Origin of the sequence: Pseudomonas spelaei (assembly GCF_009724245.1) — a bacterium.
Taxonomy (GTDB): Bacteria; Pseudomonadota; Gammaproteobacteria; order Pseudomonadales; family Pseudomonadaceae; genus Aquipseudomonas; species Aquipseudomonas spelaei.
Map to the genome: position 1 here is coordinate 1 of NZ_WNNK01000036.1, position 43,194 is coordinate 43,194.

Annotated in this window: 47 protein-coding genes and 1 pseudogene; 35 read left to right on the top strand and 13 right to left on the bottom strand. The window is 60.6% G+C overall.

What is annotated here, in order from left to right; genetic code table 11:
* Positions 1 to 155 precede the first annotated feature (155 nt).
* Both rhtA and GNF76_RS26870 read left to right on the top strand, forming a co-directional pair.
* Positions 156 to 1,043 carry a threonine/homoserine exporter RhtA gene (gene rhtA, locus GNF76_RS26865; RefSeq protein WP_155586090.1) on the top strand — a complete coding sequence of 296 codons (888 nt, stop codon included), beginning with the start codon at positions 156 to 158 and terminating at the stop codon, positions 1,041 to 1,043.
* 167 nt (positions 1,044 to 1,210) lie between these two features.
* Positions 1,211 to 1,492 carry a hypothetical protein gene (locus GNF76_RS26870; RefSeq protein WP_155586091.1) on the top strand — a complete coding sequence of 94 codons (282 nt, stop codon included), beginning with the start codon at positions 1,211 to 1,213 and terminating at the stop codon, positions 1,490 to 1,492.
* Here GNF76_RS26870 and GNF76_RS26875 read toward each other — a convergent pair whose 3' ends face one another.
* On the bottom strand, positions 1,493 to 2,053 hold the full coding sequence (locus GNF76_RS26875; protein WP_155586092.1) for a TetR/AcrR family transcriptional regulator: 561 nt from the start codon (positions 2,051 to 2,053) through the stop codon (positions 1,493 to 1,495).
* Between the two features lie 91 nt (positions 2,054 to 2,144).
* Here GNF76_RS26875 and GNF76_RS26880 point away from each other — a divergent pair, with 91 nt between their 5' ends.
* A complete protein-coding gene (locus GNF76_RS26880; RefSeq protein WP_155586093.1) occupies positions 2,145 to 2,876 on the top strand; it encodes an SDR family oxidoreductase in 732 nt (243 codons plus the stop codon).
* A 36-nt stretch (positions 2,877 to 2,912) separates the two neighbouring features.
* A complete protein-coding gene (locus GNF76_RS26885; protein ID WP_155586094.1) occupies positions 2,913 to 3,503 on the top strand; it encodes a 2-hydroxychromene-2-carboxylate isomerase in 591 nt (196 codons plus the stop codon).
* Between the two features lie 43 nt (positions 3,504 to 3,546).
* Here GNF76_RS26885 and GNF76_RS26890 read toward each other — a convergent pair whose 3' ends face one another.
* The 3 genes from GNF76_RS26890 to GNF76_RS26900 all read right to left on the bottom strand — a co-directional run bounded on the left by GNF76_RS26890 (position 3,547) and on the right by GNF76_RS26900 (position 7,066).
* Positions 3,547 to 5,355, bottom strand: coding sequence for an aminopeptidase P family protein (locus tag GNF76_RS26890; RefSeq protein ID WP_155586095.1), 1,809 nt, complete (start codon positions 5,353 to 5,355; stop codon positions 3,547 to 3,549).
* 48 nt (positions 5,356 to 5,403) lie between these two features.
* Positions 5,404 to 6,564 (bottom strand): cysteine desulfurase family protein, encoded by a 1,161-nt coding sequence (locus tag GNF76_RS26895; RefSeq protein ID WP_155586096.1) that lies wholly within the window; start codon positions 6,562 to 6,564, stop codon positions 5,404 to 5,406.
* Positions 6,565 to 6,796: 232 nt separating this feature from the next.
* Positions 6,797 to 7,066, bottom strand: a complete 270-nt coding sequence (locus GNF76_RS26900) for a hypothetical protein (RefSeq protein WP_155586097.1) — start codon at positions 7,064 to 7,066, stop codon at positions 6,797 to 6,799.
* 397 nt (positions 7,067 to 7,463) lie between these two features.
* On the opposite strand from GNF76_RS26900, the gene msuE reads away from it, so the two are divergent.
* The 4 genes from msuE (at position 7,464) to GNF76_RS26920 (ending at position 11,653) form a co-directional block, all read left to right on the top strand.
* Positions 7,464 to 8,027, top strand: coding sequence for an FMN reductase (gene msuE / locus GNF76_RS26905; protein ID WP_155586098.1), 564 nt, complete (start codon positions 7,464 to 7,466; stop codon positions 8,025 to 8,027).
* 9 nt (positions 8,028 to 8,036) lie between these two features.
* On the top strand, positions 8,037 to 9,182 hold the full coding sequence (gene ssuD, locus GNF76_RS26910) for an FMNH2-dependent alkanesulfonate monooxygenase (RefSeq protein WP_155586099.1): 1,146 nt from the start codon (positions 8,037 to 8,039) through the stop codon (positions 9,180 to 9,182).
* A 155-nt stretch (positions 9,183 to 9,337) separates the two neighbouring features.
* The gene (locus tag GNF76_RS26915) at positions 9,338 to 10,525 is read left to right on the top strand and encodes an acyl-CoA dehydrogenase family protein (protein ID WP_178123614.1); all 1,188 of its coding nucleotides are present in this window, start codon (positions 9,338 to 9,340) and stop codon (positions 10,523 to 10,525) included.
* Between the two features lie 24 nt (positions 10,526 to 10,549).
* Positions 10,550 to 11,653 (top strand): sigma-54 interaction domain-containing protein, encoded by a 1,104-nt coding sequence (locus GNF76_RS26920; RefSeq protein ID WP_155586100.1) that lies wholly within the window; start codon positions 10,550 to 10,552, stop codon positions 11,651 to 11,653.
* On the opposite strand, the gene GNF76_RS26925 is transcribed toward GNF76_RS26920, so the two are convergent.
* Entirely contained in the window at positions 11,642 to 12,007 is a 366-nt protein-coding gene (locus tag GNF76_RS26925) for an antibiotic biosynthesis monooxygenase (RefSeq protein ID WP_155586101.1), read from the bottom strand. The two genes, GNF76_RS26920 and GNF76_RS26925, sit on opposite strands and share 12 nt — an antisense overlap.
* Positions 12,008 to 12,110: 103 nt before the next feature.
* Here GNF76_RS26925 and soxR point away from each other — a divergent pair, with 103 nt between their 5' ends.
* Entirely contained in the window at positions 12,111 to 12,560 is a 450-nt protein-coding gene (gene soxR, locus GNF76_RS26930) for a redox-sensitive transcriptional activator SoxR (RefSeq protein WP_155586102.1), read from the top strand.
* Between the two features lie 123 nt (positions 12,561 to 12,683).
* On the opposite strand, the gene GNF76_RS26935 is transcribed toward soxR, so the two are convergent.
* The 3 genes from GNF76_RS26935 to GNF76_RS26945 are packed head-to-tail and all read right to left on the bottom strand — an operon-like array spanning position 12,684 to position 15,372.
* On the bottom strand, positions 12,684 to 13,454 hold the full coding sequence (locus tag GNF76_RS26935; RefSeq protein WP_155586103.1) for a MetQ/NlpA family ABC transporter substrate-binding protein: 771 nt from the start codon (positions 13,452 to 13,454) through the stop codon (positions 12,684 to 12,686).
* A gap of 25 nt (positions 13,455 to 13,479) precedes the next feature.
* Complete coding sequence (locus GNF76_RS26940) at positions 13,480 to 14,145, bottom strand: methionine ABC transporter permease (RefSeq protein WP_155586104.1); 666 nt, start codon at positions 14,143 to 14,145, stop codon at positions 13,480 to 13,482.
* A gap of 3 nt (positions 14,146 to 14,148) precedes the next feature.
* Positions 14,149 to 15,372 (bottom strand): SfnB family sulfur acquisition oxidoreductase, encoded by a 1,224-nt coding sequence (locus GNF76_RS26945; RefSeq protein WP_155586105.1) that lies wholly within the window; start codon positions 15,370 to 15,372, stop codon positions 14,149 to 14,151.
* Positions 15,373 to 15,621: 249 nt separating this feature from the next.
* On the opposite strand from GNF76_RS26945, the gene GNF76_RS26950 reads away from it, so the two are divergent.
* The 4 genes from GNF76_RS26950 to GNF76_RS26965 all read left to right on the top strand — a co-directional run bounded on the left by GNF76_RS26950 (position 15,622) and on the right by GNF76_RS26965 (position 18,837).
* Positions 15,622 to 16,077 carry a VOC family protein gene (locus GNF76_RS26950; RefSeq protein WP_155586106.1) on the top strand — a complete coding sequence of 152 codons (456 nt, stop codon included), beginning with the start codon at positions 15,622 to 15,624 and terminating at the stop codon, positions 16,075 to 16,077.
* A gap of 130 nt (positions 16,078 to 16,207) precedes the next feature.
* Positions 16,208 to 17,083, top strand: coding sequence for an alpha/beta fold hydrolase (locus GNF76_RS26955; RefSeq protein WP_155586107.1), 876 nt, complete (start codon positions 16,208 to 16,210; stop codon positions 17,081 to 17,083).
* A gap of 182 nt (positions 17,084 to 17,265) precedes the next feature.
* The gene (locus tag GNF76_RS26960; protein ID WP_155586108.1) at positions 17,266 to 17,868 is read left to right on the top strand and encodes an ATP-dependent Clp protease proteolytic subunit; all 603 of its coding nucleotides are present in this window, start codon (positions 17,266 to 17,268) and stop codon (positions 17,866 to 17,868) included.
* Positions 17,869 to 17,922: 54 nt separating this feature from the next.
* Positions 17,923 to 18,837 (top strand): LysR substrate-binding domain-containing protein, encoded by a 915-nt coding sequence (locus tag GNF76_RS26965; protein WP_218585313.1) that lies wholly within the window; start codon positions 17,923 to 17,925, stop codon positions 18,835 to 18,837.
* Between the two features lie 32 nt (positions 18,838 to 18,869).
* Here GNF76_RS26965 and GNF76_RS26970 read toward each other — a convergent pair whose 3' ends face one another.
* From GNF76_RS26970 to leuC, 3 genes are all read right to left on the bottom strand, one after another.
* Entirely contained in the window at positions 18,870 to 20,093 is a 1,224-nt protein-coding gene (locus GNF76_RS26970; protein ID WP_218585314.1) for an MFS transporter, read from the bottom strand.
* A gap of 129 nt (positions 20,094 to 20,222) precedes the next feature.
* Positions 20,223 to 20,837, bottom strand: a complete 615-nt coding sequence (leuD, locus tag GNF76_RS26975) for a 3-isopropylmalate dehydratase small subunit (RefSeq protein ID WP_155586110.1) — start codon at positions 20,835 to 20,837, stop codon at positions 20,223 to 20,225.
* Entirely contained in the window at positions 20,834 to 22,255 is a 1,422-nt protein-coding gene (gene leuC / locus GNF76_RS26980) for a 3-isopropylmalate dehydratase large subunit (protein WP_155586111.1), read from the bottom strand. Before leuC ends, leuD begins: the two co-directional genes overlap by 4 nt.
* A 249-nt stretch (positions 22,256 to 22,504) precedes the next feature.
* Between leuC and GNF76_RS26985 the strand changes: the two genes are divergently transcribed.
* The 8 genes from GNF76_RS26985 to GNF76_RS27020 are packed head-to-tail and all read left to right on the top strand — an operon-like array spanning position 22,505 to position 28,632.
* Positions 22,505 to 23,701: a PepSY-associated TM helix domain-containing protein gene (locus GNF76_RS26985; RefSeq protein WP_155586112.1), complete on the top strand. Its 1,197-nt coding sequence runs from the start codon at positions 22,505 to 22,507 to the stop codon at positions 23,699 to 23,701.
* Complete coding sequence (locus GNF76_RS26990; protein ID WP_155586113.1) at positions 23,698 to 24,237, top strand: thiamine pyrophosphate-binding protein; 540 nt, start codon at positions 23,698 to 23,700, stop codon at positions 24,235 to 24,237. Before GNF76_RS26985 ends, GNF76_RS26990 begins: the two co-directional genes overlap by 4 nt.
* Positions 24,234 to 24,563, top strand: a complete 330-nt coding sequence (locus tag GNF76_RS26995; RefSeq protein ID WP_155586114.1) for a hypothetical protein — start codon at positions 24,234 to 24,236, stop codon at positions 24,561 to 24,563. Before GNF76_RS26990 ends, GNF76_RS26995 begins: the two co-directional genes overlap by 4 nt.
* Positions 24,560 to 25,123 (top strand): DUF6162 family protein, encoded by a 564-nt coding sequence (locus GNF76_RS27000; RefSeq protein ID WP_155586115.1) that lies wholly within the window; start codon positions 24,560 to 24,562, stop codon positions 25,121 to 25,123. The genes GNF76_RS26995 and GNF76_RS27000 overlap by 4 nt, the downstream gene beginning before the upstream one ends.
* 26 nt (positions 25,124 to 25,149) lie before the next feature.
* Positions 25,150 to 26,070 (top strand): metal ABC transporter substrate-binding protein, encoded by a 921-nt coding sequence (locus tag GNF76_RS27005; protein WP_155586116.1) that lies wholly within the window; start codon positions 25,150 to 25,152, stop codon positions 26,068 to 26,070.
* On the top strand, positions 26,067 to 26,813 hold the full coding sequence (locus GNF76_RS27010; RefSeq protein WP_155586117.1) for a metal ABC transporter ATP-binding protein: 747 nt from the start codon (positions 26,067 to 26,069) through the stop codon (positions 26,811 to 26,813). Before GNF76_RS27005 ends, GNF76_RS27010 begins: the two co-directional genes overlap by 4 nt.
* The gene (locus GNF76_RS27015) at positions 26,810 to 27,709 is read left to right on the top strand and encodes a metal ABC transporter permease (RefSeq protein WP_154745824.1); all 900 of its coding nucleotides are present in this window, start codon (positions 26,810 to 26,812) and stop codon (positions 27,707 to 27,709) included. The genes GNF76_RS27010 and GNF76_RS27015 overlap by 4 nt, the downstream gene beginning before the upstream one ends.
* Entirely contained in the window at positions 27,709 to 28,632 is a 924-nt protein-coding gene (locus GNF76_RS27020; protein WP_155586118.1) for a metal ABC transporter solute-binding protein, Zn/Mn family, read from the top strand. Before GNF76_RS27015 ends, GNF76_RS27020 begins: the two co-directional genes overlap by 1 nt.
* 21 nt (positions 28,633 to 28,653) lie before the next feature.
* On the opposite strand, the gene hpaA is transcribed toward GNF76_RS27020, so the two are convergent.
* Positions 28,654 to 29,538 (bottom strand): 4-hydroxyphenylacetate catabolism regulatory protein HpaA, encoded by an 885-nt coding sequence (gene hpaA / locus GNF76_RS27025; RefSeq protein ID WP_178123615.1) that lies wholly within the window; start codon positions 29,536 to 29,538, stop codon positions 28,654 to 28,656.
* A 127-nt stretch (positions 29,539 to 29,665) separates the two neighbouring features.
* Here hpaA and GNF76_RS27030 point away from each other — a divergent pair, with 127 nt between their 5' ends.
* From GNF76_RS27030 to hpaI, 8 genes are all read left to right on the top strand, one after another.
* Complete coding sequence (locus tag GNF76_RS27030) at positions 29,666 to 30,331, top strand: fumarylacetoacetate hydrolase family protein (protein ID WP_155586119.1); 666 nt, start codon at positions 29,666 to 29,668, stop codon at positions 30,329 to 30,331.
* Complete coding sequence (locus GNF76_RS27035) at positions 30,328 to 31,098, top strand: fumarylacetoacetate hydrolase family protein (RefSeq protein WP_155586120.1); 771 nt, start codon at positions 30,328 to 30,330, stop codon at positions 31,096 to 31,098. The genes GNF76_RS27030 and GNF76_RS27035 overlap by 4 nt, the downstream gene beginning before the upstream one ends.
* A gap of 5 nt (positions 31,099 to 31,103) precedes the next feature.
* Positions 31,104 to 32,564, top strand: a complete 1,461-nt coding sequence (gene hpaE, locus GNF76_RS27040) for a 5-carboxymethyl-2-hydroxymuconate semialdehyde dehydrogenase (RefSeq protein ID WP_155586121.1) — start codon at positions 31,104 to 31,106, stop codon at positions 32,562 to 32,564.
* 48 nt (positions 32,565 to 32,612) lie between these two features.
* Positions 32,613 to 33,470 (top strand): 3,4-dihydroxyphenylacetate 2,3-dioxygenase, encoded by an 858-nt coding sequence (gene hpaD, locus GNF76_RS27045; protein ID WP_155586122.1) that lies wholly within the window; start codon positions 32,613 to 32,615, stop codon positions 33,468 to 33,470.
* Positions 33,471 to 33,645: 175 nt separating this feature from the next.
* Positions 33,646 to 34,038: a tautomerase family protein gene (locus GNF76_RS27050; RefSeq protein WP_155586123.1), complete on the top strand. Its 393-nt coding sequence runs from the start codon at positions 33,646 to 33,648 to the stop codon at positions 34,036 to 34,038.
* Between the two features lie 47 nt (positions 34,039 to 34,085).
* On the top strand, positions 34,086 to 35,390 hold the full coding sequence (locus tag GNF76_RS27055; RefSeq protein WP_155586124.1) for an MFS transporter: 1,305 nt from the start codon (positions 34,086 to 34,088) through the stop codon (positions 35,388 to 35,390).
* Between the two features lie 11 nt (positions 35,391 to 35,401).
* Positions 35,402 to 36,205: a 2-oxo-hept-4-ene-1,7-dioate hydratase gene (gene hpaH, locus GNF76_RS27060; RefSeq protein ID WP_155586125.1), complete on the top strand. Its 804-nt coding sequence runs from the start codon at positions 35,402 to 35,404 to the stop codon at positions 36,203 to 36,205.
* Positions 36,206 to 36,223: 18 nt separating this feature from the next.
* Complete coding sequence (hpaI, locus tag GNF76_RS27065) at positions 36,224 to 37,024, top strand: 4-hydroxy-2-oxoheptanedioate aldolase (RefSeq protein ID WP_155586126.1); 801 nt, start codon at positions 36,224 to 36,226, stop codon at positions 37,022 to 37,024.
* 141 nt (positions 37,025 to 37,165) lie between these two features.
* Here the strand turns inward: hpaI and hpaR are convergent, their stop codons facing one another.
* Positions 37,166 to 37,588: a homoprotocatechuate degradation operon regulator HpaR gene (gene hpaR / locus GNF76_RS27070; protein ID WP_155586134.1), complete on the bottom strand. Its 423-nt coding sequence runs from the start codon at positions 37,586 to 37,588 to the stop codon at positions 37,166 to 37,168.
* Between the two features lie 210 nt (positions 37,589 to 37,798).
* Here hpaR and GNF76_RS27075 point away from each other — a divergent pair, with 210 nt between their 5' ends.
* From GNF76_RS27075 to GNF76_RS27100, 6 genes and pseudogenes are all read left to right on the top strand, one after another.
* Positions 37,799 to 39,097: an NAD(P)/FAD-dependent oxidoreductase gene (locus tag GNF76_RS27075; RefSeq protein WP_155586127.1), complete on the top strand. Its 1,299-nt coding sequence runs from the start codon at positions 37,799 to 37,801 to the stop codon at positions 39,095 to 39,097.
* Between the two features lie 25 nt (positions 39,098 to 39,122).
* Entirely contained in the window at positions 39,123 to 39,488 is a 366-nt protein-coding gene (locus GNF76_RS27080) for a cupin domain-containing protein (RefSeq protein WP_155586128.1), read from the top strand.
* Positions 39,489 to 39,501: 13 nt separating this feature from the next.
* The gene (locus GNF76_RS27085) at positions 39,502 to 40,323 is read left to right on the top strand and encodes a molybdenum cofactor biosynthesis F family protein (RefSeq protein ID WP_155586129.1); all 822 of its coding nucleotides are present in this window, start codon (positions 39,502 to 39,504) and stop codon (positions 40,321 to 40,323) included.
* Positions 40,316 to 41,119 carry an SDR family NAD(P)-dependent oxidoreductase gene (locus tag GNF76_RS27090; RefSeq protein WP_155586130.1) on the top strand — a complete coding sequence of 268 codons (804 nt, stop codon included), beginning with the start codon at positions 40,316 to 40,318 and terminating at the stop codon, positions 41,117 to 41,119. Before GNF76_RS27085 ends, GNF76_RS27090 begins: the two co-directional genes overlap by 8 nt.
* Positions 41,109 to 41,876, top strand: a complete 768-nt coding sequence (locus GNF76_RS27095) for an SDR family oxidoreductase (protein ID WP_155586131.1) — start codon at positions 41,109 to 41,111, stop codon at positions 41,874 to 41,876. The genes GNF76_RS27090 and GNF76_RS27095 overlap by 11 nt, the downstream gene beginning before the upstream one ends.
* A 166-nt stretch (positions 41,877 to 42,042) precedes the next feature.
* Positions 42,043 to 43,194, top strand: a pseudogene (locus GNF76_RS27100) (type IV secretion protein Rhs); the annotation flags it as partial.

Here is a 43,194-nt window from a genome sequence, read left to right on the forward strand (position 1 = left end):
ATTTAGCTTTTCTATCGATATGCAGGAATAACAACAAATCCCTTCTATATAGAGAGCAAGAAGAGAGCCGACTGAGCAATATATTGCTCAACTCTCAACACTTAAGCATCATAGGCGCCTCTGCTTCTTTATATGACTTCGGACGAACACCCTCGATGACCACCTCGCCTCGTAGCCTAGCCTCGGCATTATTCCCTGTCGGCCTGCTGCTGATTGCCATGGCCTCCATACAGTCCGGCGCCTCGCTGGCAAAAAGCATGTTTCCTATCGTCGGCGCACAAGGCACCACCACCCTGCGTCTTGTGTTCGCCAGTATCATCATGCTGCTTCTATTACGCCCGTGGCGGGCCAGGCTCACCGCCAAATCCCTACGCACCGTAATCGTGTACGGAATGGCGCTGGGCGGGATGAACTTCCTCTTCTATATGTCCCTGCAGACCGTTCCCCTGGGAATAGCTGTAGCGCTCGAGTTCACTGGACCATTGGCCGTCGCTATTTACGCCTCGCGTCGTGCCGTCGACTTCCTCTGGATCGGCCTGGCGATCATCGGTCTCCTGCTACTGATTCCCATCGGAGAAACCAGCAGCGGGATCGATTTGACGGGCGCGGCCTATGCATTAGGCGCCGGCATCTGCTGGGCGCTTTATATCCTGTTTGGCCAGAAGGCGGGAGCAGACAACGGCGTTCAAACAGCGGCTTTGGGCGTTATGATTGCCGCACTGTTTGTCGCACCGATCGGGATAGTCCATGCAGGTACAACTTTACTGACTCCCTCACTGATCCCAATCGCCATTGGCGTCGCGATTTTGTCCACTGCCCTGCCCTACACCTTGGAGATGGTTGCCCTGACTCGTCTCCCCGCCCGTACATTCGGCACCTTAATGAGTATCGAGCCCGCTTTCGGTGCGCTCTCCGGGCTATTTTTCCTTCAGGAACACTTGTCCTTAGCACAATGGATGGCCATCACCTGCATCATCCTGGCTTCTGTTGGTGCAACCCTGACCATGCGTAATGAATCCAAACCACTAGTCCCGTCAGATTGATTCAGGATTTAACGTAGCTCTGGTATTTGCCGCTCAATTAGGCCATGTTTAGACTGTAACCCAATGTCAGTCATGGAGAATTTCGATAGGGACATCAAGAACGCTACAATCGAGAGCGAGCAAAGCCTGCTTCGGGCATCTCTGCGAAGCGGCTATTAAGGATGGGAATGAAGCGAATTTTGATACTGTTAGTCGTCATGGCCATCGCCGGTTGTGCCGCGACCACCAAGACAGAAGTAAAACGGGGGAAAAAAGGGCTGCACATCAACTGTTCCGGCCTGTCCTCCTCCTGGGACCAGTGCTATAGCAGTGCAGCTAACTCGTGCGGCGCCAAAGGCTATAGAGTCATTGCCAAGTCAGGCGATAACGCCGAAGATCCAGGCGACTATCCGTTTGGCATCAACCCAGCTGGCTATACCAGTCGCAGCATGATCGTCATCTGCAAATAACTACAGGCCTGCCATTTGTTGGCTGAGCACTTCATGGTTCGATGACAGCACCTGCGCTTGAACCAGCGGATCGACCATCATCCGCGCCACCACCAGCGCACCGACGCACTGCGACAGAACGGCCCAAGCCAGGCTGTCGCTGCCCAGCGTCGCAGCCCAACCCACTTGCAACCTGCAAATCCAGTCCTGCGCCTGCTGGCGCACTGCAACATCGGAACGTGCGATCTCAGCCCCAAGGCTCGGCAGAGCACAGCCCGCGTCCATCTGCTCCACGTGAGCCATGCTCAAATAGAACTTGAGACAGCGATCCAGCCTCTCACGGCTCTGAATGCCATTGCCGTTCAAGCGTTCAAGGCTGTGACTCAGCTCCCGTTCGACAATCGAACTGAACAACTCGTCCTTCGAAGAGAAGTGACTATAGAAAGCACCGCCGCTCAAGCCGATAGCTTTCATCAAACCATCCACACCGACACTGGCAAACCCTTCTTTCTTGGCCATGGCCGCACTGCTGTGCAACAGCTTCTCTCTGGTTTCCTGCTTGTGACTGGCTGAATACCGCATTTCATACTCCACTGGATTTGTCACCTTGACGCTCAGCAGATCGTAGCATAACGTTCGTTTAGTTAACGATCGTTTACCAAAGGATCTTCCCATGACTGACAAGAAAAAAATCGTACTGGTCGTCGGCGCTGGCGATGCCACCGGAGGAGCAATTGCCAGGCGTTTTGCCCGTGAAGGTTATGTCGCGTGCGTCACTCGGCGCAGCACCGACAAACTTCAACCGCTGGTGGACAGTATTCTGTCAGCCGGAGGTGAGGCCCATGGTTTTGCCTGCGACGCGCGCAAGGAAGATGAGGTCATTGCGCTGATAGAACAGATCGAAACCCAGTTAGGCCCCATCGAAGCCTTTGTCTTCAACATTGGCGCCAACGTGCCTTGCAGCATCCTGGAAGAAACCGCCCGCAAGTATTTCAAGATCTGGGAAATGGCCTGCTTTTCCGGCTTCCTGAATGCCCGGGAAGTGGCCAAGCGAATGGTTACCCGCCAACGGGGCACCATTCTGTTCACCGGCGCCACCGCCGGCTTACGTGGCGCTGCCGGTTTTGCGGCGTTCGCAGGCGCCAAGCACGGAATTCGCGCCTTGGCACAAAGCATGGCGAGAGAACTGGGCCCGCGTAATATCCACGTTGCCCACGTAGTAATCGACGGTGCAATCGACACCGCCTTCATTCGTGACAACTTCCCGCAAAAATACGCGCTCAAGGACCAGGACGGTATTCTTAACCCCGAGCACATTGCCGATAACTATTGGTACCTGCACAGTCAGCCACGGGATGCCTGGACCTTCGAACTGGACTTGCGCCCCTGGAATGAGCCCTGGTAAGCACGCCCCCATAACAATAAGCAGCGAGCACAAACCATGAGTAAAACCCTGGAGTTTTTCTTCGACCTCGGTAGCCCTGCCACCTATCTGGCCTACACGCAGTTACCTGGCCTGTGTGCTGAAACCGGCACCCAACTGATCTATCAGCCGATGCTGCTGGGTGGTGTCTTCAAGGCCACCGGCAATGCCTCTCCCGCTACCATCGCGGCCAAAGGTCGCTACATGTTCCTGGACCTGGCACGCTATGCCAAACGCTACAACGTCCCGCTCACATTCAACCCGAACTTCCCCATTAACACGCTGACGCTAATGCGCGCTGTGACCGGTATTCAGATGCACCAGCCAGAACGTTTTATCGATTTCATCGATTGCCTGTTCCGCGCACTATGGGTAGAAGGACATCATCTCGGGGATCCGGCAATCGTTGCGCAAGTCCTGACTGAACATGGCTTTGATCCCGCTGAAGTATTGGCGCTGACCCAGGACGAGGCAGTGAAAGCCGCCCTCAAGGACAAGACCGAAGACGCTATCCAGCGCGGCGTCTTCGGTGCCCCGAGCATGTTTGTCGGCAACCAGCTGTTCTTCGGCCAGGATCGCCTGGATTTTGTGCGAGAAGCCCTGAGCTAAAGCGCCTGCCGCTTGCGCAGAACATGCAAGCGGCCCTCGGGCCTTATATAGCCGCCGTACGCACCTGCAACCACTCCAACGCAGCACCACTGAGCAGCGGACTCAAGCGCTCACGCACCTGTGCGTGATAGTCGTTGAACCACTGGCGCTCATCCAGCGTCAGCAACGATGGCTCCAGACAACGGGTATCGATCGGGCACAAGGTCAGCGTCTCGAACTTGAGGAACTCGCCAAACTCGGTCTTGCCCGCTTCGCGGTTCAATACCAGGTTCTCGATACGCACCCCCCAACGGCCCGGGCGGTAGGTGCCCGGCTCGATAGAGGTGATCATTCCCGGCTGCATAGCGGTTTGTGGCGCCGCGACGGCCTGATAGGCAATCACCTGCGGACCTTCATGAACATTGAGGAAATACCCGACACCATGACCGGTGCCGTGGCCGTAATCCACACCTTCGGCCCAGATCGGCGCACGAGCAATGGCATCCAGCAACGGCGACAGAATACCCTTGGGGAAATGTGCACGGGACAAGGCGATCACACCTTTGAGCACCCGCGTACAGTCGCGCTTCTGCTCTTCGCTCGGCGTACCGATGGGCACCATCCGCGTGATGTCGGTAGTACCCCCCAGGTACTGGCCGCCTGAATCGATCAACAGCAAACCATCGCCTTCGATCAACGCATGCTCTTCTTCTGTGGCGTGGTAATGAGGCATCGCGCCATTGGCATTGAACGCAGCAATGGTGTTGAAACTCAGCGACACATAACCCGGACGGCGAGTCCGGGCAGCCGTCAGGTGTTCATCAATAGTCAGCTCGGTAATGCGCTCACGGCCCAGGGCACTGTCCAGCCAAGCGAAGAACTCGCACAAGGCGGCGCCATCCTGCTCCATGGCTTGGCGGATGTGCTCGGCATCGGCCAGGCTCTTGCGGGACTTGGCCAAGGTAGTCGGGTTGAGACCTTCGACCAGCTTGACGCCATCACCCAGGTTTTCCAGCAACCCCGCAGTCACTCGCGCCGGATCAACCTGCACGCTCGCACCCGCAGGCACTGCCCCCAAGGCACTCGCCACTTCGCTGTAATCGCGCAGCGTCACACCGTCCTGTTCCAGTACGGCTCGCAGCGCCCCGTCGACTTTGCTCAGGGCAACAAATAACGTGGCCTGCTTTTGGCTGATCAACGCAAAAGACACGAACACCGGGTTGAACGAAACATCACCACCACGCAGGTTGAACAGCCAGGCGATGTCATCCAGGGTGGCGATGAAATGCCAGTCGGCGCCCTTCTCCTTCAAGCTCTCGCGCAAGGCGGCAAGTTTCTCGCCACGGCTGACGGTAGCCTGGGGTGGCAAGTGCTGATAGATCGGCTGATCAGGCAACGCCGGACGGTCTTGCCAGACTTGGTTCAACAGGTCGATATCAGTACGCAGGCGTGCGCCACGCTCCGCCAACTTGCTGCCCAGGGTACGCGCCGACGCCACGGCCATGACCGCACCATCCACCGCCACAACACCGCCTTCCGGGGTTTGCTCGGCCAGCCATTCCAGCGGCCCAGGCTGGCCCGGCTGCAGCTTCACCAACTCAATGCCGCTGCCCTTGAGTTCCTTGGTCGCCTGTTCCCAATAACGGCTATCCGCCCAGACTCCGGCAAAATCGGCAGTGACAATCAGCGTCCCCACCGAACCGTGAAAACCCGACAACCACTGGCGCCCCTGCCAGTATCCCGGCAGGTATTCGGACAAGTGCGGGTCGGCCGACGGCACCAACAGGGCATGAATGCCCTCTCGGCTCATCAGTTCACGGGTGTGCGCCAGGCGCTGGGGAACCGTTCCATGGGTCAAAGGCTGCGTGCTCATCGTTTCTCCTGCTAACCACTGATAATTGTTATGTGTTGCGGATGTGGATCAAACCGCCCAGAAGGCCGGCGCGCTGGCCAGCGAGTCCTTGATCAGCTGTACCGCCTGATCAATGTCCTGCTCGGTAGTAAAACGGCCCAGGCTCAAGCGAATGGTACGACTTGCGCTGCGCGCATCATGCCCCAACGCCAGGAGCACGTGGGACGGTGCATTGCTCGCCGAGTTGCATGCCGACGTGGCTGAAAAGGCGATGCCCGCACTCAACGCAGCAGAATTGAACTCGCCCTCACTGAACGTCAGGCTCAGGGTATGGGGAATGCGTTGAGTGGCGCTACCGTTCAAGCGCACGCCGGCAATCGTATTCAACTGCTCAAGCAGACGCTGGCGTAATGCAGCAATCACCGCCTTCTCTTGCGTAAATGAAGCGGCCGCCAAGGCGAACGCCGTGCCCATTCCAGCAATCTGGTGGGTCGCCAGCGTGCCAGAGCGTAGCCCGCCTTCATGACCTCCGCCATGAATCTGCGCCAACACTTTTTGCTGAGCACGCGGGCCGACATACAGGGCACCGATCCCTTTGGGGCCATACAGCTTGTGAGCTGAAAACGACATCAGATCCACCGGCCACAAGGCCAGATCAATGGCGACCTTGCCCGCGCCTTGCGCCGCGTCCACATGGAACAGCGCACCGTGCTCACGAACCCGCGCACCAATGGCCGGAATATCGTTGAGGGTGCCCAGTTCATTGTTGACCAGCATCAGCGACACCAGAAAAGTGTCTTCGCGCAGTGCTTCGCTCACAGCCTCGAGCGTGATCAGCCCTTCGGCATTCGGCACCAGGTACGTCACCGCAACCCCGGCTTCCTGTAACTGGCGGGCCGTGTCCAGCGTCGCCTTGTGCTCAATCTGGCTGGTAATGATATGCCCACCCGATACGCCCCGGGCTTGCGTCACGCCCTTGAGCGCAAGGTTGTTGGACTCGGTGGCACCGGAGGTCCAGACGATTTGTTCAGCCTGTGCACCTACCAATTCGGCTACCTGCCGCCGTGCCTGCTCAACCGTTTGCCGGGCCTGCTGGCCGAACACATGGGAACTGGAGGCTGGGTTACCGAAATTGGCGTTGAACCCCAGGCACTCGACCATGACCTGAATGACCCGCTCATCCACCGGCGTGGTGGCGGCGTAGTCGAAATACAGAGGACGTTTATTCATGACGTTAAAGACTCGCAGAGCTTGTTCCCGAGAGCGGTGTCCCAGGGGCAGCGACCAGAAGAGAGATCGTCTGATTTACCTGATCGGGTGCCGTTAAAGAAAGACCACTTTATTTAAAAGTGCGTAGGAACGCTCCTGAAATCCAGCTTAACAGGCTCGGGGAAAGGGATGGAAAACAAAAAGCCCAAGGTTCCTGTGGGAAACCCTGGGCTTTTCAAAACAATTCCTTGGTTCAACTGGGACGACCATGCAGCGTCACACTGCGCTCTGCGTTCATCTCACCCTGATGGTCAAATCCAAACGCCTTCTGTGGCTGAGCGGTCAGCTCAGCTTTCTTCTGTTGATATTCATCAAAGGACAAACCGCGGCGACTCAACGCCTCCAGCGCCAGTTCCTTGCTCTCTTCGGCCGAAAAAGGTCGCAACTCGGGTGCCGGATGAGTCGCACAACCGGCGAGGACAGAGGCGACAAGCAACAAGGAAATAGCGAGGAAATGGTTCATGGCGAAGGACCTGCGAACTGGGCTGTAGTCAATGAACACAGGCTACTCCCGGTCCCCCTCAGAGAAAAATCACCGCCCGTGATAGTCGCTATCAACCTAGACACTCCCTTCGATAGCCATCCTTCATATTCCATAACGACCTATAAATATGGAAATACGTTCGTTTACGGAATAAATGCAACCCTCTATAAATGGCCACAACGCCTCAGCCACTGTTGGCCACGCAACTGTTGCCCAGGCAACAGCCATTCAACAAAACACCAGGTAGACAACACCAGCACTTTCCAGCAGCCGGTCCGGAGCCCATGTAAATCAAGGCTTGTGCCGTTTGGTACAGCTCTTGCTCAAGCCCCGTTACTGCTCTCGCTCTGAGCCACTGTTGAAAAAGGAACTGTTCATGACCCGTCCCCTGAATGTCGTTGCCCTCTCCGGCGGAACCTGGCGCCCGTCCCGCACCCTGGTGCTGACCCAAGCGGTGCTGGCCGAACTGGCCACCCAATTGCCGATCCAGACCACCCTGATAGAGCTGGGCGACATTGCCCGCCCGCTCGGCGCAGCGCTCTCGCGTACGGAATTGCCGGCGGAGGTCGAAGCCCAACTGCACGCCATCGAACAGGCTGACCTGCTGATCGTGGCCGCGCCGGTCTATCGCGGCTCCTACCCTGGCCTGCTCAAGCACTTGTTCGACCTGGTAGACCTCAACGCACTGATCAACACCCCGGTGCTGCTGGCCGCAACCGGCGGCAGCGAACGCCATGCCTTGATGCTCGATCACCAGTTACGGCCGCTGTTCAGTTTCTTCCAGGCCCTGACCTTGCCCATCGGCGTCTATGCCACCGAAGCCGACTTCACCGACTACCAAATCACCAGTGAGCCCTTGAAAGCCCGCATTCGCCTCGCAGCGGAACGCGCTGCGCCATTGTTTGCCGCGCATCCCACCTCCCTGCTGAAAATCGCTTAAGGATTTGTCATGGATGTTTTCTGGTTTCTGCCCACCCACGGCGACGGTCATTACCTGGGCACCACTCAAGGCGCCCGCCCGGTCACCCTCAACTATTTGAAACAAGTGGCCCAGGCCGCCGACAACCTCGGCTACCACGGCGTACTGATTCCCACCGGCCGCTCCTGCGAAGACTCCTGGGTGATCGCTTCGGCCCTGGTGCCATTGACCGAACGCCTGCGCTATCTGGTGGCGATCCGCCCAGGAATCATCTCGCCGACCGTCTCGGCACGCATGGCCGCGACCCTCGACCGGCTGTCCAATGGCCGCTTGCTGATCAACGTAGTCACCGGCGGTGATCCCGACGAGAACCGTGGTGACGGCAGCTTCCTCGACCACAGCGAACGGTATGAAGTGACCGATGAGTTCCTCAAGATCTGGCGCCGCGTACTGCAAGGTGAATCGGTAGACTTCGAAGGCAAACACCTGCGCGTACAAAACGCCAAGGCGCTCTACCCTCCGGTGCAGAAGCCCTATCCGCCGCTGTACTTCGGCGGTTCCTCCGACGCGGCCCACGACCTTGCCGCCGAACAGGTGGACGTGTACCTGACCTGGGGCGAACCGCCCGCCGCCGTCGCCGAAAAGCTCGCCGATGTGCGTGAGCGTGCAGCCCGCCACGGGCGTACCGTCAAGTTCGGCATTCGCCTGCACGTGATCGTGCGCGAGACCGAAGAAGACGCCTGGAAAGCCGCCGCCAAATTGATCGAGCACATCAGCGACGAGACCATTGCTGCCGCGCAAAAATCCTTCTCGCGCTTCGACTCCGAAGGCCAAAGGCGCATGGCTGCGTTACATGATGGGCGCCGCGACAACCTGGAAATCGCCCCCAACCTGTGGGCGGGCGTCGGCCTGGTGCGCGGTGGTGCGGGGACCGCATTGGTGGGCAACCCGCAGCAAGTTACCGAGCGGATCAAGGAATACGCGGACCTGGGAATCGAGAGCTTCATTTTCTCCGGCTACCCGCACCTGGAAGAGGCATACCGCTTTGCCGAGCTGGTGTTCCCGCTGTTGCCGGAGCCCTATGCCAGCCTGGCCGGACGCGGTATCACCAATTTAACCGGGCCGTTTGGCGAAATGATTGCCAACGATGTGCTGCCGGCCAACGCCAAAGCCTGAAGCCCCTGAGATCTGCTTCATGTGGGAGCTGGCTTGCCTGCGATGCGGCGGGCCAGGCGTGTGCCGACGCTATCGCAGGCAAGCCAGCTCCCACATTCGATCTTCGTTGCTTCATACGTAGCGCACGGCATTTGACCTAATCGAGGAACACCCGCGTGACAGCCAAACCCCACAGCGTCCTGCCCTCACCTTTGCAGACCGCCAAACTGCTGGCCACCGAATTCGCCCTCACCGCCGTCGAACGCGACGAGCGCGGTGGCACACCCAAGGCCGAACGTGACGCCTTGCGCCAAAGTGGCCTGCTGGCCCTGAGCATTCCCACGCAATACGGTGGCCTCGGCGCTCGCTGGAGCGAGACCTTGGAGATCGTTCGCGAATTCGCCAAGGTCGACAGCTCCATCGCCCACGTCTTTGGCTTTCATCACCTGATGCTCGCCACCGTGCGACTCTTTGCCCGCCCGGAACAATGGCAGCCCTGGTTCGAACAGACCGCCCGCAAAAACTGGTTCTGGGGTAACGCGCTCAACCCACTGGACACCCGAACGGTGGTCAAGGACTTCGGCGGCTGGCGTGAGTTTTCCGGCAAGAAGAGCTTCTGCTCCGGCGCCAGCGATTCAGAAATGCTGATCGCCTCGGCGGTGGATGAAAGCGCCGGCGGCAAATTGCTGATCGCTGCCATCCCCAGCGGTCGCAGTGGTATCACCCTGCACAACGACTGGAACAACATCGGCCAACGCCAGACCGACAGCGGCAGCGCCAGCTTCGAGCGCGTACGTGTCGAAGAGTCGGAGTTGCTGCTGGATCCCGGCCCGCTGAGCACGCCCTTCGCTTGCCTGCGGCCACTGATCGCCCAGTTGACCTTCACCCATATGTTCCTCGGCATTGCCGAAGGGGCCTTTGAAGAAGCGCGTAATTACACCCTGACCGAAACCCGGCCCTGGTACAAATCCACAGTCCAGGACGTGCGCCAGGACCCTTATGTGCTCAACCATTACGGTGAATTCTGGGTCGCACTGGAAGGCGTGCGCTTGCTGGTGGAACGCGCCGCCGAACTACTGGACCAGGCCTGGGCCAAGGGCCCGAGCCTCAGCGAAAGCGAGCGAGGCCAACTGGCTATCGCCATCGCTACCGCCAAAGTCGCCGCCACTCGCAATGGCCTGGAGCTGTGCAGCCGCCTGTTCGAAGTCACCGGCGCGCGGTCCACTCACGCGTCCCTGCGTCTGGATCGGCATTGGCGCAACCTGCGCACACAAACCTTGCACGATCCAGTGGACTACAAACTCCACGAACTGGGTGACTGGGCCTTGAACCAGTCCCTGCCGATTCCGACCTTCTATTCCTGAATGCTTTGTAAAGAAGAGGTGCCCATGCAGCTTTTAACCTTACCGCCCTCGCCCGCCCTCGCGACCTCGATCCGCGCCACGGCCCAAGTCTTCGAGGACCCGAAATCCCAGGCGCTGCTGGCGCACATCCAGCAGGTGGCGCCCAGTGAAGCCAGTGTGCTGATCATCGGCGAAACCGGTACCGGTAAAGAGCTGGTGGCCCGGCATATCCACAACCTCAGTGCCCGGCGCAACCGGCCGTTCGTGGCGGTAAATTGCGGGGCGTTTTCCGAATCCCTGGTGGAAGCGGAATTGTTCGGTCATGAAAAAGGTGCCTTCACCGGTGCCCTCAGCGCCAAGGCCGGCTGGTTCGAAGAAGCCGACGGCGGCACCTTGTTCCTCGATGAGATCGGCGACTTGCCGATGGCCATCCAGGTCAAGCTGTTGCGCGTCCTGCAGGAGCGGGAAGTGGTGCGCCTGGGCTCACGCAAAAGCATTCCCATTGATGTGCGGGTGCTCGCCGCCACCAACGTGCAACTGGAAAAAGCCATCAACGCCGGGCATTTCCGCGAAGACCTGTACTACCGCCTCGACGTGGTCAGCCTGGAACTGAGCCCGCTACGCGAACGCCCCGGTGACATCCTGCCGCTGACCCGGCACTTTATCGAGGCCTACAGCCAACGCCTGGGCTACGGCCCGATCACCATCAGCCGCGAAGCCGAGCAGAAACTCAAAAGCTACAGTTGGCCGGGCAACATCCGCGAGCTGGAAAACGTTATCCACCACACACTGTTAATCTGCCGCAACGGCCTGATCGAGCGCGATGACCTGCGTCTGTCGAACATGCGCATCGAGCGTCAGGACGACAGCCAGTACGGCGCCGATAACAGCGCCGAAGCCTTTCTGGAGCGGGCCTTTCAGAAGCTGTTCGAAGAACAGGCCGGCGCCCTGCATGAGAAGGTCGAAGACGCGCTGTTGCGCGCCGCCTACCGTTTCAGCCATTACAACCAGGTGCACACCGCCAACCTGCTGGGCCTGAGCCGCAACGTCACCCGCACCCGCCTGATCAAGATCGGCGAGTTGGCGGTGAACAAGCGGCGACCCGGAGAGAACGTACAAGGAGAACGCATGTTGCACCTATCCATTTAGGCGGCACTGTAACGCGTCGTCGTGGCTGCGCTCGATGCTGCGCAGCACCTGGAACGAACCGAAGGTTACGGCCGTGGCCTGATGGGCGCGGATCAGCGTCCAGAAATCCTCTCCCTGCTGCTCAAAACGCTTGAACGCGGCCTCTCCGTCCTCCCGGGACAGCCATTGCAAGTAGTTGAGCACCCGGCGCCCGTCATCACTGACCTGCACACTGGCACTGAGAAACCCGCCACCCCCTTGGGCCAGGCGCTCCGTCTGCTCGGACAGCGCCAAGACCAGTGCGGATTGCTGGCGGGGCTCGATCTGAAACTCGATGAGTTGGGTAAAGCCACGACTTTTCGCTGATGACTGCATGAATATTCCCCTCTAGCTGTAGGCGCGATCTTGCGATCCAACGTCACGCAGGGTAAAACCTCTAGTTAACTCGAGGTCAAGAGTCTTTTTTGGAGTTTTTTTCATGATCAGCAAAGAACTCACCGTCGGCCAACTGGCAGCCCGCAGCGGCGTGGCCGTCACCGCCCTGCACTTCTACGAAACCAAGGGTTTGATCAAGAGCAACCGCAATGCCGGCAACCAGCGGCGCTACCCCCGGGACGTGCTGCGGCGGGTAGTAGTGATCAAGATTGCCCAGCGCCTGGGTATTCCGTTGGCAACGATTCATGAGGCGCTGAAAACCTTGCCTGATAGCCGCACACCAACGGCCGCCGACTGGAATCGGTTATCCGCACTGTGGCGTGAAGACCTGGATGAGCGCATCAATAAACTGGTGATGCTGCGGGACAAGCTCAATGGCTGCATCGGCTGTGGCTGCCTGTCGATGGAAGCATGCCCGTTACGTAATCAGGACGATGTGCTCGGTGAACGCGGGCCCGGAGCACAATTACTGGAACCCACAACCAAGCCCTGATGTGGAAACCCGATCAATGTGGGAGCTGGCTTGCCTGCGATGCTTCACACCTCGGTTTGACTGATGCACCGAGGCGATTGCATCGCAGGCAAGCCAGCTCCCACATTTGCTCGGCGCTCGCCTTCAAAACCCCGGCGCAATCTGCCCCTTGTAGCGGGTGAGGATGAATTGGCGTACTTCATCGGAGTTCAGCGCCTTGGCCAGTTTCTGGATGCGCGGATCGTTGATGTTATCCGGGCGCGCCACCAGGTACTCGACGTACAAGTCCTTGCCCTTCTCGACGATCAACGCACTGTTGGTGTCGATCCCCGCTTCCAGCGCATAGTTGGCAAACACAAACGCCAGGTCCACCTGACTTACCGAACGCGCCAGTAAAGCGCCTTCCAGCTCACGGATTTTCAGGTGTTTGGGGTTGTCGACGATGTCCCGTGGCGTGCTCAAGGTATTGCTCGGGTCCTTGAGTTTGATCAGCCCGGCCTCATCCAGCAGCACCAACGCACGTCCCGTGTTGACCGGGTCGTTGGGAATCGATACCGAGGCACCGTCTTTCAATTCCGAGATAGCGTTGATCCGTGTCGAATAGGCGCCAAATGGCTCGATATGCACCCCCACCACCGGCACCAGGTCGGTGTGCCGGGTCTTGTTGAAGTCATCAAGAAACGGCCGGTACTGGTAGTAATTGGCGTCGATATTCTTCAGCGCCAATTGCTGATTGGGCTGGATGAAATCGGTGAAGACCTTGATCTGCAAATCCACGCCTTCCTTGGCCAGCACCGGTTTGACGAACTCGAGGATTTCCGCGTGGGGCACAGGGGTTGCGCCCACCACCAGCTTCTCGTTGGCGAAGGCATTGAGGGACAGCACAGCGGCCAGAATGGCCAGGGTCTTTTTCATGAAGGCTCCAAAGCAGTTAGAAAAATTAACGGCGGCTGTAGCGCGCCACCAGACGGTCACCGGTCATTTGCAGGGCCTGCACCAGCACCAGCAACAGCACCACGGTGACCACCATCACGTCGGTCTGGAAACGTTGATAGCCGTAGCGGATGGCCAGGTCGCCAAGGCCTCCGCCACCGATCACGCCGGCCATGGCCGTGTAGTCCACCAACACGATGGCGGTGACGGTGACCGCTGCGAGCAAGCCGCCCCGCGCCTCCGGCAACAGGGTGTGGCGGATCACTTGCCAGGTGCTGGCTCCCATGGATTGGGTGGCCTCCACCACGCCTCGGTCGACTTCGCGCAATGCGGTTTCCACCAGTCGCGCGAAGAACGGCGTACAGCCCACCACCAGCGGTGGAATGGTGCCCGGCACCCCGAGGGAGGTGCCCACCAACAAGGTGGTCAGTGGGATCAGCACAATCAGCAAGATGATGAAAGGCAGTGACCGCAACACGTTGACCACCACCGACAACAACCGATAAACCACCAGTGCTTCGTGCAACTGGCGCTTGCCGGTGAGGAACAGCAACACCCCCAGCGGCAGGCCCAGCAACACGGTAAACCCCAGGGCGGCCGCCAGCATGCTCAAGGTTTCCAGGCAGGCCTGGCCGATGTCGGCCCAATAGATATTTTTCAGCCACTCGCCCATGGCTCACGACCAATCGTGGCGCGGTGGCTTGGTGCCGTTGAGCAGCCAGTTGCCGACCACGTGATATTTCCAGCGCACCGGGTCGTGCAAGGTGTGGACCCGGGCGTTACGCCAGTGGCGATCAAAGTTGTGCTTCTTCAGGGTCGAGCGGGTGCCGCCCAGTTCGAAGAGTTTATTGCTGGCCTCGATGGCAATTTCAGTGGTTAGCACTTTGGCTCGGGCCACGGCCAGGGAGGCGTGAGCGACATTGTCCTCATCCGGTGCCGGGCGCGCGGCGTCCAGCGCTTTACCGGCCCGTTCCAGCAAGGCTTCGGCGGCTTCCAGGCGAATGTCCAACGCGCCGATTTGAATGATGGTCAGCGGATCTTCACTGGCTTTTTCCACACCGGCATCAATCCATGGGCGGGCGAATTGCTGGACGAACTGCACCGTATCGCGCAACGCGGCCCGGGCGATCCCGGCGTCGATGGCGGCTGTGGTCAATTGCGCGAAAGGACCGGCCAAGGTCGGCGAATCGTAGGAGCGATGGGTAGGAAACAGGTTGAACGCCGGCACCCGCAGCGCTTCAGCCAACACCGTCCCGCTGGAGGTGGTGCGCTGGCCCATGCTGTCCCAGTCGTCGATCACCACCAGACCCTCAGTGCCTCTCTGGACAAACGCCAACTGCGCATTTTGCGCCTCATCCAACGCCAGCACTGCCAGCCAGTGAGCGTACAGCGAACCGGTGCAATAACCTTTGCGACCGTTGATCACATAACCATCGCCTTGCCGACGAATAGTCGCCTGAATGTCCTGGACATTCTTGCCGCCGGTTTCCGACAGCGCATTGGCAAAGCGATGCCCTTGCAGCGCCAGGCCGAAGAAGTACGCCTGCTGCTCAGGTGTGCCCTGCAAACGGATGTCTTCCAGCAGGCAGTAATGGTTCTGCGGAATTTGCCCCAGCGAGGGGTCGGCCGCCGAGATGATCGCAATCACTTGGGCCAGCACCGCATAGGACACCTGCGCCCCACCGAACTCGCGAGGCACACTGATACCCCACAAGCCGCTGTTGGAATACAGATCGACGATATCCGCCGGTACCTGGCGCGTACGGTCGCGTTCGGCATCCTGCTCCAGCAACACGGCCGCGACGCGATGGGCGACCGCCAGGGCCTGGGCTTCGTCGTGAATCAACTCGGCATGGGGGGGATGAATCGGATAATCGGCAGACACAGGCAGAACAGGCATACAACGCTCTCGGGCGGAGGGAATGCCTTGGGTATTGCAGCTTCTGTGCCTGAGGGCCCGAGCCCGTGGATTCAGGGGGTTGAGCCTGTATTGCAGGCACGTAGCCGCCCAAGGCGCAGCAAACTGCCGGTTTACTGTTGCCTGGCGAACACCTCGTCGGCTGCCCGCAAGCGACGGTGCACGTGGCCTATAGTGAAAAGACCGGAAAAACCCGGGTTCTTTTCCACAACAACAATCAAGGAGAACAAAATGAGCGTTAAACCCATCCCCGAGGGCTACCACAGCATCACGCCCTATCTGGGAATCGACAAAGCCGTCGAAGCCATCGCGTTCTACAAGAAGGCCTTCGACGCCATTGAAGTGATGCGCCTGGACATGCCCGACGGCAAGATCGGCCATGCCGAGCTGCGTATTGGTGATTCGGCGATCATGATGGCTTCGCCTTGCGCTGAAATGTCCTTCGGCAGTCCGGGCAAAGAGCATCCCAGCGTGTGCCTGCATCTGTATGTACAGGATGTCGACAAGCAGTTCGCCCAAGCCATCCAGGCCGGCGGTATCGCCGTGTCAGAACCGAAGGATCAGTTTTACGGCGACCGCTCCGGGACGTTGAAAGATCCGTTCGGGCACGTGTGGTTTCTGGCAACGCGCAAGGAGGAACTGACAGAAGCACAAATTCGGCAGCGGGCCGCAGACCTGTTCAAATAAGGCTGAAACTCCGAGTTGAAGGGGCTTGGCCCCTTCAACACACTTCATGAACACCCCCTCCACGCTTTCCCCCTTGCCCTCCGCGCCAGGTGATTTCAGGATGCCGGCACTCATCACAAGGAGTCATTCCATGTTTGCCGGATTCCAAAAAGACCAGCGCCACGTCAACGGTGTGGACATCAGCTACTGCAAGGGCGGCACAGGCCCCGGCCTGCTCCTGTTGCACGGGCATCCACAGACCCATGTCATCTGGCACAAGGTCGCTGAACAGTTGGCCGAACACTTCACGGTGGTCGCCGCCGACCTGCGCGGCTACGGTGACAGCAGCAAACCACCGGCCAGCGACCACCATACGAACTACTCGAAACGGGAGATGGCCCGTGACAGTGTTGCGTTGATGCAAGCCCTGGGCTTCGACGAGTTCTCGATCCTGGCCCACGACCGTGGCGCCCGGGTCGCCCATCGCCTGGCCCTGGACCACCCCAAGGCCGTGCAACGCATGGTGCTGCTGGACATCGCGCCGACACTGGCGATGTACGCCCAGACCGACGAAGCCTTCGCCCGCGCCTACTGGCACTGGTTTTTCCTGATTCGCCCGGCGCCGTTGCCGGAAAGCCTGATCGAGGCCAACCCCGAGCTCTACCTGCGCAGTGTCATGGGTAGCCGTAGCGCCGGCCTCAAGCCCTTTACCGACGAAGCCTTCGCCGAGTACCTGCGCTGCCTGAAGCTGCCGGGGGCTGCCCAAGGTGTGTGTGAAGACTACCGCGCCTCGGCCGGCATCGACCTTGAACACGATCGCGCCGACATTGTTGCCGGCAATCACCTGAACCTGCCGCTCCTGGTGCTGTGGGGCGCCGAAGGCACCGTTGGTCGCTGTTTTGATCCGCTCAAGGAATGGCAGCAGGTGGCAACCGACGTACGTGGCAAGGCCCTGCCGTCCGGCCATTACCTTGCTGAAGAGGCCCCCGAGTTGTTACTGGACGAAGCCTTGAAATTCCTGTGCTGAACGGGCATCGATGCCGCAGTGGTTGACCAAAGCGACTCGCCCAAAGGCCTTTGACTTCTACACGACTACGCCTACAGTCCCAGAGGCGAATGCTCAGGAGTCGGCCGCGTGCCGTGGGCGAAAAGGCAGGTGTATGAAGTGATACGCCAAACATGGATTTTTTGACCACTCCCGGAGACGTTATGAACAACGACGAAAAAGAACAGGAAGACAAGGCACCACAAGACGCCGTCAGCGCCAAGTTGATGGAATATGCGATCAAGGCCCGCAAGGTCTTCATCACCGGTGTGGTCGATGAGCGCATGGCCAAGGATGTCGTGCAACAGCTGCATATCCTCTCATCCATCAATGAAGACCCGATCTACGTCTTCATCAACTCACCGGGCGGCCACGTTGAATCAGGCGACATGATCTTCGACGCCATTCGCTTCATTTCAGCCCCTGTCGTCATGATCGGCTCGGGCAGTGTCGCCAGCGCCGGTGCACTGATCTACGCCGCGGCGAAAAAAGAAAATCGCTACTCGTTGCCCAACACCCGGTTCCTGCTTCACCAACCGTCAGGCGGCATCCAGGGGCCGGCGAGCAACATCGAGATCTACATGCATGAAATCGTCAAAATGAAGAAGCGCCTGGACAATATCTTCGCTCAAGCCACCGGCCAAACGGCAGAGAAAATCAGCGCCGACACCGAGCGCGACTTTTGGCTCAGTGCAGAGGAAGCGCGGGACTATGGCCTGGTCAACAAGATCATCGTGTCGGAAAAAGAGATCACGCGACCGGCCTGATCGCCCGCCGATCCGGTGTTATTCTGGCGGCTCATGCCGCCATGCGTGCTTCTCATGACCCACAACAGAAATACCGCCCCTTTGCCTGAAGACCTGCGGGTATTCCTGACGGTGATTCGCAAGGCCGGCTTCGCGGCGGCCGCCGATGAACTGGGGTTGTCCCCGGCGTACGTCAGCAAGCGCATCCAGATCCTCGAAAGCACCCTCGCCACTCGCCTGCTGCACCGCACCAGCCGGCGTGTCGCCCTGACCGAAGACGGTGAGCGAGTGCAACGCTGGGCCTTGCGCATCCTCGAAGATTTCCAGCAACTGTCCGATGAACTCGGCGACGCCCACGACAGCCCACGTGGGCGCCTGCATGTATGCAGCAGCTTCGGCTTCGGCCGCAATCACGTAGCTCCGGCGCTGTCGTTGCTCGCCGAACAGTACCCGGACCTGGAGATTCGCCTGGACCTGTTCGACCGGGTGGTGGACATCGTCAGCGAAGGTTTTGACCTGGAGATTCGCGTAGGCGATGACCTTCCCGGCCAGCACATCGGCCGCCAACTGGTAAGCAATCGCCGGGTGCTGTGCGCGGCACCTGCCTACCTGGAGCGTCGTGGCACGCCACTGCAACTGAGCGACCTGGAGCAACACGACTGTCTGGTGATCAAGGAGCGGGATAACGCCTTTGGTATCTGGAACCTGGAACGCGATGGCGTGCAAGACAATGTCCGCGTGCGCGGGCCGCTATCGTCCAACAACGGCGAAATTGTCTTGCAATGGGCATTGGACGGACGCGGCGTGTTGCTGCGTTCGATGTGGGATGTGAAGCCACTGCTGGAGCAGGGCAAGCTGGTACAGGTGCTGCATGACTACAGCCAGAGCGCCAACGTATGGGCGGTGTACCCGACACGGCTGGCACACTCTGGGAAATTGCGGGCGTGTGTGGAGTTTTTGCAGGCGCATTTCAAGGGGTTGTCGATCTGACACCCCAACCGTGAGCTGCAAGCGGTGGGTTTTCACTCCTCCACCAGGGTCTTCGAAGGAACCCGCCGACGCATGCAATACATCCATCCTCCCATGACCACCAATGCGGTTAACGGCAATCCATGGAACAAAACAATCACCTGTGCCGGCGTCCACGCCAAATAAAATGGCCCCACCAGAAGCATCCCCACACCAAAGCCCGTCATCTGAATAAGCGTCAACAGACTGAACAGCGGAAGACGCAGGGTATCCGGCTCACTTTGAGCACGGGATACCAATGCCACCTCAGCCACCCCATCCCCCAGGCCCGCCCATACGATCAGCACCAGTGCCGGCCACAGTTCGGTTTGCTGAAAGGTCAGGATAAAACCCGTCGACATCAGTGCAACCCCCGCCAGGAACAGGCGTTCCATACGTTGAATGCCACGACCTTTTAAAACGGTGCTGGCCAAGCGTGCTCCCGCAAACTTACCCAGTGCCCAGACCGCCAACAGATACCCCATGACGGTTTTCGCCGTATCAGGGTCAATGTACTGGGACAGGACGGGGAAGCCGACATTATGTGCCGCACTGCCAAGGGTATCGAGCAGGCTGATGACCAACATGGCCGCCAGCACCGGCGCCCCACGCAGTCCTCGGGTCAACTCGTGCCACTCACCGGAGAACCCCTTGCGCGCGGGCGTTGATACGGCAGAGTACAACGCTCGCAACGGGAGGATCAGGCTGGCGGCCAGCAAATACGTCACGATGTTGGCAGCAAAGACCGCTTCAAATCCCCACGTTGCGATCAGCAACCCTGACAGCAAGCTACCGAAGACTGCCCCTGTGGCAGCAGCAGAGGTGATCCAGGCATTGGTTGCCACACGCTGGTCAGGTGCTACCCACGTGGGCAGCTGGCTATTCAGCCCAATGGCAAAAAGGGAATTGCACAATCCGATGCCAAACGCGATGAAGGGCAGCACATTAAGCTGATGCTCAGGCAACAGAAACAACAGCGGCGACAGTAACAGTGCTCTGGACAGGTCCAACCCGGCCAACGCCCCACGACCGGCAAAGCGCCTGAAAAACGGGATCCCGAACACACTGGCAACGATGCCACCCACCACTCGACACGCCAGAAAAATACTGACGAACACCACGCTATGGCTGAGCCAATAAACGTAGGTGGACAGCGCAACCATGTTGAGGAACGCACCAAAATCCGAAACGCCTCTGGCAAAGATAATCAGGCGCGCGTTTCGGGTCGATAAAGCCATCATGAGCCGGTAAAGAGCATAAACACCCCATCCATTTGGTGAGTCCCCGACGGAGTCGGGCTGCTGAGTTGAGCACACACCTTGACACGAAACGGATGAATATCAATCCCTGCCGTGATGGGCAGCGTGTCAGTTAAGCCAGGGGTTGGCCGCCAGGTGTTCACGCTCGAACGCCTTAATCTGCTCACGGCGCTGCAACGTCGTGCCAATCGCATCCAGCCCCAGCAGCAATGCGGTCTTGCGCAGGGCATCAATCTGGAACGGGATCGCCTGGCCACCCTCCAACCGAATCATCTGCCCTTCCAGATCCACACTGATCTGCGCCTGGTCCGGCTGGCTGACAGTCCGCCCGAGGTGCTGCAACACCGCCTCTTCCAATGTAATCAACAACACCCCGTTACGCTGGCAGTTGTCATAGAAAATCCCGGCAAAACTGCTGCCGATCAGCGCCCGGATGCCCATCTGCTTCAGCCCCCAGACTGCATGCTCACGGCTGGAGCCACAGCCGAAGTTCGGCCCCACCACCATAAAGCTCGCGCCTTGCCAGCCGGGCTGGTTCAAGACGAAAGCGGGGTTAAGTTCGCCCGAGGGCAGGAAGCGCAAATCAAAGAACAACCCACGGTCCAGGCCATTGCGGTCGATCCCCTTGAGGAACTGCTTGGGCATGATCACATCGGTGTCGATATTGGCTGCCAACATCGGCGCAGCCTTGCCGGTGACTATGGTGAAGGGTTGCAGGCTCATATGCGGTCTCCAAAGTGGCGAATATCCGTCAGGCGCCCGGTAATGGCCGCCGCCGCGACCATCGCCGGGCTCATCAGGTGGGTGCGGGCGCCCGCCCCTTGGCGGCCTTCAAAGTTGCGGTTGGTGCTGGAGGCGCAACGGTCGCCCGGTTCCAGCACGTCGTCGTTCATGGCCAGGCACATCGAGCAACCCGACTGGCGCCATTCAAAACCGGCGTCGATAAAGATCGCCGCCAGGCCTTCGGCTTCGGCCTGGTCGCGTACTTGCGTGGAGCCGGGGACGATCATGGCCCGTACGTGTTCGGCCACGTGCTTGCCACGTACTACGCTCGCGGCATCGCGCAGGTCTTCGATCCGTGCGTTGGTGCAGGAGCCGATAAAGGCGTGGCTGATGATGATTTCATTCAGCGGCATGCCGGGTTCCAGGCCCATGTAGTTCAGGGCGCGGCGCATGTCCTGGCGCTGGATCAGGTCGCTGACGTCTTGCGGGTCGGGTACTCGGGCGCCAATCGGCGCAGTCTGGTCGGGGCTGGTCCCCCAGGTGACCATGGGCTCCAGGGCGCTGGCGTCCAGTTCGACTTCACGGTCGAACACCGCGTCATCGTCACTGTGCAGCTTGCGCCACTCCAGCAGCGCCCGCTCCCACAACGCGCCCTTCGGAGCCCGTGGTTTGCCCTTGAGGTAGGCGAAGACTTTCTCGTCCGGTGCCATGAATGCACCCCGCGCCCCGGCTTCCACCGCCATGTTGCAGATGGTCATGCGCGCTTCGACGCTCAAGGCATCGATGGTCGAGCCGCGAAACTCGATGGCATAACCCGTGGCGCCGGAGGCGCCGATCTTGCCGATCAGCGCCATGATCACATCCTTGGACGTCAGGCCCGCAGCCAGTTTGCCGTCCACTGTCACCCGCAGACTTTTCAGGCGTTTGTAGACCAGCGTTTGCGAGGCCAGCAAATGCTCGATTTCCGAAGTGCCGATACCAAAACCGAACGCTCCAAGCGCACCGTAAGTAGTGGTGTGACTGTCGCCGGCGGCGATCACCATGCCCGGCAGGATAAAGCCCTGCTCCGGAGCGATCACGTGCTCGATGCCCTGGCGCTTGTCGAGGATATCCAGCAGCTCTATGCCGAAGTCCCGGCAGTTTTCCGCCAGGTAGGACACTTGTCGCGCACCGCCCGGGTCGGGCATCGCGGCAATACGCTTGGGCGCGGTAGGGTTCACATGGTCGACCACCGCCAGCGCCGTACCCGGGCGCCACACGTCCCGGCCCGCTTCACGCAAACCACTGAAGGCCTGGGGGCTGGTGTATTCGTTGATCACCTGGCGGTCGATATACAGCAGCACATGGCCCTGGTCATCGAGGCGGCACACCGTATGGGAATCGATGTGTTTGTCATACAGGGTTCGGGCAGAAGTCATCAGGGCGCTCGCTTAACGGTATGACTCCATCATAGGCAGCACCCGAGCCCCATCAATCCCGACACGGTGATGGCTCAGAACATGTTTCGTGTTCGATGAAGGCCAATTTGAAACATTTGCTTTCATATGCAGCTTAGGGTTTTGCAAGGCTCATCCGTCTTAACTTGAATACAGCCGATCGCGTCAGCAAAAGCTACGACCGGCCTTTTCCGGGCCTGCACTGCCCCTCCGATCAAGACCCTCACTCACATGTCGAAGAAGTCACGCTCGAAAATCTGGTTTCTCGTCCACAGTTGGCTGGCATTGCCCATCTGGTTCTTTGTACTGATCGTCTGCGTCACCGGGACCCTGGCGGTGGTCAGCCAGGAAATCGTCTGGCTGGCCAACCCCGACGTGCGCGCCAGCAAACCCTCGGACGACGCCGAACTGCTCAGCTATGACCAGGTGATCGCCGCCATCAAGCGCGCCGAACCCCGGGTGATCGTCGAATCCCTCAGCCGCCCGGACGAATCGCACTTCGCCCTGAGTGTCGACCTCAGTTATCCCGACGGGCGTTCCCTGGAGGTCTACGTCAACCCGTACACCGGGGTGATTCAGGGCATCAGCCCCTCCTTCAACTTCAAGGCGTTCACCCGGGCCTTGCACGGCTGGTGGCTGGTGCCCTTCACCAATGGCTATAGCTGGGGCTGGTACCTGGTCTCGTTGCTGGGCTTGCCGCTCCTGGTTTCGCTGATCACCGGGCTTGTGGTCTACAAGCGTTTCTGGAAAGGCTTTTTCAAACCGACCCTGCGCATCAAACATGGGGCGCGGATCTTCTGGGGCGACTTCCACCGCTTGAGCGGCATCTGGTCGATCTGGTTTATCGCGGTGATTTCCATCACCGGCACCTGGTTCCTGATCCAGGCAATCCTGTTCGACAACCAGATCACCATTTCCAGCGAACCCATCGTGCCGGTGATCACCCGTGACAAAGTGCCAATGTCCAGCCCTGGCGTGCCCTCGCCGATGATCCCCCTGGACGACGCCATCAGCATCGCCACCCAGCGTATTCCCGGGCTGGAAGCCAGTTTCATCAGCCTGCCAAGCACCGCCTACAGCCACCTGCGCATTGGCGGACGTGGCTGGTACCCATTGATGTTCCAGACCGCCGAAATCAACCCCTACAACGGCGAAATCGCGGCCTCGCACCTGCTCTCGGACCGCTCGGGCCTGGAGTTCGTCACCGAATCCATGCGACCGCTGCACACCGGTGATTTTGGCGGGATCTGGATCAAGCTGATCTGGTTCTTCTTCGGCCTGGTGCTGAGCATGATGGTCTTGAGCGGGCTGTTGATCTGGAGCAAGCGCACGGCGTTGGCCACCCTGCATGCGCTCAAACGCAACGCCAAGGCTGCACCGCAATCGATTCCGGCCCTGCAGACCGACACCCTGGAGGGCAACCGATGAGCAAGGCGACTGCCGCTGCGCCACCCTCGCCGCTACGGGCCCTTTGGCTCAAATGGCGTTTCCACATCAATATCCTGCTGTTGCTGGTGCCCCTGGGATTCATGCCCAAGTACTTTGCCGACGCGGCCCTGTTTCGTGGCGACAGCGGCCTGGGCGAGCGGGAAGTCGGCGAGGTGCAGGTCGGCCCCTGGAGCCTGAAACTGGCCGAGCTGCGCAACGAAGCCCCACGACCCGACCCCGCGGGCTATATGAAAGCCTTCAACGCCGCCCTGTGCGCCAACTGTGGTGATCAGGTCAAGGCCACCTACCTGCGCATCGGCAAACCCCGCAGCTTGCGCGCCGCCGGGGTGATTTTCTTCGGCACGCCGTACCGCATGGGTGCCGTGCTGCCGATTCCGGAACGTACACCGGCCGACGCCGAACTGTGGATCACCATGGAAGGCTGGGACGGTGCCATGCACCAGGCCGCCATTCCCTTGAGCCAGGCCTCCCCCGCCACCATCGTCTGGCTGAACAAACGAGGAATCAAACCATGACTTTTTTGCGCCTGACCCGCGCCTGTGGCGCGCTGCTGCTCTGCGCCGGTTTCAGTAGTGTTGCGCTGGCCCATAACCCGATGTGCGAATGCAAGGAGATCGCCGGCGAGCAAATCAAGTGCACCGGCGGCTTTTCCGATGGCAGCGGCGCGCCCGGCGTGACCCTCGACGTGATTGGCTACGACGAAACCATCCTGGTGCCTGGCAAACTGGGAGAGGACTCCACCTTGACCTTCAAGAAACCGGCCGCCGAGTTCTACGTGCTGTTTGATGCCGGCCCCGGCCACGTTGTCGAGATCGACCAAGCGGATATCCAGGCGCCATGAGTCGCACGACCCAAGTAGTCCGCCCGGCCGGTGCCGGGCACGAAACCCTCTACGTGTTGCTGTTGTGCCTGATCATCCTCGCGGTGGCCGCAACGGTGGTGGCGCTACGCGGCGAAAGCCAGGAAGTGGCCGCTGTGCCCAGCCACCAACTGGACGCCCGCCGCGACCTGAGCGCCGCCGAACAAGGCATCTATGCCGACCTGCGAGTGACCCTGGATGAAATCCACCTGCTGCAGCAGGAACACAGCACCCTGCCCACCCCGGCACACCTGGCCGAGGAAGGCTTTGCGCCCTTCGCCCAGGACGCCAGTTCGGTGAGCCGTGGCAACCATCGCTGGCAGTTGCTGGCGCCGTCGGCCTACCTGGGCCTGAGCGAAACGCCGCAGGCCAGTGGATCATTCCTGATGCGTATCAGCGGTACCGAGCCGGATATCTGGCTCAACCGTCGCGCCACTCTTGCAGCCCCCTCCGACTTCACTGACCAGGCCCTGATCGACGCCGGCTGGCAGCAGGTGGTCGCACAATTCGATGCCGGCGTCACGCGCCAACATCGTCACTGAATTCACGCGGTATCCGAGAGCTGACCATGTCTATTTCATCGCCATTACTGCGCCTGCTGCTGGTGGGCTTGTTCACCGTACTGCTGGCCCCGCTTGCCAGTGCAGAACAAGGCAAACGCCTGCGCATCGGCATCACCCTGCATCCCTATTACAGCTACGTGAGCAATATCGTCGGCGACAAGGCCGAGGTGGTGCCGCTGATTCCGGCCGGTTTCAACCCCCATGCCTATGAGCCACGGGCCGAAGACATCAAGCGCATCGGCAGCCTGGATGTGATCGTGCTCAATGGCGTCGGCCATGATGATTTCGCCGACCGCATGATCGCCACCAGTGAGCGTCCGGACATCCCGGTGATCGAAGCCAACGCCAACGTACCGTTGCTGGCCGCCACCGGCAACGCCGCGCGCGGGGCCGGCAAGGTGGTCAACCCTCACACGTTCCTGTCCATCAGCGCCTCGATTGCCCAGGTCAACAACATCGCCCGGGAGCTGGGCAAACTCGACCCGGACAACGCCAAGACCTACACCCAGAACGCCCGCGCCTATGGCAAGCGCCTGCGCCAGATGCGCGCCGACGCCCTGGCCAAGCTGACCCGCGCACCGAATGCCGACCTGAGGGTCGCGACGGTACACGCCGCTTATGACTACCTGCTGCGCGAATTTGGCCTGGAAGTCACCGCCGTGGTCGAACCCGCCCACGGCATCGAACCGAGCCCCAGCCAGTTGAAAAAAACCATCGACCAACTGCGGGAGCTGGACGTGAAGGTGATCTTCTCCGAGATGGACTTCCCGTCCAGCTACGTCGACACCATCCAGCGCGAATCCGGGGTCAAGCTGTACCCGCTGTCGCATATTTCCTATGGCGACTACAGCGCTGAAAAGTACGAAGTGGAAATGACCGGCAACCTCAACACCGTGGTCCGGGCGATTCAGGAGTCAGGCGCATGACGGCAGCGGAACATCTGCACGTGGCCAGCGTTGGCCCGACCCTGGAATTCAACACCGTCTCGCTGACCCTCGGTCGTACCACGATCCTCGATGCCGTGAGTTTTCAGGTAGCGCCGGGCAGCATCCACGCGCTGGTCGGCCCCAACGGCGGTGGCAAAAGCTCGCTGATCAAGACCCTGTTGGGGCAAACGCCACACCAGGGGCAACTGAGCCTGCACTGGCCGAGCACACCCGGCACCATCGGTTATGTGCCCCAGGCCCTGGAATTTGACCGGGGCCTGCCAATGACCGTCGACGACTTCATGGCCGCCATGTGTCAGCGCCGCCCGGCCTTCCTCGGCCTGTCCCGGCATTACGCCGAGGCCATCGGCGCAGCACTGGAACGAGTCGGCATGCAGGACAAACGCAAACGGCGCATGGGCGCACTGTCCGGCGGTGAACGCCAGCGAGTGCTACTGGCTCAAGGGCTGATTCCAGCACCGCAGTTGCTGGTGCTGGATGAGCCGATGTCGGCCCTCGACGAGGCCGGCATTCAGGTGTTCGAACGACTGTTGAGCGACTGGCGCCAGGCCGGAATCACCGTGCTGTGGATCGAGCATGACCTGGAAGCCGTCGGTCGCCTGGCCGACCGCGTCACCGGCCTGAACCGCCGCGTGCTGTTCGACGCCACGCCGAAAGAAGCGCTGACGCCGGATCGCCTGCTGACCTTATTCTCCACCCACCCACGGAGCCCGGCCTTATGAGCTACGAAGCCTTTCGCCTGATGGTCCAGGGTTGGGCGTCTTCCGGGTATCTGCCGGAAGCCCTGGCCTATGGGTTTGTGGTCAACGCGTTGCTGGCCGGGCTGTTGATCGGCCCGGTGCTCGGCGGCCTGGGCACCCTGGTGGTGGTCAAGCGCTTTGCGTTCTTCTCCGAAGCCGTCGGCCATGCCGCACTGACGGGTGTGGCCGTGGGCATTCTGTTGGGAGAACCCTACACCGGGCCCTATGGCAGCCTGTTCGGCTACTGCCTGCTGTTCGGCATCCTGCTTAACTACCTGCGCAATCGCACGGGGTTGGCGCCCGACACCTTGATCGGCGTGTTCCTTTCGGTGTCCCTGGCCCTGGGGGCAAGCCTGCTGTTGATCCTCGCAGGCAAGATCAACGTACACATCCTGGAGAACGTGCTGTTTGGCTCGGTCTTGACGGTCAATGGCAATGACCTTTTGGTGCTGGCGATTGTCGGTTCCCTGGTGATGGCCCTGGCCTTGCCGTTGTATAACCGCATCATGCTGGCCAGCTTCAACCCGCAACTGGCGGCGGTGCGCGGGGTGGCGGTGAAGACCCTGGATTATCTGTTTGTGATCCTGGTGACGTTGATCACCGTGGCGGCGGTCAAGGTCATCGGTGCGATTCTGGTGGGTGCCCTGCTGGTGATTCCTGCGGCGGCGGCGCGCTTGTTGAGCCAGTCACTCAAGGGGTTTTTCTGGATCTCGGTGGCGATCGCCACCGTCAGCACCCTGTGCGGAATCTTGCTGCCAATCATCTTCGACCTGCCCATCCCGTCCGGTGCCGCGATCATTCTGGTTGCCGGTATCGCCTTCGCCCTCGCCGCCATCGCGCGCGGCACGGTCCCCAGCTTGAAAGGGAATCTCGGATAATGCGCCCCGTTCTACGTCCACTGGCCCTGGCCATCGTCTGCCTGATCACAACGCCTCTTTTTGCGGCAGAAGGGATCACCCCCCGGCAGAGCACCCTCAAGGCAATCAAACCGGTGAAAGTCCTGGCCGCCCTGCCGATTACCTACGGCTTGGCGCAGGTGTTGCTCAAGGGTACCGATCTCACCCTTGAGCGCGCGGCACCGGCCAACTTGCCCGGCTCGCGGCAAACGGCCTACTTCACCGGGCGCGGGGCTGCAGCCCTGCACACCCTGGCACTGGATGCCGATGCGGCCATCGGCCTGCGTTCGTTATGGCCGGACGACCCGCTGTATCCGGTCGCCCGGCGCAGCAATATCCGCATCGTTGAAGTGGACGCTGCGCGGCCGGTGGATGGTGGTTTGCCGGGGATCGCGGTGCAGCCGGGCTCAACCGATGGGCTGAATAGCCAGCCGTGGCAGGCGAGCAACAATATGGGACGCATGGCGGATGTGATGGCGGCTGACCTGAGCCGCCTGGCGCCCGGGGCCAAGTCGCAGATTGACGCCAATCTGGCGAACCTCAAGCAGCGTCTGCTCAAGCTCACCGCTGACAGCGAGGCGCGGCTGGCCAAGGCGGATAATGTGAGTGTGGTCAGCTTGAGTGATCATTTGGGTTATCTGGTCAGTGGGTTGAACCTGGAGTTGGTCAGTGTTGATGCACGGGCTGATTCGGAGTGGACGCCTGAAGCGCTACAGCAGTTGAGTGCCGACTTGAAGGAGAACGACGTGCCGGTGGTGATGCATCATCGCCAGCCCGGCGACGCGGTGAAAGCGGCGATTAGTGCGGGGGGCTCGCAGTTGCTGGTGCTGGGTACCGATGGGGCGGATCCGGTGGCAGAGCTGGAAGGGAATGTGGACCAGGTACTCAAGGCGCTGGCACCTTGATCATCAGGGGGGCCGGGTTCGTCAAAAGCCCCCCGCCTGCCGCAAACGATATTCCCCCGGCGTCACCCCCGCATACCGTTGAAAGAATCGACTGAAATACCCAGGATCCTTAAACCCCAGCTGATAACAGATTTCATTGGCCGAACCACCGGTAAACAGCAACAACCGCTTCGCCTCCTGCATCACCCGTTCCAGCACCAACCGCTTCGACGGCAAATCAGCAATCCTCCGGCACACCTCATTCAGCCGCGCCTCCGTCACACCCACACCCTGCGCATACCGTGACAACGGCCAATGCTGCAGATAGTGGTCCTCGATCAGCTCATTAAACCGATGAAAAATTCGCAAATCCTCATGCCGCGCCGGCCGTGCCTCCAGCGAATTGGCACACAACCTCAACAACCCCACCATGATCAACCGCGTCAAACTTTCCAGAGCCGCCGCCCTTCCCGGCCCACTGCCATTGATCTCCCCATAGAGCGCCTCAAACAACCACTCAAGCCGCTCGGCCTCAGCCTGAAACCGCGGTGCCAACGCCACACATGCCGCCGATAATTGCGGTCCCGGCGCAAGACTGGGATCGGCATCGATCAACGCCCACACCAACTGCTGTCGCACCGTCAGCACATGCCCGTCCGCATCCGCCTCCGTGACAAAGGCATGGGCCACTGTCGGTGGCGTGAGGAAAAACATCGGCCCCGACTCCAGGTACTGCTGGTCATCCAGATACACCCGCACCGCGCCGCTCTTCACGTAGTGCACCTGGAAAAACCGGTCATGCCGATGCACGGGCATGTTGCGACCGAAAAAACCCGCCAGGTTGCCCAGCTTGTCGTAATGCACATCGGCATCGCTGTAACGCTGATCGTAGACCTGCCCGATGTTGATATTGGGGATCGGCTTCACGGTGTGCTCGTTATTGTTTTTGGGTGCCTGGGATTTTGCCACGCTTGACGGTAGTTAACATATTAATTATAACGTTAATACATTAACGAACTGCCTATGGAGCAGTCGCCACCGCCAGGAGAAACCCATGAGCCGTATCCTGCATGATGTTGCCAACGGCACCCTGTTCGGCGTTGCGCTGAACTACCAGGGGTTGCTGGAACAACATCTCGCCGCCTTCCAACAGGCGCCGTACCAGAAGCCTCCGGTCAAGCCGGTGCTGTTCATCAAGACGCCCAATACCCGCAATGGCCATGACGGCGTGGTGGTTCACCCTCAGGGCGAACGCCTGCAACCCGGCCCAGCGCTGGGAGTCGTGATCGGCAAGAGTGCCAGCCGGGTCAGCGCGCAAAATGCCATGGCGCATGTGGCCGGCTACACCATCGTCAATGAGTTCAGCCTGCCGGAAGACAGCTACTACCGCCCCGCCGTGAAAGCCAAATGCCGGGACGGTTTCTGCGCGCTGGGTCCTGAACTGGTCAGCCGCGAGCAGGTCGCCAACCCCAATCAATTGAGCGTGAAACTGTTCGTCAACGGCGAACTGCGCCAGCAAAACTCCACGGCCAACTGGGTGCGCGACATTCCTCAATTGATCGCCGAGATCAGCGAGTTCATGACCCTGCACGAAGGCGATGTGCTGATCACCGGCACGCCTGAAGGCCGCGTGGATGTGCTGCCCGGTGACACCGTTGAAGTCGAGATCAGCGGCCTGGGTCGCCTGGTCAACCACATCAAGGCCGAGGAGTTGTCATGAAACACGCCCGTATCCGCTTTGAAGGCGCCGTCCACCAAGTCCTTGTCGAAACCCATCACGCCGTACGCCTGCAAGACGGTCGCCTGCTGGCCGAAGACCAGGTCGAGTGGCTGCCGCCGGCCACCGGCAGCATGTTCGCCCTGGGCCTGAACTACGCCGACCACGCCGCCGAGCTGGCCTTCAAGCCGCCCACCGAGCCGCTGGCATTTATCAAGTCGCCGGGCACTTACACCGGCCACAACCAGACCACCTGGCGCCCGGACAATGTCGCCTACATGCATTACGAGTGCGAACTGGTGGCGGTCATCGGCAAACCGGCGCGCAACGTCAAGCGTGAAGACGCCCTGGATTACCTGGCCGGCTACACGGTGTGCAACGACTACGCGATCCGCGACTACCTGGAAAACTACTACCGCCCCAACCTGCGGGTGAAGAACCGCGACGCCACGACGCCGGTCGGCCCGTGGATCGTTGATGTGTCGGACGTGCCCGACCCAAGCAACCTGAAACTGCGCACCTGGATCAACGGCGAGCTGCGCCAGGAAGGCAGCACCCGGGACATGATTTTCGACATCCCCTACCTGATCGAATACCTGTCCAGCTTCATGACCCTGCAACCCGGCGACATGATCGCCACCGGCACGCCCGAAGGCCTGGCCGATGTGGTGCCCGGCGATGAAGTCATCGTGGAAGTCGAAGGCGTGGGCCGCCTGGTCAATCGAATTGTCAGCGAAACGGAGTTCTTCTCCGTGCGAAAAGAGGCTTGAGCAAGATGATCAAACACTGGATCAACGGCCGCGAGGTCGAAAGCAAAGACGTGTTCGTCAACTACAACCCGGCCACCGGCGAGGCCATCGGCGAAGTCGCCAGCGGCGGCGCCGAGGAAGTCGCCCAGGCGGTCGCGGCAGCCAAGGAGGCCTTTCCGAAGTGGGCCAATACCCCGGCCAAGGAGCGGGCGCGGTTGATGCGCAAGCTCGGCGAATTGATCGAGCAGAACGTACCGCACCTGGCCGAACTGGAAACCCTGGACACCGGCCTGCCGATCCATCAGACCAAGAACGTGCTGATTCCACGGGCCTCGCACAATTTCGATTTCTTCGCGGAAGTCTGCACCCGCATGGATGGCCACAGCTATCCGGTGGACGACCAGATGCTCAACTACACCCTGTATCAACCCGTCGGCGTTTGCGCCCTGGTGTCGCCCTGGAACGTGCCGTTCATGACCGCCACCTGGAAAACCGCACCGTGCCTGGCCCTGGGCAACACGGCGGTGCTGAAGATGTCGGAGCTGTCGCCGCTGACCGCCAATGAACTGGGGCGCCTGGCGGTGGAAGCAGGGATTCCCAATGGCGTGCTCAACGTGATCCAGGGCTATGGCGCCACCGCCGGCGATGCCCTGGTGCGCCATCCTGATGTGCGGGCGATTTCCTTCACCGGCGGCACCGCCACCGGCAAGAAGATCATGCAGACCGCCGGTTTGAAAAAGTACTCGATGGAACTGGGCGGCAAATCGCCGGTGCTGATTTTCGAAGACGCCGACCTGGAACGCGCCCTCGACGCGGCGCTGTTCACGATCTTTTCGCTGAACGGTGAGCGGTGCACCGCCGGTAGCCGGATTTTCATTCAGGAAAGCGTTTACCCGCAGTTCATCGCCGAATTTGCCGCGCGCGCCAAGCGCCTGATCGTCGGTGACCCGCAAGACCCGAAGACCCAAGTCGGCTCGATGATCACCCAGGCCCACTATGACAAAGTCACCGGCTACATCAAGATCGGTATTGAGGAAGGCGCCACCCTGCTCGCGGGCGGCCTGGAGCGTCCGGTAAACCTGCCGGCGCACCTGGCCCGTGGCCAATTCATCCAGCCGACGGTATTTGCCGATGTGAACAACAAGATGCGCATTGCCCAGGAAGAAATCTTCGGGCCGGTGGTGTGCCTGATCCCGTTCAAGGACGAAGCCGAAGCGCTGCAACTGGCCAATGACACCGAATATGGCCTGGCGTCTTATATCTGGACCCAGGACATCGGCAAGGCCCATCGGCTGGCCCGTGGCATCGAAGCAGGGATGGTGTTTATCAACAGCCAGAACGTGCGCGACCTGCGTCAGCCGTTCGGCGGGGTCAAAGGTTCCGGGACTGGCCGCGAAGGCGGTCAGTACAGTTTTGAAGTGTTTGCCGAGATCAAGAACGTGTGTATCTCCATGGGCAGCCATCACATTCCACGCTGGGGCGTGTAGCTGCCGAGGTCCCCACTCCAACAAGAATAAGTATTCAGGAGAATCATCATGGGCGAAGTCGTCCTGGCCGCGAAGATTTGTCACGTACCTTCGATGTACCTGTCGGAACTGCCCGGCAAGCACCACGGTTGCCGCGCCGCGGCGATTGCCGGGCACAAGGAAATCGGCCGCCGCGCCCGCGAACTCGGGGCCGACACGGCGGTGGTGTTCGATGTGCACTGGCTGGTCAACAGCGGCTATCACGTCAACTGTGGCGAGCACTTCAAGGGCATCTACACCAGCAACGAGCTGCCGCATTTCATCAAGAACATGGAATACGAATACCCCGGCTGCCCCGAACTGGGCGAACTGATTGCCGCCGAAGCCAATCAAGCCGGCGTGCGCAGCATGGCCCACAACATCCCGAGCCTGGAGCTGGAGTACGGCACGCTGGTGCCCATGCGCTACATGCACATGGATGTACCCGAGGAGCAGAAATTCAACGTCATCTCCATCGCCGCCTGGTGCGCCTGGCATCGCCTGGAAGACAGCTTTGCCTTCGGCGCCGCCGTACGCCGGGCCATCGAGAAGAGTGATCGCAAGGTACTGGTACTGGCGTCGGGCTCGCTGTCCCATCGCTTCTCCGACGACCGCGAAGCCGAAGCCAACATCCACAACTGGACCCGCGAATTCGACAAACAGATGGACCTGCACGTGGTGGAAATGTGGAAGCAAGGCCGCTTCAAAGAGTTCTGCGCGATGCTGCCGGACTACGCCGAGCACTGTTTTGGCGAGGGCAAGATGCACGACACGGCGATGCTTCTGGGGTTGCTCGGCGGGCCGGAGTACAACCAGCCGGCAGAGATTATTACCCAGCCATTCGGCAGTTCGGGCACGGGGCAGATCAACGCGATTTTCCCGCTCTGATCCCTGTTTGAAACTGATGATTACCTTGCAACCAGTGAAACCCCATGTGGGAGCTGTCGAGCCCCGGCGAGGCTGCGATGGCGCCGGCACTGCCGGCATCAATGTTGACTGGGCTACCGCTATCGCAGCCTCGCCGGGGCTCGACAGCTCCCACATTTGATCGGAGAAGACTCATATGCCGCACTTCATCGTCGAATACACCGACAACATCGAACACCAGGCCAACCTGCCCGCCCTGTTCGAAAAGGTCCACAGCGTCCTGGGCGACAGCGGCGTGTTTCCCCTGGGCGGCATCCGCAGTCGCGGCGTACGCCTGGACACCTGGCGCATGGCCGATGGCAAGCACGACTACGCCTTCGTCCACATGACCCTCAAGGTCGGCCACGGCCGCGACCTGGCAACGCGCAAGAGCGTCGCCGAAACGCTGTTCCTTTTGATCACCCAGCACTTCGCCGAGTTGCAGGCGCAACGGCTGCTGGCGTTGTCGTTCGAGATGATCGAGTTGCACCCAGAGCTCAATTTCAAACAGAACAACGTGCACGCCTTCTTGAAGAACCAGGCGGGCTGACCCACGCCCGCCTCCCCCCATGGCCTCTCAAAAAAAAGTACAACACCATGAGCACAGCCAAGACTACCGCCAGCCTCGCCCTGGCCGAGCACGATCGCACCCACAGTACGGTGACCTGGCGCCTGATGCCCTTGTTGCTGATCTGCTACCTGTTCGCCCATCTGGACCGGATCAACATCGGCTTCGCCAAGATGCAGATGAGCAGCGACCTGCACTTCAGTGACACGGTCTACGGCTTTGGCGCCGGGCTGTTCTTTATCGCCTATGCCTTGTTCGGCGTGCCCAGCAACATCGCCCTGGACCGGGTCGGGCCGCGACGCTGGATCGCCTGCCTGATGGTGGTCTGGGGCATCTTGTCCACCAGCATGATGTGGGTCGAAAGTTCCACGGGGTTCTACGTCCTGCGCTTCCTGTTGGGGGTGGCCGAGGCCGGCTTCTTCCCCGGGATCCTGGTGTTTCTCAACCGCTGGTACCCGGCCCGCCGTCGCGCCCAGGTCACGGCGCTGTTCGCCATTGCCGTGCCCATGGCCGGGGTGATTGGCGGGCCGTTGTCCGGGGCGATCCTGGAAAACTTCCATGCCGTGGGTGCCCTGCGCGGCTGGCAGTGGATGTTCCTGATCGAAGGCGCGCCCGTGGTTCTGCTGGGCCTGGTGGTGCTCAAGTACCTGCCGGACAGCTTTGAAAGCGTGAACTGGCTGACGCCTGAGCAGAAGCAACAACTGCACGCGCAACTGAGCAGCGAGGAACAGCGCAAGTCCATCACCTCCTTTGCCGGCATCGTGCGCGACCCGCAGGTCTGGCTGCTGGTGGCGATTTATTTTGCGGTGATGCTCGCCGTCAACACCCTCGCCTTCTGGATGCCGACCCTGATTCACGGTGCCGGCGTCGGCCGTGACAGCCAGGTCGGCCTGCTGAGCGCCGTGCCTTACCTGGCCGGGTGTTTCTTCATGATCGGTTGCGGGCGCTCTTCGGACCGCCATCGCGAGCGCCGCTGGCACTTGTGCGTGCCGCTGCTGATGGCCGCCGCCGGTATTGCCGTGGCCGGTCTGGCACCGGGCAATCCGCTGCTGGTGATGGGCGGCCTGGTGGTGGCCGGCATGGGCGCCAGCGCCGCACTGCCAATGTTCTGGCAACTGCCGCCGGCCTTTCTCTCCAACAGCACCCAGGCCGCCGGTATCGCGATGATCAGTTCCTTTGGCAGCGTAGCCGCATTCCTCGCGCCGTACCTGATCGGCTGGATGCGCGATGCCACCCAGAGCGCGAGCCTGGCGTTGTATGTGCTGGCGCTGCTGATCGCCCTCGGTGCCTTGCTGGTGCTACGCACCCATGCCGCCATCGTCAATCCAAACTAGAGACCTTCCTCATGCTCGATCCCCAGCAAATCCTGCAAGCTGCCGCCAACCTGGACCGCGCCGAACGCACTCGGGAGCAAGTGCGGCAGTTTTCCCTCGACTACCCCGCCATCACGATCGAGGACGCCTACGCCATACAGCGCGCCTGGGTCGCCCAGAAGATCAAGGACGGGCGCAAGTTGGTCGGTCACAAGATCGGCCTGACGTCCCGGGCGATGCAAGTGTCGTCCAATATCAGCGAACCGGATTACGGCGCCCTGCTCGATGACATGTTCTTCGACGAAGGCACCGATATTCCTTTCCAGCGGTTTATCGTGCCTCGGGTGGAAGTGGAGCTCGCATTCATCCTCGGCAAACCGCTCAAGGGCCCGAACTGCACGATCTTCGACGTGCTGGAGGCCACCGAATGGGTGATCCCGGCCCTGGAAATCATTGACGCGCGGATCCAGCAGATTGACCCGCAGACCAACGCCACCCGCCAGGTATTCGACACCATTTCCGACAACGCGGCCAACGCCGGCGTGGTCATGGGCGGCCGTGCAGTGCGGCCCACCGAGATCGACCTGCGCAAGGTACCGGCGGTGCTGTACCGCAACGGCGTCATCGAAGAGTCCGGGGTCTCGGCGGCCGTGCTCAACCATCCGGCCAAGGGTGTGGCGTGGCTGGCGAACAAGCTGGCACCGTATGACGTGACGCTACTGCCGGGACAGATCATTCTTGGTGGCTCGTTTACCCGTCCGGTGGCGGCCAGTCCTGGAGACACGTTCCATGTTGATTACGACATGTTGGGCTCCATCTCCTGCCGCTTCGTCTGACTTCTGGAGGACCGTTTCATGGACATGCCAGTGAATCGCTTCAAGCAACGCCTGAATAACGGCGAAGTACAGATCGGCCTGTGGCTCGGCCTGGCCGATGCGTACTGTGCGGAGTTGGCGGCGAACGCCGGTTTCGACTGGCTATTGATCGACGGCGAACATGCACCCAATGATCTTCGCAGCATGCTCGGCCAATTGCAGGCCATCGCACCCTATGCAAGCGAAGCGATCATCCGGCCGGTAATCGGCGATACCGCGTTGATCAAGCAAGTGCTGGATATCGGCGTACAAACGGTGCTGGTGCCGATGGTTGAAAACGCTGCGCAGGCACGGGAGTTGGTGCGCGCAATTCTCTATCCGCCCCAAGGTATACGCGGAGTGGGCAGCGCCCTGGCTCGGGCATCGCGCTGGAACACTATCCCCGACTACCTGGATCAGGCTGATGCACAGATGTGCCTGCTGGTGCAGATCGAGAGCCGTGAAGGCTTGGCCAACCTGGACGCGATTGCGGCCGTCGAGGGTGTGGATGGGGTGTTTATCGGGCCGGCGGATTTGAGTGCATCCATGGGGCATCGCGGGAATCCGGGGCATCCAGAGGTGCAAGCGGCCATCGAAGACGCCATCGTGCGGATTCGCAAAGCCGGTAAAGGTGCCGGGATTCTGAGTGCTGACGAGACGCTTGCCCGACGCTATATCGAGCTGGGGGCGACGTTTGTGGCAGTGGGTGTGGATACCACGGTGTTGACGCGCGGGTTGCAGGCGCTGGCGGGGAAATTCAAAGGTACGGCGGCGCCTATGTCAGGCGGCGGAGTGTACTAGGTCTCCAGGGCACAGAAGATCCATGTGGGAGCTGGCTTGCCTGCGATAGCGTCCTGTCAGTCAATGCATCATTGGCTGAGCCACCGTCATCGCAGGCACAGAAGCTCCCACATTGGATAGGGGTGTGCTCGAACAATGGCCTCAGCGCTTGATGTTTTTCAGCTCATCCAGCAACCCCAACAGCGTCTGTAACTTCTCCTCCCCCAACTGATCCTGCAACCGCTGGTAGTTGCCCTCCATGCACTGGCTCATGGACTCAAACATGGCCTTGCCCTTCTGCGCCAACGTCACCAGCACCCGCCGCTGATCCTGCTCGGCCTTGCGCCGGTGAACCATCCCCGCCGCTTCCATGCGTACCAGCACGCCGGTCATGCTCGGCTTGAGAATGCAGGCCAGTTCCGCCAGTTGGTAGATCTCCAGTTCATCGTATTGGCTGAGGATGCGGATGACCCGCCATTGCTGTTCGGTCAGGCCATGCTCATTGAGCGAAGGCCGGAAGAAACTCATGGCCGCTTCACGGGCCTGTAACAGGGTCAAGGTCAGGGATTGTCGAGGTTTGAGCATAGGGATCAGGGTCACGATAGATTTAGTTAATAATTTAACGAAACTCTAACATCTCGCCCCACTGGCCGCGCTATAACTTGTGGGTCGAAACCCTCGGCTGGCGCGCTGAATCAAAAGCCCCGGCACGGAGAATCAAGACTTCCATCCCGCCAGGGCCCCTAATGGCAGGCATCTGCTTTAGAGCCTTCCTTCACTTTTTCAGGCTGCGCCATGATCACTATTGAAACGCCCACCTATTACACGGCCACCAAGAAATACAACCTCAGTTTCCCGACGCTGGAACAGGACGTGGAGGCCGATGTCGTGATCATTGGCGGCGGTTTTTCCGGTATCAACACCGCCCTTGAACTCGCCGAGAAAGGCATCACCAATATTGTCGTGCTGGAGGCGCGCTACCTGGGTTTTGGCGGCACCGGGCGCAATGGCGGGCAGATCATGGCCGGGATTGGGCATGACCTGGAGAAGATCAAGAAAGACGTCGGTGAAGACGGCCTGCGCCAGGTGTTCGAGATCAGCGATCTGGGCGCCGACATCATCAAAGACCGCATCGCCAAGTACAACATCGATGCCGACTTCTGCCACGGCTATGGCTACATGGGCTTTAACGCCCGCCAGGAAAAGACCCTGCGGGCCTGGGAAAAAGACTTCAAGTCGATCAACAGCAAACACGAAATCCGCTTTCTCGGCGGCTCCGACGTCAAGCAGATCATCGGTTCCAATGCCTACAGCAGCGCACTCTTGCACATGGGCGGCGGTCACGTGCATTCACTGAACCTGTTGCTGGGTGAGGCCACGGCCCTGGCCAGCCACGGCGTGCGAATTTTCGAGAACAGCCCGGCCCTGGAAGTCAGCTATGGCGAGCGCATCACCGTGCGCACCGGTCGTGGCTCGGTGAAGGCCAGCAAGCTGCTGTGGGCCTGTGACAGTTTTCTCAACAAACTGGAACCGGAGCTGCACCGTTCGACCATCAACACCTACGCCTTCCAGATGATGACCGAGCCGTTGAGCGAAGAGCTGATCAACCGCATCAGCCCGATTCGTGGGGCCTACAGCGATATTCGCCCGGTGATCGACTACTACCGGGTCACTAACGAAAACCGCCTGTTGTTCGGGGCCGCGACGCCGCTGGTGGAACACATTCCCGGTGACCTCAAGGCCTGGAACCGCCATTTGATGCTGAAGATTTTCCCCTACCTCAAGGACGTGAAAATCGACCTCGCCTGGGGCGGCCCGATGGCCTGCAGCCCGAATCTGTTCCCGCAGATCGGCACCCTGCCCGGGCGCAGCAACGCGTTTTTCGTCCAGGGCTATTCAGGCTTTGGCGTCACCCCCAGCCACATCATCTGCAAGGTGCTGGCCGAAGGTATGAGCGAAGGGTCGGCGCGGTATGACCTGGTCAGCTCGATCCATCGCCCGACCATTATCGGCAAAGACACCATCCGCCCGTTGCTGCTGACTGCCGGCAAGTCCTGGCACCAGCTGTCCGGCTACTGGAACGGGCGGCGTTAATTTTTTCTCATCAGGAGCAACTGCCATGACCCTCACCACCCTAAAAAAAGACATCCAACTCTCGGAACTCGATGCCTGGGGCACCGTGGCCGATCTCGGCTCAGAGATCCTCGAAGGCGAGGTCAAAGCCTTCGGCAAGATGACCTTCGGTGCACCGACTGACCCGGTCAGCAGTGCCTACTTTGGCACCACCCAAGGCAAGTTCAGGATGGTCTATCCGTTCGCTGAACAGGCCACTGTGGTGACCGGCGAGGTGGTGCTGACGGATGAGTCCACCGGCAAAAGTGCTCGTTACAAGGCGGGTGACAGCTGGTTCGTGACCAAGGGCACGCCGGTGTTGTGGGAAGTGGTCAGTGAGAGTTTCGTCAAACATTACTTTGCCGTCGTTTGAGTGGAGGCCTGTCATGACTAGCCAATCCGACTGGATCACCGTAGGCGCCCTCGCCGACGGCTTTGCCCCCCAAGCCTTTATCCTGCCCAACCTCGCGGACCTGAACGGCAAGACCTTCACCCTGCACTTCGCCAACGGCTGGCAGATCGAGCATCGTTTCGACCACGAAAGCCTGTCCTGGACCGCCGCTGATGGGCACTCCACCGGAACAGCCCCCTACCGCGCCACGTCAATCCGCCCCGGCCTGTACCTGGTGGATTTCATCAAGCATGAAAACGGCCAGAGTTGGTCCATCAGCCTGGTACTCGACACCACCAGCGCCTCGTTCACCGCCGTCATCGGCCACTTGCCCACTCAAGCAGAAACCGCTGAGGGTCTCTACAGCCGTGCCCTGGCCGGCAAGCCGCTGACCTCGGTACACGTGGATTTCCTCCACGGCAGCCTCGACCGTCCATGGCAGGAAGGCCAGTGCCCACATGCGCCGACGGGCGAACTGGTAGGCCTGCGCAACCAGTACCGCTACAGCCCGAGCGAGGTCTACGAGCATATCTACCTCAACGACCAGTTCTACGCCTGGCAGTGCCTAAAGGGCGTCGAGCAAGGCCTGTGCGATACCGATCGCTGCCATTACTACAAGATTGCCGAGGAGCTGTACCTGTTTGTCTGGCGCGAAAAGATCATCCCCACCCTCGGCCTGGTGCTGATCGACCTGCAACAGCACCGCAGCGACGGCAAGATCTTCGGCTATGCCGGAACGTCCTTTGATGCGCTGTCGAACTTCCCCATCAGCTCCTACTGCCAGGTGCTCAACCGCACGGAGCATTCCGATGCGTGAACCACGCACGGTGGTGATCACCGGTGCCGGCACGGGCATCGGCGCCGCCTGCGCCCGGTTGTACGCGGACGAAGGCGCGCAACTGGTGCTGATCGGCCGCCGCCGCGAACCGCTGGAACAGGTGGCCGGGGAAACCGGCGGCCTGATTCTGGTGGGCGATGCGGCCTGCCCCGACACCTGGGACGGGTTTATCACGCAGATCCACCAACGCTACGGTCGGCTCGATGTGCTGCTGGCCTGTGCCGGTGGGCATGGGCTGGGCAGCGCCACCCAAACCAGCCCGCAGACGTGGGAAGCGGCCCTGCGCTGCAACCTCGACAGTGCCTTCTACAGCGCGCGAGCCTGCCTGCCACTGCTGCTGGAAAGTGCCGGGAATATCGTGTTGATCGGCTCCATTGCTTCACTCGCGGCGGGGCCGCAAGTGTGCGGTTACACCACCGCCAAACATGCGCTGCTGGGGCTGAATCGCTCCCTGGCCAGGGATTACGGGCCCCACTGTGTGCGGGTCAATGCGGTGTGCCCCGGCTGGGTGCGCACACCCATGGCTGATCAGGAGATGCAGCCGCTGATGGACGCTTATGGTGAGACGCTGCAGCAGGCCTACGACCGGGTCTGCGCCGACGTGCCGTTGCGCCGGCCGGCCAGTGCCGATGAGATCGCCAAAGTCTGCCGCTTCCTGGCCTCAGCGGACGCTTCGATCATCACCGGCGCGACCCTGGTGGCCGACGGCGGGTCGAGCATCGTCGATGTGCCCACCCTGGCGTTTACCCGACTGGAGCAGCCCGATGGCCAATGACCTGGATTTCAGCGGGCAAGTCGTCCTGGTGACCGGTGGCGCCCAGGGCATTGGCCGCGGGATCGTCGAAGCCTTCGCCTTGCGTGGTGCACGGGTGGTGATTGCCGACTTGCGGCTGCCGTTGGCCCAGGGATTGGCTGATGAGTTGTGCGAGCGTGGCTGTCAGGTTGAGGCTATTGGCGTCGACCTGGCCGACGCTGCAGCGGTGCTCGATGGTGTTCAGGCGCTGGAGCAGCGGCTGGGACGGCTGGATATCCTGATTCACAACGCTGGATACTTTCCGTTGACCGCGTTTGCCGACATCACCCCGGCCATCCTCGAGCGCACCTTGGCGGTGAATCTTTCGGCGCTGTTCTGGCTGACCCAGGCGGCGCTGCCGATGTTCCGCCGTCAAGGTCGGGGTTGTGTGCTGGTGACCTCTTCCGTCACCGGCCCGCGCGTGGCCTACCCGGGCCTGAGTCATTACGCGGCATCCAAGGCCGGGGTCAATGGTTTCATTCGCAACGTCGCGCTGGAACTGGCGGGGCTGAATGTTCGGGTCAACGGGGTTGAACCGGGGATGATTGCAACACCGGCGATGGACAATCTGGGGGATGCCCCACTCAACGACACCATCGCCCGTCGTGTGCCGCTGGGACGTCTGGGCAGCGCCGCCGATATCGCCGGGGCCATGTTGTTTCTCGCCTCGGACCTGGCCACCTACATCACCGGGCAAACGGTGGTGGTGGATGGTGGGTCCACCTTGCCTGAAGTTTGACCCGCACAGCCTTCGCCGAAACCTCCTACCTGACCGCCAGATAACCTCTACTCCCCGCGCTTAAGAACCTCTGCAAAGTCTCTCGCCTGATCACACAGCGCGAGGGACCGCCGATGTTTCTACCTCTTCACATCCTGCACAGCGGGGTGGTCTTTTGATTCCTCAAATGATCGCCCAGGTTGGCCTGCTCTCCATCGCAGGGCTCGACCCCAAGGCACCCAATGCCGAGACCGTCTTCAGCGACTTCAGGCGCTGCCTGAATAACTACGAAGACTGGGCCGAGAGCTTCTGGAGCTTCTCGGCGCTGGACGTCGAGCAACTGTTCAAAGTGGGTGACGAGGTTGTCCTCACTGCGCCCGCTTCCTCGTACAAGCCCGTCAGCGCCGTTACCACTGCGTGTCCGGCCACCGGTCCGTTGACCCTTGTGCATATGTTCCAAACCGCACGCTTCGTGCCCATCGGCAACACCGAAGTGGCGCTGCAAGCAGTGGACGCGAACGGCAAGCCCGTTGGCCAGCCGCTCTACAAGACCATCGGCCCCAGCGGCATTCTCGAAGTCACCGAGTGCACCCGCGATCAGCGGTATCAGGTCACCTTCTACCCCGCCGTTTCCAAGGATCAGGTCAAGGCGCTCTACACCTCCTACCAGTCCGTTATCACCCCACTGGAAAGCTGGTTGCGCAGCGAATGGTCACACACTTTTGAACCACTCTGGAAAGGCTACTCCGAAGCCAATTACCTCCAGCGTTATCGCGCACTGCAACGGGCAGATGCACAGGGTTTTGGCAATGCGTTGCAGACGTTCTGGGACGAGATTCAGTCGCTGCCGCAAGCGCTGGCCGACCTCAAGCCCAATAGCGAAAAGCTGCTGGAGTACCTGACGCAGCAAGAGCTTGATCAGCTGTTGCAAGCGTCCAGCGAAGCCCTCGCCAACGGCCTGCTGGTACTCAGCGATGAGCCGCTGTTGTTCATCTACCTCTCGGTCATCGTCAGTTGGATAAGGATGCTGCCACCGCCGTTCCTGATCGAGGTCGCGGGAGCGCTTCGCGCTGAAATCCTGATCAGCATCCTGCTGCTGCGGGTGGCCGGCGGGATGGGCATGAAGCTGCGTATGGGTGCCAAGGTACTGGGCAACATCAAATCCGCCCGGGTGCGCCAGTGGTTCACACAGTTGGGAGAAAAGCTCGCCGAACTGACTGCCGGCCCGTCACTCGGCGCTCATGCCGAGCGGGTCAAGCCGTTACTGCTCAATAGCCCGGCGACACCGATCAAGGTAGTGCCGAGTGTGCCGCTGAAGGCCGGGGTGCATGAAGTGCCA

What these genes read in the sequence shown, in the direction of transcription:
- rhtA (WP_155586090.1), top strand. Translation starts at nt 156, where the DNA reads ATGACCACCTCGCCTCGTAGCCTAGCCTCGGCATTATTCCCTGTCGGC.
- GNF76_RS26870 (WP_155586091.1), top strand. Translation starts at nt 1,211, where the DNA reads ATGAAGCGAATTTTGATACTGTTAGTCGTCATGGCCATCGCCGGTTGT.
- GNF76_RS26875 (WP_155586092.1), bottom strand. Translation starts at nt 2,053, where the DNA reads ATGCGGTATTCAGCCAGTCACAAGCAGGAAACCAGAGAGAAGCTGTTG.
- GNF76_RS26880 (WP_155586093.1), top strand. Translation starts at nt 2,145, where the DNA reads ATGACTGACAAGAAAAAAATCGTACTGGTCGTCGGCGCTGGCGATGCC.
- GNF76_RS26885 (WP_155586094.1), top strand. Translation starts at nt 2,913, where the DNA reads ATGAGTAAAACCCTGGAGTTTTTCTTCGACCTCGGTAGCCCTGCCACC.
- GNF76_RS26890 (WP_155586095.1), bottom strand. Translation starts at nt 5,355, where the DNA reads ATGAGCACGCAGCCTTTGACCCATGGAACGGTTCCCCAGCGCCTGGCG.
- GNF76_RS26895 (WP_155586096.1), bottom strand. Translation starts at nt 6,564, where the DNA reads ATGAATAAACGTCCTCTGTATTTCGACTACGCCGCCACCACGCCGGTG.
- GNF76_RS26900 (WP_155586097.1), bottom strand. Translation starts at nt 7,066, where the DNA reads ATGAACCATTTCCTCGCTATTTCCTTGTTGCTTGTCGCCTCTGTCCTC.
- msuE (WP_155586098.1), top strand. Translation starts at nt 7,464, where the DNA reads ATGACCCGTCCCCTGAATGTCGTTGCCCTCTCCGGCGGAACCTGGCGC.
- ssuD (WP_155586099.1), top strand. Translation starts at nt 8,037, where the DNA reads ATGGATGTTTTCTGGTTTCTGCCCACCCACGGCGACGGTCATTACCTG.
- GNF76_RS26920 (WP_155586100.1), top strand. Translation starts at nt 10,550, where the DNA reads ATGCAGCTTTTAACCTTACCGCCCTCGCCCGCCCTCGCGACCTCGATC.
- GNF76_RS26925 (WP_155586101.1), bottom strand. Translation starts at nt 12,007, where the DNA reads ATGCAGTCATCAGCGAAAAGTCGTGGCTTTACCCAACTCATCGAGTTT.
- soxR (WP_155586102.1), top strand. Translation starts at nt 12,111, where the DNA reads ATGATCAGCAAAGAACTCACCGTCGGCCAACTGGCAGCCCGCAGCGGC.
- GNF76_RS26935 (WP_155586103.1), bottom strand. Translation starts at nt 13,454, where the DNA reads ATGAAAAAGACCCTGGCCATTCTGGCCGCTGTGCTGTCCCTCAATGCC.
- GNF76_RS26940 (WP_155586104.1), bottom strand. Translation starts at nt 14,145, where the DNA reads ATGGGCGAGTGGCTGAAAAATATCTATTGGGCCGACATCGGCCAGGCC.
- GNF76_RS26945 (WP_155586105.1), bottom strand. Translation starts at nt 15,372, where the DNA reads ATGCCTGTTCTGCCTGTGTCTGCCGATTATCCGATTCATCCCCCCCAT.
- GNF76_RS26950 (WP_155586106.1), top strand. Translation starts at nt 15,622, where the DNA reads ATGAGCGTTAAACCCATCCCCGAGGGCTACCACAGCATCACGCCCTAT.
- GNF76_RS26955 (WP_155586107.1), top strand. Translation starts at nt 16,208, where the DNA reads ATGTTTGCCGGATTCCAAAAAGACCAGCGCCACGTCAACGGTGTGGAC.
- GNF76_RS26960 (WP_155586108.1), top strand. Translation starts at nt 17,266, where the DNA reads ATGAACAACGACGAAAAAGAACAGGAAGACAAGGCACCACAAGACGCC.
- GNF76_RS26965 (WP_218585313.1), top strand. Translation starts at nt 17,923, where the DNA reads ATGACCCACAACAGAAATACCGCCCCTTTGCCTGAAGACCTGCGGGTA.
- GNF76_RS26970 (WP_218585314.1), bottom strand. Translation starts at nt 20,093, where the DNA reads ATGGCTTTATCGACCCGAAACGCGCGCCTGATTATCTTTGCCAGAGGC.
- leuD (WP_155586110.1), bottom strand. Translation starts at nt 20,837, where the DNA reads ATGAGCCTGCAACCCTTCACCATAGTCACCGGCAAGGCTGCGCCGATG.
- leuC (WP_155586111.1), bottom strand. Translation starts at nt 22,255, where the DNA reads ATGACTTCTGCCCGAACCCTGTATGACAAACACATCGATTCCCATACG.
- GNF76_RS26985 (WP_155586112.1), top strand. Translation starts at nt 22,505, where the DNA reads ATGTCGAAGAAGTCACGCTCGAAAATCTGGTTTCTCGTCCACAGTTGG.
- GNF76_RS26990 (WP_155586113.1), top strand. Translation starts at nt 23,698, where the DNA reads ATGAGCAAGGCGACTGCCGCTGCGCCACCCTCGCCGCTACGGGCCCTT.
- GNF76_RS26995 (WP_155586114.1), top strand. Translation starts at nt 24,234, where the DNA reads ATGACTTTTTTGCGCCTGACCCGCGCCTGTGGCGCGCTGCTGCTCTGC.
- GNF76_RS27000 (WP_155586115.1), top strand. Translation starts at nt 24,560, where the DNA reads ATGAGTCGCACGACCCAAGTAGTCCGCCCGGCCGGTGCCGGGCACGAA.
- GNF76_RS27005 (WP_155586116.1), top strand. Translation starts at nt 25,150, where the DNA reads ATGTCTATTTCATCGCCATTACTGCGCCTGCTGCTGGTGGGCTTGTTC.
- GNF76_RS27010 (WP_155586117.1), top strand. Translation starts at nt 26,067, where the DNA reads ATGACGGCAGCGGAACATCTGCACGTGGCCAGCGTTGGCCCGACCCTG.
- GNF76_RS27015 (WP_154745824.1), top strand. Translation starts at nt 26,810, where the DNA reads ATGAGCTACGAAGCCTTTCGCCTGATGGTCCAGGGTTGGGCGTCTTCC.
- GNF76_RS27020 (WP_155586118.1), top strand. Translation starts at nt 27,709, where the DNA reads ATGCGCCCCGTTCTACGTCCACTGGCCCTGGCCATCGTCTGCCTGATC.
- GNF76_RS27030 (WP_155586119.1), top strand. Translation starts at nt 29,666, where the DNA reads ATGAGCCGTATCCTGCATGATGTTGCCAACGGCACCCTGTTCGGCGTT.
- GNF76_RS27035 (WP_155586120.1), top strand. Translation starts at nt 30,328, where the DNA reads ATGAAACACGCCCGTATCCGCTTTGAAGGCGCCGTCCACCAAGTCCTT.
- hpaE (WP_155586121.1), top strand. Translation starts at nt 31,104, where the DNA reads ATGATCAAACACTGGATCAACGGCCGCGAGGTCGAAAGCAAAGACGTG.
- hpaD (WP_155586122.1), top strand. Translation starts at nt 32,613, where the DNA reads ATGGGCGAAGTCGTCCTGGCCGCGAAGATTTGTCACGTACCTTCGATG.
- GNF76_RS27050 (WP_155586123.1), top strand. Translation starts at nt 33,646, where the DNA reads ATGCCGCACTTCATCGTCGAATACACCGACAACATCGAACACCAGGCC.
- GNF76_RS27055 (WP_155586124.1), top strand. Translation starts at nt 34,086, where the DNA reads ATGAGCACAGCCAAGACTACCGCCAGCCTCGCCCTGGCCGAGCACGAT.
- hpaH (WP_155586125.1), top strand. Translation starts at nt 35,402, where the DNA reads ATGCTCGATCCCCAGCAAATCCTGCAAGCTGCCGCCAACCTGGACCGC.
- hpaI (WP_155586126.1), top strand. Translation starts at nt 36,224, where the DNA reads ATGGACATGCCAGTGAATCGCTTCAAGCAACGCCTGAATAACGGCGAA.
- hpaR (WP_155586134.1), bottom strand. Translation starts at nt 37,588, where the DNA reads ATGCTCAAACCTCGACAATCCCTGACCTTGACCCTGTTACAGGCCCGT.
- GNF76_RS27075 (WP_155586127.1), top strand. Translation starts at nt 37,799, where the DNA reads ATGATCACTATTGAAACGCCCACCTATTACACGGCCACCAAGAAATAC.
- GNF76_RS27080 (WP_155586128.1), top strand. Translation starts at nt 39,123, where the DNA reads ATGACCCTCACCACCCTAAAAAAAGACATCCAACTCTCGGAACTCGAT.
- GNF76_RS27085 (WP_155586129.1), top strand. Translation starts at nt 39,502, where the DNA reads ATGACTAGCCAATCCGACTGGATCACCGTAGGCGCCCTCGCCGACGGC.
- GNF76_RS27090 (WP_155586130.1), top strand. Translation starts at nt 40,316, where the DNA reads ATGCGTGAACCACGCACGGTGGTGATCACCGGTGCCGGCACGGGCATC.
- GNF76_RS27095 (WP_155586131.1), top strand. Translation starts at nt 41,109, where the DNA reads ATGGCCAATGACCTGGATTTCAGCGGGCAAGTCGTCCTGGTGACCGGT.